At 69.1% G+C, this 56,319-nt stretch carries 53 protein-coding genes (2 of these 53 running past the window's edge); 24 read left to right on the top strand and 29 right to left on the bottom strand.

Annotated elements, in window-relative coordinates; translation table 11 throughout:
• Both serA and BLO63_RS14185 read right to left on the bottom strand, forming a co-directional pair.
• Positions 1-932 carry the 5' portion of a phosphoglycerate dehydrogenase gene (gene serA / locus BLO63_RS14190; protein WP_091441704.1) on the bottom strand. Its footprint begins 655 nt before the window's first position, so 932 of the gene's 1,587 nt are visible here — the first part of the coding sequence; it begins with the start codon at positions 930-932; its stop codon lies off the left edge, out of view.
• Positions 933-1,150: 218 nt separating this feature from the next.
• Positions 1,151-2,326, bottom strand: coding sequence for a phosphoserine transaminase (locus tag BLO63_RS14185; RefSeq protein ID WP_091441703.1), 1,176 nt, complete (start codon positions 2,324-2,326; stop codon positions 1,151-1,153).
• A 310-nt stretch (positions 2,327-2,636) separates the two neighbouring features.
• Here BLO63_RS14185 and BLO63_RS14180 point away from each other — a divergent pair, with 310 nt between their 5' ends.
• From BLO63_RS14180 to BLO63_RS14170, 3 genes are all read left to right on the top strand, one after another.
• Positions 2,637-3,242, top strand: a complete 606-nt coding sequence (locus BLO63_RS14180; protein WP_091441701.1) for a hypothetical protein — start codon at positions 2,637-2,639, stop codon at positions 3,240-3,242.
• A gap of 193 nt (positions 3,243-3,435) precedes the next feature.
• Positions 3,436-3,939 carry an invasion associated locus B family protein gene (locus BLO63_RS14175; RefSeq protein ID WP_091441699.1) on the top strand — a complete coding sequence of 168 codons (504 nt, stop codon included), beginning with the start codon at positions 3,436-3,438 and terminating at the stop codon, positions 3,937-3,939.
• Between the two features lie 41 nt (positions 3,940-3,980).
• Complete coding sequence (locus BLO63_RS14170) at positions 3,981-4,475, top strand: SH3 domain-containing protein (RefSeq protein WP_091441698.1); 495 nt, start codon at positions 3,981-3,983, stop codon at positions 4,473-4,475.
• 25 nt (positions 4,476-4,500) lie between these two features.
• Here BLO63_RS14170 and BLO63_RS14165 read toward each other — a convergent pair whose 3' ends face one another.
• On the bottom strand, positions 4,501-5,208 hold the full coding sequence (locus tag BLO63_RS14165) for an outer membrane protein (RefSeq protein ID WP_091441696.1): 708 nt from the start codon (positions 5,206-5,208) through the stop codon (positions 4,501-4,503).
• 262 nt (positions 5,209-5,470) lie between these two features.
• Positions 5,471-6,295, bottom strand: a complete 825-nt coding sequence (locus BLO63_RS14160) for a tellurite resistance TerB family protein (RefSeq protein ID WP_091441694.1) — start codon at positions 6,293-6,295, stop codon at positions 5,471-5,473.
• Positions 6,296-6,555: 260 nt separating this feature from the next.
• Here BLO63_RS14160 and BLO63_RS14155 point away from each other — a divergent pair, with 260 nt between their 5' ends.
• The 6 genes from BLO63_RS14155 to BLO63_RS14130 all read left to right on the top strand — a co-directional run bounded on the left by BLO63_RS14155 (position 6,556) and on the right by BLO63_RS14130 (position 14,395).
• Positions 6,556-7,806 (top strand): sarcosine oxidase subunit beta family protein, encoded by a 1,251-nt coding sequence (locus BLO63_RS14155; protein ID WP_091442106.1) that lies wholly within the window; start codon positions 6,556-6,558, stop codon positions 7,804-7,806.
• Between the two features lie 11 nt (positions 7,807-7,817).
• On the top strand, positions 7,818-8,117 hold the full coding sequence (locus BLO63_RS14150; RefSeq protein WP_091441693.1) for a sarcosine oxidase subunit delta: 300 nt from the start codon (positions 7,818-7,820) through the stop codon (positions 8,115-8,117).
• A 1-nt stretch (position 8,118) separates the two neighbouring features.
• The gene (locus BLO63_RS14145) at positions 8,119-11,169 is read left to right on the top strand and encodes a sarcosine oxidase subunit alpha (protein WP_091441691.1); all 3,051 of its coding nucleotides are present in this window, start codon (positions 8,119-8,121) and stop codon (positions 11,167-11,169) included.
• Between the two features lie 10 nt (positions 11,170-11,179).
• Positions 11,180-11,746 carry a sarcosine oxidase subunit gamma gene (locus tag BLO63_RS14140; RefSeq protein WP_244517878.1) on the top strand — a complete coding sequence of 189 codons (567 nt, stop codon included), beginning with the start codon at positions 11,180-11,182 and terminating at the stop codon, positions 11,744-11,746.
• A 149-nt stretch (positions 11,747-11,895) separates the two neighbouring features.
• Positions 11,896-13,260 (top strand): L-serine ammonia-lyase, encoded by a 1,365-nt coding sequence (locus tag BLO63_RS14135; protein ID WP_091441688.1) that lies wholly within the window; start codon positions 11,896-11,898, stop codon positions 13,258-13,260.
• Between the two features lie 82 nt (positions 13,261-13,342).
• The gene (locus tag BLO63_RS14130; protein ID WP_091441686.1) at positions 13,343-14,395 is read left to right on the top strand and encodes a GlxA family transcriptional regulator; all 1,053 of its coding nucleotides are present in this window, start codon (positions 13,343-13,345) and stop codon (positions 14,393-14,395) included.
• Between the two features lie 10 nt (positions 14,396-14,405).
• Here the strand turns inward: BLO63_RS14130 and BLO63_RS14125 are convergent, their stop codons facing one another.
• The gene (locus tag BLO63_RS14125) at positions 14,406-15,131 is read right to left on the bottom strand and encodes an anti-sigma factor (RefSeq protein ID WP_091441684.1); all 726 of its coding nucleotides are present in this window, start codon (positions 15,129-15,131) and stop codon (positions 14,406-14,408) included.
• Positions 15,128-15,697 carry a sigma-70 family RNA polymerase sigma factor gene (locus BLO63_RS14120; RefSeq protein WP_091441683.1) on the bottom strand — a complete coding sequence of 190 codons (570 nt, stop codon included), beginning with the start codon at positions 15,695-15,697 and terminating at the stop codon, positions 15,128-15,130. Before BLO63_RS14120 ends, BLO63_RS14125 begins: the two co-directional genes overlap by 4 nt.
• Positions 15,698-15,863: 166 nt before the next feature.
• Here BLO63_RS14120 and BLO63_RS14115 point away from each other — a divergent pair, with 166 nt between their 5' ends.
• From BLO63_RS14115 to BLO63_RS14105, 3 genes are all read left to right on the top strand, one after another.
• Positions 15,864-16,655 (top strand): DUF4394 domain-containing protein, encoded by a 792-nt coding sequence (locus tag BLO63_RS14115; protein WP_091441681.1) that lies wholly within the window; start codon positions 15,864-15,866, stop codon positions 16,653-16,655.
• Positions 16,656-16,845: 190 nt separating this feature from the next.
• Positions 16,846-18,105 carry an aromatic ring-hydroxylating oxygenase subunit alpha gene (locus BLO63_RS14110; RefSeq protein WP_091441679.1) on the top strand — a complete coding sequence of 420 codons (1,260 nt, stop codon included), beginning with the start codon at positions 16,846-16,848 and terminating at the stop codon, positions 18,103-18,105.
• Positions 18,106-18,278: 173 nt separating this feature from the next.
• Positions 18,279-19,445, top strand: coding sequence for an FAD-binding oxidoreductase (locus BLO63_RS14105; protein WP_091441678.1), 1,167 nt, complete (start codon positions 18,279-18,281; stop codon positions 19,443-19,445).
• Positions 19,446-19,615: 170 nt separating this feature from the next.
• On the opposite strand, the gene BLO63_RS14100 is transcribed toward BLO63_RS14105, so the two are convergent.
• The gene (locus BLO63_RS14100) at positions 19,616-20,353 is read right to left on the bottom strand and encodes a hypothetical protein (protein WP_091441676.1); all 738 of its coding nucleotides are present in this window, start codon (positions 20,351-20,353) and stop codon (positions 19,616-19,618) included.
• Positions 20,354-20,513: 160 nt separating this feature from the next.
• Here BLO63_RS14100 and BLO63_RS14095 point away from each other — a divergent pair, with 160 nt between their 5' ends.
• From BLO63_RS14095 to BLO63_RS14065, 7 genes are all read left to right on the top strand, one after another.
• Positions 20,514-21,494, top strand: a complete 981-nt coding sequence (locus BLO63_RS14095) for a GlxA family transcriptional regulator (RefSeq protein WP_091441675.1) — start codon at positions 20,514-20,516, stop codon at positions 21,492-21,494.
• Between the two features lie 125 nt (positions 21,495-21,619).
• Positions 21,620-22,405: a YoaK family protein gene (locus tag BLO63_RS14090; protein ID WP_244517877.1), complete on the top strand. Its 786-nt coding sequence runs from the start codon at positions 21,620-21,622 to the stop codon at positions 22,403-22,405.
• 120 nt (positions 22,406-22,525) lie between these two features.
• Positions 22,526-24,565 carry an NADH:flavin oxidoreductase gene (locus BLO63_RS14085; protein WP_091441672.1) on the top strand — a complete coding sequence of 680 codons (2,040 nt, stop codon included), beginning with the start codon at positions 22,526-22,528 and terminating at the stop codon, positions 24,563-24,565.
• 52 nt (positions 24,566-24,617) lie between these two features.
• Positions 24,618-26,549: a DUF3483 domain-containing protein gene (locus BLO63_RS14080; RefSeq protein ID WP_091441671.1), complete on the top strand. Its 1,932-nt coding sequence runs from the start codon at positions 24,618-24,620 to the stop codon at positions 26,547-26,549.
• Positions 26,546-27,739, top strand: a complete 1,194-nt coding sequence (locus BLO63_RS14075) for an electron transfer flavoprotein subunit alpha/FixB family protein (protein ID WP_091441669.1) — start codon at positions 26,546-26,548, stop codon at positions 27,737-27,739. Before BLO63_RS14080 ends, BLO63_RS14075 begins: the two co-directional genes overlap by 4 nt.
• Positions 27,736-28,521, top strand: a complete 786-nt coding sequence (locus BLO63_RS14070) for an adenine nucleotide alpha hydrolase family protein (protein ID WP_091441668.1) — start codon at positions 27,736-27,738, stop codon at positions 28,519-28,521. The genes BLO63_RS14075 and BLO63_RS14070 overlap by 4 nt, the downstream gene beginning before the upstream one ends.
• A gap of 309 nt (positions 28,522-28,830) precedes the next feature.
• Positions 28,831-29,769, top strand: coding sequence for a phosphatase PAP2 family protein (locus BLO63_RS14065; protein WP_091441666.1), 939 nt, complete (start codon positions 28,831-28,833; stop codon positions 29,767-29,769).
• A 7-nt stretch (positions 29,770-29,776) separates the two neighbouring features.
• Here BLO63_RS14065 and betA read toward each other — a convergent pair whose 3' ends face one another.
• Positions 29,777-31,447 carry a choline dehydrogenase gene (betA, locus tag BLO63_RS14060; protein WP_091441664.1) on the bottom strand — a complete coding sequence of 557 codons (1,671 nt, stop codon included), beginning with the start codon at positions 31,445-31,447 and terminating at the stop codon, positions 29,777-29,779.
• Entirely contained in the window at positions 31,447-33,615 is a 2,169-nt protein-coding gene (gene betB / locus BLO63_RS14055; RefSeq protein WP_091441663.1) for a betaine-aldehyde dehydrogenase, read from the bottom strand. The genes betA and betB overlap by 1 nt, the downstream gene beginning before the upstream one ends.
• A 395-nt stretch (positions 33,616-34,010) precedes the next feature.
• Here betB and BLO63_RS14050 point away from each other — a divergent pair, with 395 nt between their 5' ends.
• The 3 genes from BLO63_RS14050 to choV all read left to right on the top strand — a co-directional run bounded on the left by BLO63_RS14050 (position 34,011) and on the right by choV (position 37,215).
• A complete protein-coding gene (locus BLO63_RS14050; protein WP_091441661.1) occupies positions 34,011-34,964 on the top strand; it encodes a choline ABC transporter substrate-binding protein in 954 nt (317 codons plus the stop codon).
• 199 nt (positions 34,965-35,163) lie between these two features.
• Positions 35,164-36,015, top strand: coding sequence for a choline ABC transporter permease subunit (gene choW / locus BLO63_RS14045; RefSeq protein ID WP_091441659.1), 852 nt, complete (start codon positions 35,164-35,166; stop codon positions 36,013-36,015).
• Positions 36,016-36,018: 3 nt separating this feature from the next.
• The gene (gene choV, locus BLO63_RS14040; RefSeq protein ID WP_091441657.1) at positions 36,019-37,215 is read left to right on the top strand and encodes a choline ABC transporter ATP-binding protein; all 1,197 of its coding nucleotides are present in this window, start codon (positions 36,019-36,021) and stop codon (positions 37,213-37,215) included.
• A 164-nt stretch (positions 37,216-37,379) separates the two neighbouring features.
• On the opposite strand, the gene glmM is transcribed toward choV, so the two are convergent.
• The 12 genes from glmM to BLO63_RS13985 form a co-directional block, all read right to left on the bottom strand.
• Positions 37,380-38,723, bottom strand: a complete 1,344-nt coding sequence (gene glmM, locus BLO63_RS14035; protein ID WP_091441656.1) for a phosphoglucosamine mutase — start codon at positions 38,721-38,723, stop codon at positions 37,380-37,382.
• 91 nt (positions 38,724-38,814) lie between these two features.
• On the bottom strand, positions 38,815-38,976 hold the full coding sequence (locus tag BLO63_RS21135) for a hypothetical protein (protein WP_162841815.1): 162 nt from the start codon (positions 38,974-38,976) through the stop codon (positions 38,815-38,817).
• A gap of 31 nt (positions 38,977-39,007) precedes the next feature.
• On the bottom strand, positions 39,008-40,930 hold the full coding sequence (ftsH, locus tag BLO63_RS14030; protein WP_091442104.1) for an ATP-dependent zinc metalloprotease FtsH: 1,923 nt from the start codon (positions 40,928-40,930) through the stop codon (positions 39,008-39,010).
• Between the two features lie 148 nt (positions 40,931-41,078).
• Positions 41,079-42,134 carry a tRNA lysidine(34) synthetase TilS gene (gene tilS / locus BLO63_RS14025; RefSeq protein WP_091441654.1) on the bottom strand — a complete coding sequence of 352 codons (1,056 nt, stop codon included), beginning with the start codon at positions 42,132-42,134 and terminating at the stop codon, positions 41,079-41,081.
• The gene (gene ybgF / locus BLO63_RS14020) at positions 42,109-42,972 is read right to left on the bottom strand and encodes a tol-pal system protein YbgF (RefSeq protein ID WP_244517876.1); all 864 of its coding nucleotides are present in this window, start codon (positions 42,970-42,972) and stop codon (positions 42,109-42,111) included. The genes tilS and ybgF overlap by 26 nt, the downstream gene beginning before the upstream one ends.
• Positions 42,973-43,158: 186 nt before the next feature.
• Entirely contained in the window at positions 43,159-43,653 is a 495-nt protein-coding gene (gene pal, locus BLO63_RS14015; RefSeq protein ID WP_091441651.1) for a peptidoglycan-associated lipoprotein Pal, read from the bottom strand.
• Between the two features lie 155 nt (positions 43,654-43,808).
• Positions 43,809-45,116, bottom strand: coding sequence for a Tol-Pal system beta propeller repeat protein TolB (gene tolB / locus BLO63_RS14010; RefSeq protein ID WP_425284338.1), 1,308 nt, complete (start codon positions 45,114-45,116; stop codon positions 43,809-43,811).
• A gap of 89 nt (positions 45,117-45,205) precedes the next feature.
• Positions 45,206-46,189, bottom strand: coding sequence for a cell envelope biogenesis protein TolA (locus BLO63_RS14005; protein WP_091441647.1), 984 nt, complete (start codon positions 46,187-46,189; stop codon positions 45,206-45,208).
• Positions 46,190-46,192: 3 nt separating this feature from the next.
• Positions 46,193-46,642, bottom strand: a complete 450-nt coding sequence (gene tolR, locus BLO63_RS14000; protein WP_162841814.1) for a protein TolR — start codon at positions 46,640-46,642, stop codon at positions 46,193-46,195.
• A gap of 3 nt (positions 46,643-46,645) precedes the next feature.
• Positions 46,646-47,350, bottom strand: coding sequence for a protein TolQ (gene tolQ, locus BLO63_RS13995; RefSeq protein ID WP_091442102.1), 705 nt, complete (start codon positions 47,348-47,350; stop codon positions 46,646-46,648).
• Positions 47,351-47,742: 392 nt separating this feature from the next.
• Positions 47,743-48,252, bottom strand: a complete 510-nt coding sequence (gene ybgC / locus BLO63_RS13990) for a tol-pal system-associated acyl-CoA thioesterase (protein ID WP_091441643.1) — start codon at positions 48,250-48,252, stop codon at positions 47,743-47,745.
• A gap of 85 nt (positions 48,253-48,337) precedes the next feature.
• Positions 48,338-48,754: a DUF2852 domain-containing protein gene (locus BLO63_RS13985; RefSeq protein ID WP_091441641.1), complete on the bottom strand. Its 417-nt coding sequence runs from the start codon at positions 48,752-48,754 to the stop codon at positions 48,338-48,340.
• A 141-nt stretch (positions 48,755-48,895) separates the two neighbouring features.
• Between BLO63_RS13985 and BLO63_RS13980 the strand changes: the two genes are divergently transcribed.
• On the top strand, positions 48,896-49,375 hold the full coding sequence (locus BLO63_RS13980) for a hypothetical protein (protein WP_091441640.1): 480 nt from the start codon (positions 48,896-48,898) through the stop codon (positions 49,373-49,375).
• 10 nt (positions 49,376-49,385) lie between these two features.
• Here the strand turns inward: BLO63_RS13980 and BLO63_RS13975 are convergent, their stop codons facing one another.
• The 5 genes from BLO63_RS13975 to BLO63_RS13955 all read right to left on the bottom strand — a co-directional run bounded on the left by BLO63_RS13975 (position 49,386) and on the right by BLO63_RS13955 (position 53,301).
• The gene (locus BLO63_RS13975) at positions 49,386-50,018 is read right to left on the bottom strand and encodes a TetR/AcrR family transcriptional regulator (protein ID WP_091441638.1); all 633 of its coding nucleotides are present in this window, start codon (positions 50,016-50,018) and stop codon (positions 49,386-49,388) included.
• Positions 50,019-50,074: 56 nt separating this feature from the next.
• Positions 50,075-51,112: a Holliday junction branch migration DNA helicase RuvB gene (gene ruvB, locus BLO63_RS13970; RefSeq protein WP_091441636.1), complete on the bottom strand. Its 1,038-nt coding sequence runs from the start codon at positions 51,110-51,112 to the stop codon at positions 50,075-50,077.
• Entirely contained in the window at positions 51,109-51,726 is a 618-nt protein-coding gene (gene ruvA / locus BLO63_RS13965) for a Holliday junction branch migration protein RuvA (RefSeq protein WP_091441634.1), read from the bottom strand. The genes ruvB and ruvA overlap by 4 nt, the downstream gene beginning before the upstream one ends.
• Entirely contained in the window at positions 51,723-52,274 is a 552-nt protein-coding gene (ruvC, locus tag BLO63_RS13960) for a crossover junction endodeoxyribonuclease RuvC (RefSeq protein ID WP_091441633.1), read from the bottom strand. Before ruvC ends, ruvA begins: the two co-directional genes overlap by 4 nt.
• 97 nt (positions 52,275-52,371) lie before the next feature.
• On the bottom strand, positions 52,372-53,301 hold the full coding sequence (locus BLO63_RS13955) for a DMT family transporter (RefSeq protein ID WP_091441631.1): 930 nt from the start codon (positions 53,299-53,301) through the stop codon (positions 52,372-52,374).
• 253 nt (positions 53,302-53,554) lie between these two features.
• Between BLO63_RS13955 and BLO63_RS13950 the strand changes: the two genes are divergently transcribed.
• Positions 53,555-54,301 (top strand): sulfite exporter TauE/SafE family protein, encoded by a 747-nt coding sequence (locus BLO63_RS13950; RefSeq protein ID WP_091441629.1) that lies wholly within the window; start codon positions 53,555-53,557, stop codon positions 54,299-54,301.
• A 70-nt stretch (positions 54,302-54,371) separates the two neighbouring features.
• Here BLO63_RS13950 and BLO63_RS13945 read toward each other — a convergent pair whose 3' ends face one another.
• From BLO63_RS13945 to BLO63_RS13935, 3 genes are all read right to left on the bottom strand, one after another.
• A complete protein-coding gene (locus BLO63_RS13945; RefSeq protein WP_091441627.1) occupies positions 54,372-55,118 on the bottom strand; it encodes a YebC/PmpR family DNA-binding transcriptional regulator in 747 nt (248 codons plus the stop codon).
• 111 nt (positions 55,119-55,229) lie between these two features.
• Positions 55,230-56,045 (bottom strand): TIGR00282 family metallophosphoesterase, encoded by an 816-nt coding sequence (locus BLO63_RS13940; protein ID WP_091441625.1) that lies wholly within the window; start codon positions 56,043-56,045, stop codon positions 55,230-55,232.
• A 3-nt stretch (positions 56,046-56,048) separates the two neighbouring features.
• On the bottom strand, positions 56,049-56,319 hold the 3' portion of the coding sequence (locus BLO63_RS13935) for a 5-formyltetrahydrofolate cyclo-ligase (RefSeq protein ID WP_091441623.1). 335 nt of this gene lie beyond the right edge of the window; 271 of the gene's 606 nt are visible here — the last part of the coding sequence; its start codon lies off the right edge, out of view — the gene reads right to left on this strand; the stop codon is at positions 56,049-56,051.

Below are 56,319 nucleotides of genomic sequence, written 5' to 3'. Positions count from 1 at the left end.
GAGATGGCGCCGCGCAGCAGATAGTCGCTCATCTGCTCGGCCACCTGCAGCGCGACATTCTCCTGCGCCTCGGTGGTGGAAGCGCCCAGATGCGGGGTGCAGATCACATTGGGATGGCCGAAAAGCGGGTTCTCGGTCGCCGGCTCGGTGATGAACACGTCGAAGGCCGCGCCCGCGACATGGCCGCTCTCCAGCGCCTGCGCCAGCGCCGCCTCGTCGACCAGCCCGCCGCGCGCACAGTTGACGATGCGCACGCCCTTCTTGGTCTTGGCGATGGCCTCGGCCGAGAGCACGTTGCGGGTCTTGTCGGTCAGCGGCGTGTGCAGGGTGATGACATCGGCGCGGGCGAGCAGGTCGTCCAGCTCCACCTTCTCGACGCCGATATCCTTGGCGCGCTCAGGGCTGAGGAAGGGGTCGAAGGCGATGACCTTCATCTTCAGCCCGATGGCGCGGTCGGCGACGATGGAGCCGATATTGCCGCAGCCGATGATGCCCAGCGTCTTGGCGGTCAGCTCCACGCCCATGAAGCGGTTCTTCTCCCACTTGCCGGCCTGGGTGGAGGCGTCGGCGGCGGGGATTTCGCGGGCCAGCGCGAACATCATGGCGATGGCGTGCTCGGCGGTGGTGATGGAATTGCCGAACGGCGTGTTCATCACGATCACGCCCTTGGCGGTGGCGGCCGGGATGTCGACATTGTCGACGCCGATGCCGGCGCGCCCGACCACCTTCAGCCGGGTGGCGTTGGCCAGGATCTTCGGCGTCACCTTGGTCGCCGAGCGGATGGCGAGACCGTCATAATTGCCGATGATCTCGGCCAGCTTGTCCTTGTCCTTGCCCAGCGCCGGCTGGAAGTCGACCTCGATGCCGCGGTCCTTAAAGATCTGCACGGCGGCGGGGGAAAGCGCATCGGAAATGAGAACGCGGGGAGCCATGGGCTTCATCCTGTTCGGAAAGGGGGAAGGTCGCCCCGCGGCGCGGGGGGAATGGCAGGTCCCGCCGCTGGCGGGAGGGGACGACGAAGCGTTCGTCGGGCGCACGCGGGAAGGCTTGGATGGCGAAACGCGGCCGGGAGAGGAAGCCATTCGCCATCAGGCCGGAACGCGGCCCCTTCGCCGTCCCCTTGCGTCAGCGGCGGGGGAGGCGCGAGGGATCAGGCGGCCTGCTTGAGGCCCGCCTTGGCGCTGGCGAAGGCCCAGTCGAGCCAGGGCAGCAGCGCGGCGAGATCGGAGGCCTCGACCGTGGCGCCCGCCCAGATGCGCAGGCCCGCCGGCGCGTCGCGATAAGCGCCGATGTCATAGGCGACGCCGGCCTTTTCCAGAGACGCCGCCAGCGCCTTGGCGAAGGCCGCCTGCGCGTCCGGCGCCAGCGCCTTCACCTCGGGGTCGGCGACCACGAGGCACACGCTGGTGTTGGAGCGGGTTTCCGGCACCGTGGCGAGGAAGTCGATCCACGGCGTCTTCGCCACATAGTCGGCGAGCACCTTGAAATTGGCGTCCGAGCGCGCCTGCAGGCCCTTGAGCCCGCCGACCGCCTTCGCCCAGTTCAGCGCGTCGAGATAGTCTTCGACGCAGAGCATGGACGGGGTGTTGATGGTCTCGCCCTCGAACGTGCCCTCGATCAGCTTGCCGCCCTTGGTCAGGCGGAAGATCTTCGGCAGCGGCCAGGCCGGCACATAGCTCTCCAGCCGCTCGACCGCGCGCGGCGAGAGGATCAGCATGCCATGCGCGGCTTCCCCGCCCAGCACCTTCTGCCAGCTATAGGTCACGACATCGAGCTTGGCCCAGTCGAGGTCCTGCGCGAACACCGCCGAGGTGGCGTCGCAGATGGTCAGGCCCTGCCGGTCGGCGGGAATGAAATCGGCGTTCGGCACCCGCACGCCCGAGGTGGTGCCGTTCCAGGTGAACACCACGTCATGGTCGAAATTCACTTGGCCGAGGTCGGGCAGCTCGCCATAGCCGGCCTTGAGGATACGGGCGTCCTTGAGCTTGAGCTGCTTGACGACATCCGTCACCCAGCCTTCGCCGAAGCTTTCCCAGGCCAGCAGGTCGACCGGGCGGGCGCCGAGCAGCGACCACAGCGCCATCTCGACCGCGCCGGTGTCGGAGGCGGGAACGATGCCGATGCGGTAATCGGCGGGAATTTGGAGAATTTCGCGGGTGAGGTCGATGGCGAGCTTCAGCTTCGCCTTGCCGACCTTGGCACGGTGCGAGCGGCCGAGCGGAGCATCGCTCAAGGCCTCAAGCGTCCAACCGGGCCGCTTGGCGCAGGGGCCGGACGAAAAATTGGGATTGGCCGGCTTCACAGCCGGCTGCGCGGTAATCGTCATGATAGCCATCCTTCCAGATGGGAGCCCCTCGGTGGGGAGGGGTAGCCCGGGGAGCGAGTTACTCCCGCCGCCGCTGAAACGCAAGCGGCATTTCTCCGAACGCACCACCCGCCCCGCGCGAGCCGTCCGCAAGCGGGCGCAGCGACAGCCCGCCATGGTGCGCACTTTTCCGTGGCGTCGCCCGCCGCAATCGCCAAAGCTGGGCACCACGCGGTCGCTCTCACCGGGAGGGCTGCGACAACATGCCGGAGGGGGCCGATCACGCTCTCGGCCGGCACTGAGGGACGGACAGCACCAAGAGGGACGCAGGATGAGTTCGATCGACTCCCCGGACGATGTCACCATGGACTATAGCGAGCGCGAAGCCGTGGCCGTGTTCAGCTCGGAGGCCGCCCTGCACGCGGCGGTCGATTCGCTGCTGCAGCTTGGCCTCGAAGAAAAGGACATGAGCGTTCTCGGCGCGCATGGCGCTTTCGCGCTGAAGCCGCTCAGCGCGCTCGAAGACTCCGGCGACGTTCCGCGCGGCGCCTATGTGGCTGCGGATGAACGGACGGAAGGCCTCGCCGCGTTGGCCGGTGGCCCGGCGCTGGTCGCGGGCCTGTGCGCGGCGCTGGTCGCCGGCACCGGCGGCGCGGCGCTGATTCCCGCCATTGCCGTCACCGCCGGCGGCACCGCGGCGGGCGGCGTGGTCGGCCTGCTGCTCGCCCGCGCCTTCGGCCGCAAGCACGCCGCCTTTGTCGAGCGCCAGATCGGCGATGGCGGGCTGCTGCTGTGGGTGCATGCTCCCGACGCGGCCAAGGACGCGGAGATCGCCGCCATCCTCACCGCCAAGGGCGGCAAGGACGTGCATTTCCACGAGGTCCAGCGCCAGTGGACGCTGCACGCCCTGAACCCCGATCCGCTGCTGCGGCTCTGATCTGCCGGCCATCCCGGCGCGACGGGCGACCCGCAGCGGCCGCCCGTTCTTGCCCCTCGGCGGCCGCGAAACCGTCGCCGGAGCGCCGCCTGTCCACATTGTGATCGCGTTCCGGCCGCGTGCCTTAACGCGGTCTTAACGCTGAACGACAAGTCTCCTGCGCTGAACCACAGACGAGAGGAGGCTTCCCCCCATGATTGGACGGACCGCCATCGCACTGAGTGTGATGTTCCTTGCCAGCACCGGCGCCATGGCTGCCAAGCCGACAGCAATGGGCGAGTACAAGGACTGGAGCGCCTGGCGCTTCAACGTCGACGGCAAGCCGCAATGCTACACGATCAGCACGCCGACCTCGGCCAAGCCCGAGCGGCTTACCCATGGTGATGTCACATTCTTCGTTACCGCCCTGCCCGACACCGCGCAGCGCACCGAGGTGAGCTTTCAGACCGGCTACAATTTCGCCAGCGGCTCGCAGGTCGTCGCCAGCATCGGCGACGACAAATTCGTGATGATGACCGAAGGCAGCAGCGCCTGGCTGCGGCGGGCCGAGCGCGAACCGGCCTTTCTCGAAGCCCTGCGCGGCGGCAGCGAGATGAACATCAGCGCCACCTCGGCGCGCGGCAACGACACGAGCTACGTGTTCTCGCTCAACGGCGTCACCGCCGCCACCAACCGCATCCTCTCCGGCTGCCGTTGAAAGGCCGACCGGCGCGGCAGGGAGCCACAGGGGGCAGGGTCGTGAGGAAGGGGGTCGCCAAGGCGCTTTTCGTCCTCGCGGCCCTGTTTCTGTCCCAGGCGCCGGCGTTCGCCGAGCGCGCGCTGCCCTATTTCGCCACGCTCAGGAACGCGGTGACGAATGTGCGCGTCGGGCCGGGCGTCGCCTATCGCGTGAGCTGGGTGTTCCATCAGCGCGGCTGGCCGGTCGAGGTGGTCAACCGCTACGGCAACTGGCGCCGCATCCGCGACAATACCGGCGATGTCGGCTGGGTGCACAGCGCGCTGCTCACGGTGCGCCGGGCGGCGGCGATCCGCACCCGCGACAACCAAAATGTCGCCCTGCGCGCCGCTCCCGAGGCGGAAGCCGCCATTCGTGCCTATCTCGCGGCCAATGTGCTGGTGCGCCCGACGAGCTGCGCGGGCGGGTGGTGCGCGGTGGAGGTGACCGGCCACGACCTCGACGGTTTCGTGCAGCAGACCCGGCTCTGGGGCGTCTATCCCGACGAGAACTTCTGACGGCACGGCTGCCTGAAAGCGCGCGTCAGTCGAACAGGTAGCGCACGCCGAGCCGCACCTCATGCGCCGCCTGGCTGATCTGCGACAGCACGCCGCCCATCTCGGCATTCTCGATGCTGAGATAGCGGTAGCCGAGATCGAGCTGCCAGTTCGGCGCCAGCGTCACCGTGCCGCCGGCCATCAAAGCCCAGGCGAGGCCCCAGCCCTCGGCATCGGCGGCGCCCGAGAGCGCGACATGGCTGGCGCCAAGGCCCGCCCCGACATAGGGGGTGAGCCCGTGCCAGGTGCCGAGATCGAGATAGAGATTGGCCAGCAGCGTGGTCGCGCTGGCCTCGCCGCGCCACCCGCGCACGGAAAAATCCGCCGGGCTGCGGTAATCGGCGGTGAGATCGACCCGCATGAGGTCGCTGAGCCGCGCGCCGACACCGAGGCCGAACACGCCGGCATCATCCAGAGGGAGGTGCCCGGCACCGCCGGCATCGGCCGATTCGTTGAACACGAAGCCGATATCGCCGCGCAGATACCAGAAGCGGGAGTCCTCGATTTCAGGCGCGAGAGCCAGCAGGTCGTCGGCCAGCAGATCGTCGGCCAAAAGGTCGTCGGCACCCATCGCGTCGATCGGGTCCGCCGCCTGCGCCACGCCACCCAGCAGCATCACCGCCAGCGCCGCCGCCAGCAGCCGGCTTTCCCGACGCAGGTCCGCCCCACGCTTCAACGCCCCGAACTCACGCATGCAATCATCCCGGATGAGCCGGGAGATTCCCGGCGCTCTTCGACGGCTGCACTGTGCCCGCGACTGATTAAGAGGGGCTTAACCTTAACGCTTAACCTTGATTACATCGGGCGGACCCCTTGGTCCTGCCCCAGGCAAGCCGGAACGGCTTTGCCCCAGGCAAGCCCGCAGGGCTTTGCCTCGGGCGGAGCCCTTGGTCCTGCCCGGGGGCGGGGCGCCAGCCCCTGCCGCCCCCCTCGCCATCAAATGATGCGACGCCGCCTCAGCCCAGCCGTGCCGCGCGGGCGCTGGCTTCCAGATGCGGCACCAGCGCCGGGTCGAGCTTCAGCGCCGTCGCCAGCCGAGCGAGGAACACCCGCTCCGAGGTGGTGTCGGCGTCGATGGCGAGCAGAGCGGTCATGTAGACCTCGGCCGCCTGCTCGGGCGAGGTGGCCTCACCGGCCAGCGCCTCGGGCGTCGCCGGCGCGCCAAGTTCCGCCGTGAGGAAGCGCTCGGCCTCGTCGAGCTGGGACCCACCCAGCTTGGCGGAGATGGCGGCGCGCTCGGCCTCGTCGACATGGCCGTCGGCGAGCGAGGCGGCGATCATCGTGCGCAGCAGCGTCACGTCGAAATGGCTGCGCTCGGCCTGCGCGGGGTGAAAGGGCGACTGCGCCGGGGGAAGCTGGGTCGGCACCGGCTCGGCCGCCGTCTGCTGCGGCTGCTGGCCCTGCTGGTAGTTCTGGTAAGCCTTGTAGGCGAGCGTGCCGACGAGCGCGAGGCCGCCGAGCTTCATGGCGCTGCCGGCCATCTTGCGCCCGCCCTTGCTGCCGAGCACCAGCGACACCAGCGCGCCGGCCGCCGCGCCGGAGGCGAGCGAGCCGCCATTAGTACCGAGGTATTCCTTGGCCCGACCCACAAGGTCGCCCGCGCCGGACGCGCCCGCCCCGGGGGGCTGCGCGTTGGCGCTACCGGTGATGCCGCCCGTCAGCCCGCCGAGCAGGCCACCCAGCGGGTTCTGCGGCGCCGGGACGCCGCCCTGCGCGCCCGCCTGCGGCGTGAGGAACTGGTCGAGCAGCCGCTTGGCGTCGAAACTACCGCTGTTGAACATGGTGCATCCCGTGTTGATGTCTGCGCTCGGAGGTAGGGAGCGATCATGGCTTCCGCAAGGAAAGCGCGCCCGCGCCCATCACCAGCGCGTGAGGACGCGGCCGCTTCCTTCCCTTCGCGGCGATGTCGCATCCAATGTCGCATTCGTTCAACGCCAGCGCCGAAACAATGCTCGCCTCCGCGGCGGCGGCGCGCAACCATGCGGCTCAGGTTCAAGGCGGTCCTGGCACCGCAGGCATCTATCTTCCGTCGGAGGCGACTGTGCAGAAATTCTCCGGCTTCGAGCTGTTCCGTCGCGCGCTGGGTGGCCACAAGAGCTGGCAGCCCCAGTGGCGCAATCCCGAGCCGAAGGCCGAATACGATGTCATCATCGTCGGCGCCGGTGGCCACGGCCTAGCGGCGGCCTATTACCTCGCCAAGGAACACGGCATCACCAATGTCGCGGTCATCGAGCGCGGCTGGCTCGGCGGCGGCAATACCGGCCGCAACACCACCATCGTGCGCTCGAACTACCTGTTCGACGAGAGCGCCGCGCTGTACGAGCACGCGGTGAAGCTGTGGGAAGGCCTGTCGCAGGACATCAACTACAACGTCATGTATTCGGCGCGCGGCGTGTTGATGCTGGCGCACAACCACCATGACGAAATCAGCTTCAAGCGCCATGTCCACGCCAACCGGCTGAACGGCGTCGACAATGAATGGCTCACCGCCGAGCAGGTGAAGGAATTCTGCCCGCCGCTCAACATCACGAGCATGCGCTACCCCATCATCGGCGGCGCGCTGCAGCGGCGCGGCGGCACGGCCCGCCACGACGCGGTGGCCTGGGGCTTTGCCCGCGCGGCGGATTCGCGCGGCGTCGACATCATCCAGAACTGCGAAGTCACCGGCATCCGCCGCAACGCCTCCGGCGCAGTGGAAGGGGTCGAGACCTCGCGCGGCTTCATCCGGGCGAAGAAGGTGGGCGTCTCCGCCGCCGGCCACACCAGCGTTGTCATGGCGATGGCCGGGCTGCGCATGCCGCTGGAGAGCTATCCGCTGCAGGCGCTGGTGTCGGAGCCGGTGAAACCCGCCTTCCCGACCGTTGTAATGAGCAACACCATCCACGCCTATATCTCGCAATCCGACAAGGGCGAGATGGTGATCGGTGCCGGCACCGACGCCTACACCTCCTATTCCCAGCGCGGCGCGCTGCACATCACCGCGCACACGCTCGACGCCATCTGCGAACTCGTCCCGCAGTTCCGGCGCCTGCGCATGCTGCGCAACTGGGGCGGCATTGTCGACGTGACGCCCGACCGCTCGCCGATCATCGCCAAGACCCCGGTGCCGGGCCTCTATGTCAATTGCGGCTGGGGCACGGGCGGCTTCAAGGCGACGCCGGGCTCCGGCCATGTCTTCGCCCACACCATCGCCAGGGACGCCCCGCACGCCATCAACGCGCCGTTCACGCTGGAGCGTTTCCGCGACGGGTTCCTGATCGACGAAGCGGCCGCCGCCGCCGTCGCGCATTGAGGATCTGAGCCATGCTCATCATCACCTGCCCCTGGTGCGGCGCCCGGCCGGAAGTCGAATTCCGCTATGGCGGCGAGGCGCATATCGCCCGCCCGGCCGACCCCTCCGCCCTCACCGACCAGGAATGGGCGGATTTCCTCTACAACCGCACCAATCCCAAGGGCCTGCACGCCGAGCGCTGGCGCCACATCCATGGCTGCGGCCGCTATTTCAACGCGCTGCGCGACACGGTGAGCGACTTCTTCGTCACCACCTACAAGGCCGGCGAGCCGCGCCCGGATATCGACGCCTCCAGCGGCGGGAACCCGTGACATGACCAACCGCTTCCGCACCGCCTCGGGCGGGCGCATCGATCGCGCCGCGCCGCTGTCCTTCCGCTTCGACGGGCAGACCTATTCCGGCTTTGCCGGCGACACGCTGGCCTCGGCGCTGATCGCCAATGGCGTGCACCTCATTGGCCGCTCGTTCAAATATCACCGCCCGCGCGGCTTCCTCTCCGCCGGCTCGGACGAGCCGAACGCGCTGGTCAATGTCGCCCGCGACGCCGCCCGCGCCGCGCCGAACCTGCGCGCGACCCAGGTCGAACTGCATGAGGGGCTGAAGGCGCAGAGCCAGAACCGCTGGCCCTCGCTCTCTTTTGATGCCGGCGCGGTCAACGACCTCGCCTCGCCCTTCCTGCCCTCGGGCTTCTACTACAAGACCTTCATGTGGCCGGCCGGCGCCTGGAAGCGCTTCTATGAGCCGAAGATCCGCGCCATGGCCGGCCTCGGCGTCGCCCCTGAGCTGCCGGACCCGGACCGCTACACCCAGAACCACGCCCATTGCGACGTGCTGGTCGTCGGCGCCGGCCCGGCCGGCCTGGCCGCCGCGCTCGCCGCCGCCGAGAGCGGGGCAAAGGTCATCCTGTGCGACGAGCAGGCGGAACTGGGCGGCTCGCTGCTGTCGGAAATCTCGGCGACCATCGAAGGCCAGAAGGCCACCGACTGGCTGGCGGCGACGCTGGCGAACCTCGCCGGCCGCGACAACGTCACCCTGCTGCCGCGCACCACCGCCTTCGGCTATTTCCCGCACAACCTCATCGCGCTGGCCGAGCGCGTGACCGATCATCTCGCCACCCCCGGCACGGCGCTGCCGCGCGAGCGGCTGTGGCAGGTGCGGGCCCGGGAAGTGGTGATCGCCGCCGGCGCGCTGGAGCGCCCGCTGGTGTTCCCGGACAATGACCGGCCCGGCGTGCTGCTGGCCGATTCCGCCCGCACCTACGCCAATCGCTATGGCGCGAAGGTCGGCGAGCGCGCGGTGATCTTCACCGCCTGCGATGCCGGCTACCGCGCCGCGCTCGACCTCAAGGCTGCCGGCGTCACCATCTCAGCCATCGCCGATCTGCGTGCTGAGGTGTCAGGCGAACTCCCGGCCCGGGCCCTGGCCGCCGGCATCGATGTGCGCCCCTCCACCGTACTGGTGGGCGCCAAGGGCCGGCTGCGGGTCTCCTCCGCCCAGCTCGCCAAGGTGAAGAATGGCGCGGTCGGCCCGACCGAGACCATCGCCTGCGACAGCGTGCTGATGTCTGGCGGCTTCACGCCGAGCGTACACCTGTTCTCGCAGTCGCGCGGCAAGCTCGTCTGGGACGGCGCGGCCGGCGCCTATCTGCCCGGCACCTCGGTGGAGCGCGAGCGCTCCGCTGGCGCCTGCCGGGGCGTCCATGGCCTGCAGCGCGTGCTAGAGGATGGCTATGCCCAGGGCGAGGCGGCAGCCAAGGCCTCCCGCGACCATGCCTCCCCCGCGCGCGGCGCCACGCCGGCCCCGGCCACGCCCTCGCGCGCCTTCGCGGCGAACGCGGAAGATCTCGGCAGCGCCGGCTTCATCGGCGCCACCCCGCACGGGCGCAACCCGGCGCTGGCCAAGGCCTTTGTCGACTGGCAGAACGACGTCACCTCCAAGGATATCCTGCTCGCCACCCGCGAGGGCATGCGCTCGATCGAGCATGTGAAGCGCTACACCACCACGGGCATGGCGACCGATCAGGGCAAGACCTCGAACATGAACACCCTCGGCATCGTGTCCGAGGCGCTTGATACGCCGGTGCCGAAGATCGGGCTCACCACTTTCCGCCCGCCCTTCACCCCCACCACTTTCGGCATCTTCGCCGGGGCGGCGCGCGGCGATGTGTTCGATCCGCTGCGCAAGACCGCGATCCACGACTGGGCCGCCGAGCACGGCGCCGCCTTCGAGGATGTCGGCAACTGGAAGCGCGCGCATTACTTCCCCCGCGCGGGAGAAGGCGGACGCATGGAAGATATGCACGCCGCCGTCGCCCGCGAATGCAAGGCGGTGCGCGCCAGCGTCGGCATGTTCGACGCCTCCACCCTCGGCAAGATCGAAATCGTCGGCCCGGATGCCGCCGAGTTCATGAACCGCATGTACACCAATGCCTGGGCCAAGCTGGAGCCCGGCCGGCTGCGCTACGGCGTCATGCTGCGCGAGGACGGCTTCGTCATGGATGACGGCGTGGTCGGCCGCATGGCGGCGGACCGCTTCCACGTCACCACCACCACAGGCGGTGCGCCGCGCGTGCTGGCGCATATGGAGGACTACCTCCAGACCGAATGGCCGGATCTCGACGTGTGGCTCACCTCCACCACCGAGCAGTGGTCGGTGATCGCCGTGCAGGGGCCGAAGGCGCGCGAGGTGATCGCCCCGCTGATCGAGGGCATCGACCTCTCCAAGGAAGCCTTCCCGCATATGTGCGTGCGCGAAGGCACCATTCTCGGCGTGCCGACGCGGCTGTTCAGCGTCTCCTTCACCGGCGAGCTCGGCTTCGAGATCAACGTGCCTTCCACCTATGGCAGGGCGGTGTGGGAGGCGGTGTATGCGGCGGGCGAGCGCTTCGGCATCACGCCCTATGGCACCGAGACCATGCATGTGCTGCGGGCCGAGAAGGGCTACATCATCGTCGGCCAGGAAACGGACGGCACCGCGACGCCGGATGACGCCAATCTCGGCTGGGCGGTCGGCAAGGCGAAGAAGGACTTCGTCGGCAAGCGCTCGCTCGCCCGCGACGCCATGTCGGCGCCGGACCGCCGGCAGTTGGTCGGCCTGAAGACCACCGACCCCAAAGTGGTGCTGGAGGAAGGTGCGCAGATCGTCGCCGATCCTTCCGCCCCGGTGCCGGTGCCGATGCTCGGCTTCGTCACCTCCTCCTATCACAGCGCCGTTCTCGGCCGCTCCATCGCGCTGGCCATGGTCAAGGGCGGGCGGGCGCGCATCGGCCAGAAGCTCATGGTGCCGATGCCGACCCACGCCATTGAGGTCGAGGTGGTCGAGCCGGTCTTCTACGATCCCAAGGGGGAACGCCTCAATGGTTGAGAGCCCGAGCATGACCCTTCCCCTCGCCCCCGCCCGCCCGCTCACAGCGCTCGCCGCCGCCTCCCGCGATGTCGCAGCGGCGCGACTTGTCGCGCTGGGCGATGCCGCCCGGCTGGTGTTTCGTGGCCGCGAGGCGGCGATCGGCCCGGCCGGCGAGGCCTTCGGCGTCGCCCTGCCGCGCGAGTCCTGCCGCTTCAATGCAGCGGGTGGCCGCTTCGCCTTCTGGCTCGGCCCGGATGAGTGGCTGCTGCTCGCCCCCGGCGCTGAGGCCGCGCCCATCTTCGCCGCGATCGAGGCCGCCACGTCAGGCCTGCCGCACTCCTTGGTCGATGTCTCGGCGCGCAGCGTCGGCATCGAGATCGCGGGCGAAAGGGCCGCGTTCGTGCTGAACCAGGGCAACCCGCTGGACCTGTCGCTCGACGCCTTCCCGGTCGGCATGTGCACGCGCACCGTGTTCCACAAGGCGGAAATCGTGCTGGTGCGCCACGCCCCTGACGTGTTCCACATTGATGTCTGGCGCTCCTTCGCGCCCTATGTCTGGGAACTGCTGGAAGACGCCCGCCGCGAACTGGCCTGAGATTTGCCGATCAGAACCTGAATTCGACACACCAGACACTCAACGTCATCCCGAACGGCCGCAGGCCGATCCGGGATCGCGACCAGACGGAGAGCGATCCCGGCTCTCCGCTCCGCTCCGGCCGGGATGACGAAGCGGGTTAAGCGTCCATGATCAGCGCCTTCGAGCTCTTCAAGATCGGCATCGGCCCCTCCTCCTCGCACACGGTGGGGCCGATGCTGGCCGCGTTGCGCTTTGCCGAGAGCCTCGCGGCGGACGACCTGCTGGCGCGCACCGCCCGCGTGGAAGTGGTGCTCTATGGCTCGCTCGCCTGGACCGGCAAGGGCCACGGCACCGACAAGGCTGTTATGCTCGGCCTTGCCGGCAACCACCCGCGCAATGTCGACCCCGACCAGGCGGAGGCGCTCATCGCCGGCGTGGCGGAGGATGGCCGCCTGCCGCTCGCCGGCAGCCATGGCATCGGCTTTGAGGTCCCCCGCGACATCGTCTTCGATGGCGTCTCGCCCACCCCGCAGCACCCGAACACGCTCGCCTTCCGCGCCTTCGCCGGCGATGGCGGGCTGCTCAACGAGGCGCGCTGGTGCTCCATCGGCGGCGGCTTCGTCGTGCCCGAGCACGAGGTCGGCCAGCCGCCGGCCGCCGATGAGGCCGCCCTGCCCTATCCCTTCCGCAATGCCCGCGAGCTGCTGGCGCTCGCCGCACGCGAAAACCTCTCCATCGCCGAGCTTGTCCTCGCCAATGAGCGGGTCCGCCGCCCGCCGGCCGAGGTCGAGGCGCGGCTCGACGGCGTGGTCGAGGCGATGATGGCCTGCATCGACCGCGGCCTTGCCACTTCGGGCGAGCTGCCCGGCGGGCTGCACGTCAAGCGCCGGGCCAAGGCGATCCGCGACAGCCTTCTCGCCCGCAATGCCCCGACCCCGCATGAGATCATGGACTGGGTCAGCCTCTACGCCATCGCGGTGAACGAGGAGAACGCCGCCGGCGGCCGGGTCGTCACCGCCCCCACCAATGGCGCGGCGGGCGTGGTGCCGGCGACGCTGCGCTATTATCGCGACCACTGCCCCGGCGCCAACCGCGAGGGGCTGCACGTCTTCCTGCTCACCGCCACCGCCATCGGCGCGCTGTTCAAGATCAACGCCTCGATCTCAGGCGCCGAGGTCGGCTGCCAGGGCGAGGTTGGCGTTGCCTGCTCGATGGCGGCGGGCGGGCTCGCCGCCGCGCTCGGCGGCACCCCAGCGCAGGTGGAGAACGCCGCCGAGATCGGCATGGAGCATCACCTCGGCATGACCTGCGACCCCATTGGCGGGCTGGTGCAGGTGCCCTGCATCGAGCGCAACGCCTTCGGCGCCATCAGCGCGGTCAACGCCGCCTCGCTGGCCCTGCATGGCGACGGCACCCACATCGTCTCGCTCGACAAGGTCATCGTCACCATGCGCGAGACCGGCCGCGACATGGCCTCGAAATACAAGGAAACCTCGCTGGGCGGCCTCGCCGTGAACCTGCCGGAATGCTGAACCCATGCGCCGCGACCGGGCATCTGCACTCCCCTTGCTACCTGAGGCGGCAAATTTGCTATGCTACCTGCAGGAGCAGGCCATGAACCAGCAGCGACCCACCTCTCCCGGCCTCACCCACACCGCGCACGCGGCGGCGCCGGCGCTGAATGTCGGCTTCATCCTGGCCGACAATTTCACCCTGTCCGCCTTCTCGCTGATGGTCGACCAGTTCCGCCTCGCCGCCGATGATGGCGACCGCTCGCGCCCCATCCTCGCCCGCTGGCAGGTGATGGCCTCGAAGCAGGAGCCGATCCGCGCCAGCTGCGGCATCACCGTGGCGCCCTCCGGCCCGCTCGCCGACCCGGCGAACTTCGCCTACATCATCGTCGTCGGCGGCCTGCTGCAGGGCGGCCAGCAGCTCGACGAGGAGAGCATCGCCTATCTCAAGCGCGCCGCCCGCGCCGGGGTGCCGCTGGTCGGCGTCTGCACCGGCAGCTTCATCCTGGCCCGCGCCGGGCTGATGACCGGGCGGCGCTGCTGCGTCTCCTGGTATCACTATCAGGACTTCATGGAGGAATTTCCCCACCACACCCCGGTGGCGGACCGGCTCTATGTCATTGACGGCGACCGCATCACCTGCGCCGGCGGCGGCGGCGCGGCCGATCTCGCCACCGCGCTGGTGGAGAAGTTTCTCGGCCGCTCCATCGCCCAGAAGAGCCGCCATGTGCTGCTGCTCGACCGCCAGCGCCCCGGTACCGAATCCCAGCCGCACCCGCCGATCGCCGATCTGGTGGCCGATGACCGTGTGCGGCGCGCGCTCCTGATGATGGAGCAGCACCTCGCCGACCCGTTGCCCATTGCCGACATCGCCCGCCGGCTGCAGCTCTCCACCCGCCAGCTGGAGCGCCTGTTCCAGACCGTGATGGGCCAGCGCCCGGCCGAGTTCTACCGCCGGCTGCGGCTGCGCTATGCCCGCTTCCTGCTCGACACCACAGGCCGCTCGGTGACGGATATCGCGCTGGAGGCCGGCTTTTCCGATTGCGCGCATTTCTCCCGCCAGTTCAAGGCCCAGCACGGCTTCACCCCGTCCGATGCCCGCGCCCGCGCGCCGGTGGCCGTGCAGAGCATGGCGGCGCAGCGTCTGTTCGAGTAACGGCCCGCCGTCAGATCCCCACCTCGGTCGGGCTGGCATTGCCCTTCATCAGGATCGGCCCGGTCGGGCGCCCGGTGGGCGAGCCGCCCGCCGGCTCCAGCGTCACCTCATAGAGCTGCGCGGCGGCGGGGCGCGGCAGGCCCTCGACGCTCAGCTCGACATTGCGCATCGCCTCCAAGAGGCCGACCGAAACCGGCCCGCGCTCGCGGTCCCACAGCGTCCACACCTGCAGCGATTTGCCTTCCGGCGCCTTGAGCGCGCTCAGAGCCAGCAGCTCGGTGCGCCCGTCGCGGAAGGCGTTGACCACCGCCGCCGGCTGGTTCTGGTCGGAGAGCAGCACCGCCACCAGCACCGGCGCCTGCGCCGCCTGCCGCGCCAGCTGCACCGTGCCAATCGCGAGCAGCAGCAGCGCCGCCGAGGCCGCCAGAGCGTAGCCGCGCCACAGGCTGAGACTTTCCCACCATGCTGCCAGCCGCGAGGGGCGGACGGGCGCCGGGCGCGCCGCCTTCGGTACCGGCGCCGCCAGCGCCGCGTCGATGCGCGGCCACAGCGCCGGATCAGGCGTCACCGGGGCGGCAGTGGCATCCAGTTCGGCGAGGCGCGCCCGCCACAGCTCCACCTGCACGGCGAGCCCAGCGTCGCGCGCCAGCCTTTCCTCGCAGCGGCGCATCTCCTCGGGTTCGAGCAGGCCGAGCACATATTCGCTCGCCAGCCGGTCGCGCTCGTCGGCGCTCATGTCATGCACTCCCGAAGGGTGAGCAGGCTGCGGCGTATCCACGCCTTGGCGGTGCCGAGCGGCACGCCGAGCCTTCCCGCCAGCTCGCCATGGGTCAGCCCGCGCATATAGGCGAGCAGGATCGCCCGCCGCCGCGCCGGCTCCAGCCGGTCGAGGCAGCGCCTGAGCGCGCTGGCCTCGGAGAGCGCCATGACAAGCGTCTCGGCATCGGCCTCCTCGCTGGCCGGCTCGATCGCCTCGAAATCGCCGACCAGTTCCATCCGCCCCTCGCCGCGCAGCAGGTTGAGCGCAGTGTTGCGCAGGATGGCGAAGGCCCAGGAGGTCGGCTTGCCGCGTGCCGGGTCAAAGCTGCCGGCCTTTTCCCAGATGCGCAGGAAGGTGTCGTGCACCACCTCGTCGGCGAGATCGCGCCGGCGCAGCATGCGCAGCGCCACGCCGGTCATCTTTGGCGCCAGCCGGTCATAGAGAAGCTGCAGCCCGGCGCGCTCGCCGCGCGCGCAGAAGCGCAGCGCCTCGGCAAGCTCGTCATCGGCGGCGCCTTCAACGGTGGGCAGCAGGGTCGTCATCGGGCGGCTCCCGCAAAGTAAGGCTTGTTACTCTTACGCCCCGTCCTCGGTTTCGGATGCAACGAGAAGAGATTTTTTCGCGTCCTTCTGCATCCGCCGGCGATTCCCGCGTGTAGCCGCTCCGTCCCAGCCGACACAGGTTCGGCGCGAAACGGAGTTCGACACCATGAAAAGCTCGATGATCGCCCTCACCTTCAGCGCGTTCACCTTCACCGGCCTCGCCCTCGCCGGCGGCGCGCAGGCGCAGACTGTCGCCGCCCTGCTCGACGGCAACAGGATCGCCCTCGTCGACGTCAAGGCCGCCAAGGTCGGCACGCCGGTGACGGTCGCCGGCGACGGTAAGCTCGTCGGCATCGATGTGCGCCCGGCCGACGGCCTGCTGTACGGCCTGTTCGCCGACGGCACCGTCGTCACCATCGATCCCATGAGCGGCAAGGCGATGAAGAAGTCCACGCTCGCCACCATGCTGCCGGCCGGCTCCATGGCCACGGTCGACTTCAACCCGGTGGCCGACCGGCTGCGGGTCATCGGCAGCGACGGCACCAATCTTCGCGCCAATGTCGACGACGGCAAGGTGACGACGGACGGCGTGCTGAACTACGCCGAGGGCGACATGCACAAGGGCAAGGCCTCGAAGATCGTCGCCGGCGCCTACACCAATTCGGTGAAGGGCACCAAGGAAACCGCGCTCTACGACATCGACGCCACCGCCGGCACGCTGGTCAAGCAGGCCCCGCCCAATGACGGCGTGCTCAATTCCGTCGGCACGCTCGGCGTTGCCGGCGACGCCTTCGCCTTCGACATCGTCACGACAGCGGCCGGCGCCAATGAGGGCTGGCTGATGGCTGGCGACACGCTCTATTCGGTCGATCTTTCCACCGGCAAGGCCACGAGGGTGGGCAAGATCGCCGGGGTCGAGGGCAAGGTGCACGACATCGCCATCCTGCCGGCGATGTGAACCCTTCCACCTCCTGCGAACCAAAGCGAGGGCGGCGCGGCGACGCGCCGTCCTTTCGGCGTTGCGGACACCGTGACAAATGTCGCGTCCAGCAAATTGTCTGTCGTTTCCAGAGAAGTCGCCCGCGCGCTTCCGTCGAACAATTCCAGACGACAAGCGGGGCCGCGAACCCGCGCGAGGAGAACAGACGATGCTGGATTCGACCGCCACCCCGCTGAAGACGCTGCTGCGCCGCCGCAAGCCGGGCTACAGCCTGGAGGCGCCGTTCTACACCAGCCCCGAGATCTTCGCGGCGGATATGGACGTGATCTTCGGCCATCACTGGCTCTTCGTCGGCGTCGATCCCGATATCCCCGAGCCGGGCGACGCCATGACGCTGAACATCGGCAAGGCCAGCATCTTCCTGGTGCGCGACGATGATGGCGAGGTCCGCGCCTTCCACAATGTGTGCCGCCACCGCGGCGCGCCGATCGTGCACGACTACAAGACCACGGTCGGCAACCTCGTCTGCCGCTACCATTCCTGGACCTATGGCCTCGACGGCAAGCTGCTCGCCGCCTCGCATATGGGCGAGGATTTCGACGCCTCCTGCCATGGCCTGAAGCCGGTGCATGTGCGCTCGCTGGAAGGGCTGCTGTTCGTGTGCCTGGCTGACGAGCCGCCGGAAGATTTCGAGGTGATGGCGGCGAAGATGGCGCCCTATCTCGCCCCGCATGATCTCAAGAACGCCAAGGTCGCGTTCGAGAAGGACATCATCGAGCCCGGCAACTGGAAGCTCACCATGGAGAACAACCGCGAGTGCTATCACTGCGCGGGCAACCATCCCGAGCTGACCGTGCCGCTCTTCGCCTATGGCTTCGGCTTCGCCCCCGAAGAACTGGACGAGCACGAGCGCAAGGAGGCCGAGGATTACGACAAGCTGCTGAAGGCGAGCCATCGCGAATGGGAAAGCTGCGGCTTCCCCTCCACGCTGATGGAACATCTCGACGACATGGCGACCGGCTTCCGCACCGAGCGCCTGCCGCTGGCCGGCGACGGCGAGAGCCATACCAACGACACCAAGGCCGCGTGCAAGAAGCTGCTCGGCCGCATCAACGACCCCAAGCACGGCGCGCTGCATTTCTGGACCCAGCCGAATTCCTGGCACCATTTCATGTCCGACCATGCGGTGGTGTTCTCGGTGCTGCCGCTGGATGCCGAGCGCTCGCTGCTGCGCACCAAATGGCTGGTGCACAAGGACGCGGTGGAAGGGGTCGACTACACGATCGAGAACCTCACCGGCGTGTGGGACGCCACCAATGACCAGGATTCGGAACTGGTCGGCTATTGCCAGGACGGCGCCCGCAGCCCGGCCTATGAGCCCGGCCCCTACTCGCCGCACACCGAGATGCTCGTGGACAAGTTCTGCAACTGGTACGTCAACCGGATGACCGCGCATCTGGGTCGCTGAGGGCGGCGGGCCGCCTCTTCCCTCTCCCCGTCGGGGAGAGGTGGCCGGCGAAGCCGGTCGGTGAGGGGCGACGGCACGGACGATCGGAAATCCCTCACCCCGACCCTCTCCCCCATGGGGAGAGGGAGCCTCGCCCGCCCACTGGCGCGAATTGACCCGACGAGATAGCCCCCATGCACGCGCCCACCCCGACCGTCTTGCCCGACCCCGCCGCGCTGCGCCTGACCGGCGCGCTGGCCGAGTGGAACCCGGAAGCCGACGACACCCTCCTGGTCCTCGCCATCCGCGAGGAGACGCCCGACGTGAAGACCTTCGTGCTGGCGCCGAGGGACCCGTGCATCTTCCACTACCGGCCCGGCCAGTTCCTCACCCTGGAGCTGGAGATCGGCGGCGAGAGCGTCAACCGCTGCTACACCATCGCCTCGGCGCCGACGCGTCCGCACACCCTCGCCATCACGGTCAAGCGCGTGCCGGGCGGGCCGGTGTCGAACCATCTGCACGACCAGATCAAGGTCGGCTCCACCCTGCGCGCCGTCGGGCCGATGGGCGAGTTCTCCTGCTTCACGCAAGGAGCCCCCGCGCCGGCGCCGAAATACCTGTTCCTGTCGGGCGGCAGCGGCATCACCCCTGTGATGTCGATGGCCCGCACCTTCCATGATCTCGGCACGCCGCGGGACATCGTCTTCGTCCACGCCGCCCGCTCGCCCGCCGACATCATCTTCCGCGACGAGCTGGAGCTGATGGCGCGCAACCAGCCGGGCAGCTTCCGCTTCGCCCCGATCTGCGAGGCCGACAGCGTGCGCGCGCCGTGGCACGGCCTGCGCGGCCGGGTCAGCCTCGGCGTGCTCGAACATGTCGCGCCCGACTATGCCGAACGCGAAATCTTCGTCTGCGGCCCGGCGCCGTTCATGAAGGCGGTGCGCGAGATGCTGAAGGGCGCCGGCTTCGACATGTCGCGACACCATGAAGAGAGCTTCGACTTCGCCGAACTGGCCCGGGCCGAGCCCGAACTGGCGGCGGAGGTGGTCTCGGCCGAGCTGCTGCAGGCGGTGCCCGAGGCGCTGGAGGTGCCGGTCGTCACCTACACGATCGAATTCGCCAAGCAGAAGCGCTCGATCGAGTGCCGCTCCGACATGTTCGTGCTGGATGCCGCCCGCCGCGCCGGGGTGCGCCTGCCCTCCTCCTGCTCGAAGGGGCTGTGCGGCACCTGCAAGTCCAAGCTCATTGAGGGCACGGTCGAGATGAAGCATGGCGGCGGCATCCGCCAGCGCGAGATCGACGCCGGCATGGCGCTTTTGTGCTGCTCGAAGCCGACCAGCAACCTCGTCGTGGACCGCTGAGCGGACCCACCCCACGTCATCCTGGTAAAGACGTCATCCCGACAGAGCGTCATCCGGGTAAAAACGTCATCCCGGAAGGGCGGCAGGCCCTGTCCGGGATCGCTTGGGAGTGGTGGCGCCCGATCCCGGCGCGACGCCTCCGGCCCCGTCCGGGATGGCCGCCCGAAACCTCAGCGCCAGAGGTCGAGCGCGCCGTTCACCGCCTGCTTCATGCCGTCATAGGCGCGGTTGGTGCCCTCCACCGTCCGGTCGACGATTTCGCTCGCGGTGGGGATCGGCGGCAGGCCGAGAAAGCCCTCCTTGGGCTCCTCCACCCGCGCGACCACAGGCGCCGGCGGCACCACCGGCGGGGCAGCGGCCAGATCGCGCGGCATACCGACCGGCGCGGCGGCAGGCTCGGTAGCCGGCTCCGGCGGCAGCGGCTGCGCACCCACCACCAGCGGCGCGGGCGCGTGCGTCACCATCGGGTCGCGGCTGTCGCAGCGGGCGCCGCACTGGTCGAAGCGCTCGACCCCGGCCGGCAGCGAGGCCACCGTGATGTCGCTGGAGAGCGGCGCCTCGGCGCTCGCCGTGCGGGCGGCGGCCGGCTTGGCGGCGGCCTTCTGCGGCGGCTTGTAGACCGCGCCGGGCTCGATGGCGCGGATCATGGTGGGAATGTCGAGCTGGTCGCCCTTCTCGCTCGGCTCTTCGGCGAGATCGATCGGCTGCGCCACCAGCCGGGCCAGCGTCTTCACGCTCTCCTGCGCCTGGAGCGCGCTGGCCTCGTCGGCCTTGCCGCGCGCATAGCCATTGCCCTCGGCGATCACATAGGTGCCGGCGGCGATGGCCAGCGCGAAGCCGACGGGCAGCATGACGCGGCCCGGCAGCCAGGACTGGAAGGTGGAGCGCGAGCGCATCATGGACCGCATGGAAGGAATCCCCAATTATCTCGTCGCATTTCTCCCTGCTATGGCGACGATTTTGCGGCATGATTGGTGCCGGTCGGTGGCCAAGCGGGGGTAATCCTGCGCGCCCTTTTCCCAACATGATCGCCTGTAACCTTCGGCAACGCTCTCCGGGTGCCCTGACGTGCTCGACACCGCCTCCCTCACCCGCATCGGCTTCCTCACCCTGCCGAACCATTCGATGATCGCCTGCGCCAACGCGCTGGAGGCGCTGCGCATGGCCAATTACGTCACCGAGGGCGAGCTCTATTCCTGGCGCATCCTGACCCTGGACGGCACGCCCGCCATCGCCAGCAACGGCCTGAGCCTGTCGCCCACCCATGCGTTGGCCGAGGCCGGCCCGCTCGACCTGCTTCTGGTCTGCGGCGGCACGGATGTGCGCCACGCCGCCACCCCGGCCACCGCCGACGCGCTGCGTCGCCTCGCCCGGCGCGGCGTCGCGCTTGGGGCGCTGTGCACCGGCAGCTTTGTCCTGGCCGAGGCCGGGCTGCTGGATTTCTACCGCTGCGCCGTCCATTGGGAAAACCTGCCGGCGCTGCGCGAGGAATTTCCCCGCATCGATTTCGTCGAGGAGGCCTTCGCCATCGACCGCGACCGGCTCACCTGCACCGGCGGCGTGGCGCCGCTGGAAATGATGCTCACCCTGATCGAGGCCAAGGGCGGCCGCGCTCTGGCCGACAAGGTGTCGGAGCAGTTCATCGTTGATCGCGCCCCGCGCCGGGCGGAAAAGGTGGCCGCCCGCCCGCGCCCGCTGCTGCCCGACCCGACGCTGGCCCGCGCGGTGCGGCTGATGGAGGCCGCCATCGAGCAGCCGCTCGGCGTCTCCGGCATCGCCAACCGGCTCGGCGTCTCCGCCCGCCAGCTGGAGCGGCTGTTCCAGCGCCATCTCGGCGTCGCCCCGGCGGCCTATCAGCTGCGGCTGCGGCTGGAGCGGGCGCGCGAATTGCTGCGCCTCTCGCCGCTGCCCGTCACCGATGTCGGCCTTGCCTGCGGCTTCCAGTCGGCGGCGCATTTCTCCACCGTCTATGCCCGCCATTTCGGCCGCCCACCCAGCCGCGAGCGGCGCGAGGCGCTGCCCCCGGCGCCCGTCCGCAGCGGCGGCTGAGCGCACCGCACGCACTTGTCCGCTCTGGCGCCGGCCGGTTCGTGGTATTAATTACACAGGGCAGTTGCCCCCCTGAGCGCGGTCCCCGCCGCGTGCGGTCCTGACTGCGCCGGATGAATGCGCCTATGAATGCGCCCGTGAACCCGACCGGCTATCGCAAGCTGGCCGCCCGCTACAGCGACCTGACCTCCGGCATGCTGGCGCCCGAGCGCACGCCGCTCGCCGATGCCTGGCTCGGCCTGCCGATGACCTTCGTCGCCGGCGCCACCAATGCCGGCGGGCTGCTGGCGGTGGGCCAGTACACCTCGCACATGTCCGGCATCATCTCCTCCGCCGCCGACCAGGCGGTGCTGGGCGCGATGGACCTCGTTCTCGCCGCCGCCGGCGCGCTCACCGCCTTCGTCGTCGGCGCCGCCGTCTCGTCGCTGCTGGTGAACTGGGGCCGGCTGCATGTCGCCGGCCGCGAATATTCGCTCCCCCTGACGCTGGAAGCGCTGCTGCTGCTGGCCTTCGCCGCCATCGGCCCGTTCACCCGCACCTCCGGCCTCATGCTCGGCCTCGCCGTGGCGGTGCTGTGCTTCATCATGGGGCTGCAGAACGCCACCGTGACCAAGATGTCGGGCGCCAAGATCCGCACCACCCACATGACCGGCATCGTCACCGATATCGGCATCGAGCTCGGCAAGCTGTTTTATTCCAACCGCCGCCGGCGGCGCGGCGCCGGTGCCCCGCTGGTGCTGGCCGACCGCGAGAAGCTGAAGCTGCTCAGCTATTTCCTCGCCGCCTTCTTCGTCGGCGGCGTCGTCGGCGCGGTGGGCTTCAACTATATCGGCTTCGTCTTCGCGGTGCCGCTGGCGCTGCTGGTGCTGGCGCTGGCCGGCCCCTCGGCGCTGCGCATCCTGCTGCGCTGAGCGGCTCGGTCGCAACGCTACCGGCGCGATGGCGCAAATCTTCTGTCCGGCATAGGCGCATGCGACCTATCGTGTCAGGACGGGTTTAGAATGCGTAGGCGAAGGAGCGCGCCCACCATCATGATCGCCAATGCCGAGGCACTTCTCAAACCCTTGACCATCAAGGGCCTCACCATCCGCAACCGGGTGATGTCGACCTCGCACGCGCCGGGCTACGGCAAGGACGGCAAGCCGCAGGAGCGCTACCAGCTCTACCACATGGAAAAGGCCAAGGGCGGCATCGGGCTGACCATGTTCGGCGGCTCGTCCTCGGTGGCGATCGACAGCCCCGCCGCGCCGTGGAACCAGATTTCCGTCACCGATGACAGCGTCATCCCCTATTTCCAGCAATTCGCCGAGCGGGTGCACGCCCACGGCGCCAAGCTGATGATCCAGCTCACCCATATGGGCCGGCGCACCAAATGGGACACGGAGAACTGGCTGCCGACGCTCTCCGCCTCGGTGCGGCGCGAGCCGGCCTCGCGCACCATTCCCCGCGCGATGGACAAAAACGACATCCGCCGGGTGGTGAAGGCCTTCGCCGACGCCGCCCGCCGCTGCAAGGAGGGCGGGCTGGATGGCTGCGAGATTTCCGCCGCCCATGGCCATCTGGTCGACCAGTTCTGGTCGCCTTCGGTCAACCAGCGCACGGATGAATATGGCGGCAGCCTGGAAAACCGCATGCGCTTCGGCCGGGAAGTGCTCACCGCCATGCGCGAGGCCACCGGCGACGACTATGTCATCGGCATGCGCATGTCCGGCGACGAGCTGATCGCCGACGGGCTGAACCATGAGGACTGCGTCGCCATCGCCACGGAATATGCGCGGGCGGGCCTGGTCGACTTCCTCAACGTGGTCGGCGGCCAGGCGCGGGACGAGATGTCCCATGCGCTGTCGCTGCCCAACATGTCCTTCCCCGTCGCGCCCTTCCTCTATCTGCCGAGCGCCATCAAGCGCGAGGTCGAGGTGCCGATCTTCCACGCCCAGCGCGTGACGGATCTGGCCACCGGCGCCCGCGCCGTCGCCGAGGGCCATGTCGACATGATCGCCATGACCCGCGCCCATATCGCCGACCCGCATCTGGTGAAGAAGCTGATGGAAGGCCGCGACGACGACATCCGCCAATGCGTCGGCGCCGGCTACTGCATCGACCGCATCTATGTCGGCGGCGACGCGCTGTGCCTGCAGAACGCGGCGACCGGCCGCGAGGCGACCATGCCGCACGTCATTCCCAAAGCGGAGGTGACGCGCAAGGTGGTGGTGGTCGGCGCCGGCCCGGCCGGGCTGGAAGCCGCCCGCGTCTGCGCCGAGCGCGGCCACAAGGTGGTGCTGTTCGAGAAGGAGCCGGTGGTCGGCGGCCAGATCAACATCGCCGCCAAGGCCACCTGGCGCGAGGCGCTGTCCGGCATTCCGCGCTGGCTGTTCTCGCAGGTTCAGAAGAAGGGCGTCGACATCCGCCTCGGCCATGCCGCGAGCGCGGACGACATCCAAGCCGAGCAGCCGGACGTGGTGATCATGGCCACCGGCGGCGTGCCCAATCTCGGCCATGCCAAGGGGCACGAGCACGCCGTCTCAACCTGGGACATCCTCACCGGCCGGGTCGAGCCCACCGGCTCGGTGCTGCTGTTCGACGAGATCGGCGGCCACAACGCCGCCTCCACCGCCGAGGCGCTGGCCAAGAAGGGCTGCCTGGTCGAGATGGTGACGCACGACGTACAGATCGCGCAGGAGGTCGGCACCACCAACAAGCCGGTGCATCTGCGCGAGCTCTACAAGCTCGGCGTGCTGATGACCCCCAATACCGAGCTGATCGAGATCTACCCGGAAGGCAACCGCCTCATCGCCGCCCTGCGCAACACCATGACCGAGGCGGAGGAAGAGCGCGTGGTCGACCGCGTCGTGGTCGATTACGGCACGCTCCCCGTCGACGCTGTGTTCGAGGCGCTGCGCGGCGCGTCCGTCAATGAGGGCGAGACCGATCTCGACGCCCTCATCGAAGGCCGCCCGCAACGCTGGACCGGCCAGCCCGGCTTCGCGCTCTACCGCGTCGGCGACGCCTGGACCGGCCGCAACATCCACGCCGCGCTCTACGATTCGCTCCGGCTCTGCAAGGATCTGTGAGGGCGCGCATGAGCACCGTCATCCCCTGGGAATCGAGTGACAGCGGCGCCTCATGACGGATCTCGCGCTTCTCCTCTCCTTCACCGTCCTCGCCATGGTGGTGATCGCCGGCGTGCTCGCCGCCCGCCGCGCGCGTCTGTGGCGCGTCGGCCGTGCGGCGAAGGTGGACTGGGCGGCGGGCCTCCTCGCCCTGCCGAAGCGCTACCTCGTCGATGTCCACCATGTGGTGGGGCGCGACGCTTACGCCGCGCGCATGCACGCGCTGGCCGCCGGCGGGCTGCTCGCCGGCTCCGGCCTCGCGCTTCTCGGCCTCATCCCGGCGCTGGGCGACGCGCGGCTCTATTGGTGGCTCACCGCGCTCGCCTTCGCCGCCGCCTTTGCCGGCGGGGGAATGGTCGGGCGGCGGCGCTATCCCACCAAGCCGGCGCGGCTCTCTGGCGGGCGGTTCCAGCTGCTGCCCTTCCTGCTCGCCGCCTATACCGGCGGCGGTTTCCTGGTCGCGCTGGATGCGTCACTCGGCGGCGCGCTGTGGCCGCTCGGCTGGGCCGGCCTCGCCGTCGCCGCCCTCGGCGGCCTCGGCCTCGCGCTACAGATCGACCGCGGCCCGATGCGCCATGCCTTTGCCGGCGCCGCCCATCTCGTCGCCCATCCCCGCCCCGGCCGTTTCAAGGGCGAGCGCGCCACCGCGCTGGCCCCGCTCGATCTCGACGCGCCCCGCCTCGGCGTCGCCCTGCCGGAGGAGTTCGCCTTCAACCGGCTGATCGGCTTCGATGCCTGCATCCAGTGCGGGCGCTGCGAGGTGGCCTGCCCGGCCTTCGCCGCCGGCCAGCCGCTGAACCCCAAACGCCTCATCCAGGACCTCGCCGCCAGCCTGCAGCCCGGCGGCACCAATGCCGCTTATGCCGGCAGCCCCTATCCCAATGCCCGCCCCGTCGCCGGCATTGGCGGGCCGGGCCTGCCCATCGTCGGCGAAGGGGCGATGATCCACCCGGACACGCTGTGGTCCTGCACCACCTGCCGCGCCTGCGTCGAGGAATGCCCGATGATGATCGAGCATGTCGACGCTATCCTCGATTTGCGCCGCTTCCAGACGCTGGAGCTCGGCGCCATGCCGGCGCGGGCGGCGGCGCCGCTGATGGAGCTGCGCTATGCCGACGAGCCGGGCGGGCGCCCCCTCACCTCCCGCACCGATTTCGCCGCCGGCCTGACCCTGCCGCTCATCTCGGCCAAGGGCGAGGCGGAGATCCTGCTCTGGCTCGGCGAAGGCGCCTATGAGCTGCGCTATGGCCGCACCCTGCGCGCGCTCGTCACCCTGCTGCACAAGGCGAAGGTCGATTTCGCCGTGCTCGGCGCGGAGGAGCGCGATTGCGGCGACCTCGCCCGCCGCCTCGGCGACGAGGCCGGCTTCCAGCGCCTCGCCGCTGAGAACATCGCCACCCTGTCGCGCTATCGCTTCAGCCGCATCCTCACCGCCGACCCGCACGCGCTGCACGCGCTGCGCAACGAATATCGCGCCTTCGGCGGCACCTATGAGGTGGTGCACCACACCGCCTTTCTCGACGAGCTGGCGGCCGCCGGCCGGCTCAGTATAGGCGCGCTGGATCAGGCGCGCATCACCTATCACGACCCCTGCTATCTCGGCCGCTACAATGGCGAGGTGGACGCCCCGCGCCGCCTGCTCGACCGGCTCGGCATCGCGCGGTTGGAGATGGAGCGTTCCGGCAAGCGCTCCATGTGCTGCGGCGGTGGCGGCGGCGCGCCGGTGTCCGACATTGAGGGCGAACGGCGCATCCCCGATATCCGCATGAGCCAGGCGGCCGCGACCGGCGCCGGCATCGTCGCGGTGGCCTGCCCGCAATGCTCGTCCATGCTGGAAGGCGTCACCGGCGCGCGCCCGGCGGTGCACGATATCGCCGAGCTGGTGCTCATGGCGGTGGAGAAGGCCGATGCCGCGCCCGCCCGCCCGGTCGAGGTGCCGGCATGAGCCGCCCGCGCAAGGACCCGCGCGCCGCCCGCGCCGCCCATCTTGTGCCCGGTGGCGCCCGGCCGCGCTTCGATCTCGCCGCCCTGCCCGCCGCCAGCGGCCGCCCGCGGCGTGACCCGCGCGCGGAAGAGCGCCTCGCCCTCGTGCCCGGCACGCTGCGCCGCCGGCTGGACCGCGCCCAGCGCGCGCCGGCGCTCGCGGCCGCAGCGCCGGCCTCCGCCGAGACGGTGGACGCCGCCCCGCGCCTGCGGGTGATCGCCGAGCCTGCTTATCTCGTCGCCCTGGTGCCGGATGCGCCGGGCGGGCGGCTCTCCGCCCATGACCGCCAGCTGTTCGGCGCCGCGCGCCTGCTGGCGGATGCCGGCGGCGGGGCGGTGCTCGCTTTTGTCGAGCAGCCGGGCGAGGAATTCGGCCCGGCCGGCGCCGACCGCGTGCTGGCCCTGCCCGTCTCCGGCTACGACCCGGAGGCGAAGGCGCTGGCGCTCAATGCCGCGCTTGCCGCGCTTGATCTGCGCCATGTGCTGTTTCCCGAAACCGCCGATGGCGGCGATCTCGCCCGCCGGCTTGCGGCGCTGTCGGGCGAGCCCTTCTTCGCCGGCGCCGAGAGCCTCAGCCCCAAGGCCGTCACCCGCGCCGCCCGCGGCCGCCGGGTGGAGCAGCGCCGCGCCCCGCCGCGCTTGATCAGCCTCGCGCCGGATGCCGTCGCCCCGCATGCCGGGACGCTGCACGAGGGCCTGCCGGTCGCCCTCGCCTTCCCGCAACCGACCGGCGGCGCCATTGTCTCGGCGGAATTCATCCCCGCCGATCCGGCCAAAGTGTCGCTGGCGGAGGCCGATTTCGTCGTCTCCGCCGGCAATGGCGTGAGCGATCTCGAGGCCTTCCGCGCGCTGGCGGCAGCACTGCGCGCCACGCCCGGCGCCAGCCGCATGCTGTGCGATGCCGGGCTGATGCCGCGCGCCGCCCAGGTCGGCGCCTCCGGCACGGTGCTGGACGCGCGGGTCTATCTCGCCCTCGGCATTGCCGGCGCGCCGCAGCATCTGCAGGGCGTGGCGAAATGCGAGCATGTCATCGCCGTCAACACCGACCTGCACGCCGCGATGATCGAGCGCGCCGGCCTCGCCATCGTGGCCGACGCGCAGAAAGTGATGCCAGCGCTGCTGGCGCTGCTGCAACAGGAGCGCGCATCATGAGGATCGCGGTGCTGCTCTCCGCCGGCCGGCATAGCGTGTCCGGCCGCCCCGCCCCAGTGCCGGTGGAACTGCAGGCGCTGCGGCTCGCCGTCGATCTCGCCAACCAATGCGGCGGCCAATCGGGCTGCGACGTCACCGGCCTGCATGCCGGGCCGGAACTCGGCCCGCTGGCCGATACGCTCGGCCATGGGCTCGGCCATCTCGTGCATCTGCGTACCGAGGGCGCGGCCGACCCCGCCCCCGCGCTCGCAGCAGCGCTGGAGGCCGGCGGCTACGATCTCATCCTCGCCGGCCGCGCCGGACAGGGCGGCGAAGATGCCGGCCTACTGCCCTACACGCTGGCGCGCGGGCTGGCTTGGCCGATCCTCGCCGATGCCGCCGGTCTGGCGCCGGGCGAAGCGCCGGGCACGCTCAGTGTCGAGCAGGCGCTGGGACGCGGCGCCCGCCGGCGTCTCGTGGTGCGGCTGCCGGCCCTCGTCACCGTCCATCCCGCCGCGCCGCCGCCGCTGCCCTTCGCCTTTGCCGGCCTGCGGCGCGGGCGGGTGGAGATGCGCGAGGCTCCGCCCGCTCCCGCCGTCGCGCCTGAGGTCGAGGAACGCGCCTATCGCCCGCGCCCCAAGCTCATCGCCAAGGCGGCGGCCGGGGCGTCGGCGCTGGAGCGGCTGCGCGCCGCCACCGAGGCCGCCAGCGGCGGCGGCCGGCTGCTGGTCGATCCGGCGCCTGATGAGGCGGCGCGGGAGATTCTGGCGCATCTGCGCGCGCTCGGCCTGCCCACCCGCTGACGCCGGCGGCTGTCAGCTACCTGTCAGCGTGAAAGCGGCACATTTTGCCGGTCACGGCCGCGCGTTTCCCCATGCATTTGCCACGAAGAGACGCTAACAAGCTACCGCTTCCCGGGGGGCCGGCGACGCATGCGCGACAGGGGGAATCGATCATGAGACCGACACGCACACTGACGGGCGCGCCCGCTTCTGCCGTAACGGCACCCGCGCCCACGGCGTGCCGGGCTGGCTGAGCCGCGCCCGCTTCATGCGGCCGTCACAACCCGTGTGCTTCCTCTCCTGATCTTAGCGAAGACAGACAGACCGAAAATGGCCGATCCGAACGATTTTCCGCGCGACAGGGCCTCCATCTTCGCGCGCGCGCCGCTGTCGATGGCGATTCTCGGCACGGCCCTGGTCTCGGTCGTCTTCTATCTCGTCCCGCAGATCGATCTCGCCTTCCTCGGCCTGTTCTACGAGCCGGGGAAGGGCTTCCCCGCCGCCCAGATCCCGCTGCTGCAGGATTTCCGCACCTTCGCCTCCAACATCTCGCTGTTTCTGCCGCTGCTGACGCTGGTGTGCCTGGTCCTCAAGCTGTCCTTCCCGGCGAAGACCAGCCTGCTGCCGTCGCGGATGGCGCTGTTCTTCATCCCGCTGTTCCTGCTCGGGCCCGGCCTTTTGGTGAACGGCATCCTCAAGCCCTATTGGGGCCGGCCGCGTCCGCTCAATGTCAGCGACTTCGGCGGCCCCTGGCCGTTCGAGGACCCGTGGGTGATCGGCCCCTCGGGCCTCGGCAACCACTCCTTCTCCTCCGGCGAGGCGGCCACCACCGCCTGCCTGCTGCCGCTCATATTGTTCCTGCCGCGCGAATGGCGCGGGCCGGTCGGGGCGCTGATCGGGCTGTTCGTGGCGGCGGTGGGGCTCAACCGCATCGCCTTTGGCGGGCATTTCCTGTCCGATGTCGTCATCTCGATCGGGCTGATGCTGATCCTGGCCGCAGTGCTTCATCACCTCATCTTCGTGCGCTACCGCGACAGCCTGTCCGACGCGGCGCTGGAGAAGCGGCTGACCGCGCTCGGCTACCGCATGGCCGAGCAGCGCGCCGCGCTGCGCCACTGGGTGCGCCGCACCCTCGCGACCTCCTATCAAAGCGCTCGCAATTTGCGCCGGGCCGAGCGGGCGATCCATCCCGGCGCTGCCGCCCGCGCCGCCGCCATGGACGCGCCGACCGGCAGTGTCGGCGCGTCCACCGGCACCAACCCGCCCTGACCGGCTTCTAGCGCTGCGCGCTCTGCCAGTTTGGCGCGGCATAGACCGGCGCGTTGGAGGGCGCCAGCAGCGGCCGGCCGAGAATATGGTCCGCCGCCTTCTCCGCCATCATGATGGTCGGCGCGTTCAGATTGGCGTTGGTGATCGAGGGCATGGCGGAGGAATCCACCACCCGCAGCCCCTCCACCCCGATCACCCGCATCTGCGGGTCGAGCACGGCCAGTGGGTCGGACGGCGATCCCATCCGGCAGGTGCAGGAAGGGTGATAGGCGCTCTCCACCTTTTCCTCGACAAAGGCGTCGATCGCCTCGTCGCTCACCACCTCCGCCCCCGGCTGGATTTCCCGCCCGCGATAGGGCGCAAACGCGTCCTGCGCGAAGATTTCGCGCGTCAGCCGCACGGCGGCGCGGAACTCGGTCCGGTCGTCGGGATGGGTGAGATAGTTGAACCGGATGCGCGGCGCCGCCAGCGGATCGGCCGAGGCGAGCCGCACCCAGCCCCGGCTCTTCGAGCGCATCGGCCCGACATGCGCCTGGTAACCATGCTCGCTCGCCAGCCCCTGCCCGTCATAGGTCACGGCCAGCGGCAGAAAATGATACTGGATATCGGGCGAGGCGATGCCGGGACGGGAGCGGATGAAGCCGCAAGCCTCGAAATGGTTGGTGGCGCCGAGCCCGTCCTTCTTCAGGAGCCAGCGCGCGCCGATCAGCCCGCGCGGGATCAGCCCCATCTTGGAATAGAGCGTGATCGGCTGGGTGCACGCCTGCTGGAAATAGACTTCCAGATGGTCCTGCAGATTCTCACCCACGCCGGGCCGGTGCGCCACCATCTCGATGCCCAGCGGCAGCAGCTCATCGGCGCTGCCGATACCGGAAAGCTTGAGCAGCTGCGGCGAATTGATCGAGCCGCCGGACAGGATCACCTCGCGCGCCGCCCGCACCTGATAGTGCTGCCCCCCGCGCGACCAGCGCACGCCAATCGCCCGGCGCCCCTCGAACAGGATGCGCTCCACCCGGGCATGGGTCTCGACCTTCAGGTTGGCCCGCTTCATCGCCGGCCGGAGATAGGCATTGGCCGCCGACCAGCGCACGCCGTCCTTGACGGTCATGTCCATGCGGCCGAAGCCTTCCTGTTGGTAGCCGTTCACATCGTCGCTGGCGGGGTAGCCCGCCTGCTGCGCCGCCTCGATGAAGGCTTTGTAGAGCGGGTTTTCCAGCGTGCCGTAGCGGGTGGCGAGCGGGCCGTCGCTGCCGCGATACTCATCCCCGCCCTCGCGGCGGCTTTCCGCCTTGCGGAAATAGGGCAGCACATCGGCATAGGACCAGCCCTGCGCCCCCTCCTGCTGCCAGCGGTCGAAATCCGCCGGCGCGCCGCGCATATAGACGAGGCCGTTGATCGAGGAGGAGCCGCCCAGCACCTTGCCGCGCGGGCAGTGCATGCGCCGCCCGCCAAGGCCCGGCTCGGGCTCGGTCTCATACATCCAGTTGTATTTCTTCATGTTCATCGGGATGGAGAGCGCGCTCGGCATCTGGATGAACACGGAACGGTCGGAGCCGCCATATTCCAGCACGAGAACGCGGTTGCTCCCGTCGGCGCTCAGCCGGTCGGCCAGCACGCAGCCGGCCGAGCCGGCGCCGATGATGATGAAGTCATAGAGATCGTGGGCGCCGTTCTGCATCAGTAGGGCGCCTCGACGCGGCCGAGATTGACGTAGACGCTCTTCAGTTGGGTGTAGTGCTCGATCGCCGCCTTGCCGTTCTCGCGCCCGAGGCCGGACTGCTTGGCCCCGCCAAAGGGCAGCTCGATCGGCGTGATGTTGTAGGCGTTGATCCAGCAGGTGCCGGCCTGCAACTGCGCGATCACCCGGTGGCCGCGCGCCAGATCCCTGGTGAACACGCCGGCGGCGAGGCCGAACTCGGTGTCGTTGGCCCGGGCGATCACCTCATCCTCCTCGGTGAAGGACAGCACCGCCATAACAGGCCCGAAAATCTCCTCGCGCACGATGCTCATCGCCTCATCGCAGCCGTCGAACACGGTCGGCGCCACGAAGCAGCCCTTGGCCAGCGCGCCCGTGGTGACGCGGTGGCCGCCGGCCAGCAGCTTCGCGCCCTCGGCCTTGCCCTTCTCGATATAGCCGAGCACCTTTTCCATGTGCTCGGGCGAGATCAGCGCGCCGATTTGGGTGGCCGGATCGAGCGGGTCGCCGACCACCATTTTCGCCATACGTGCGGTGAGCTTTGCGAGGAAGGCGGCGCGCACGCGCTCATGCACGAAGACACGGGTGCCGTTGGAGCAGACCTCGCCGGCGGAGTAGAAATTGGCCAGCAGCGCGCCCGACACCGCGTCGTCGAGATCGGCATCCTCGAACACGATCAGCGGCGATTTCCCGCCGAGTTCCAGCGTCACATATTTCAGCGTGCCGGCGGCATCCACCATCACCTTCTTGCCGGTGCCAACCTCGCCGGTGAGCGAGACCTTGGCGATGGCGGGGTGGCGGGTGAGCAGGCGGCCGGTGTCGGCAAAGCCCTGCACCACGCTGAACACGCCTTCCGGCACGCCGGCCTCGGCATAGATTTCGGCGAGCTTCAGCGCGGTGAGCGGGGTCAGTTCCGCAGGCTTGAAGATCATCGCATTGCCGCAGGCGAGCGCCGGGGCGGATTTCCAGCAGGCGATCTGCAGCGGATAGTTCCAGGCGCCGATGCCGGCGACGATGCCGAGCGGCTCGCGGCGGGTATAGCCGAAGGCGCTGGGCCCCAGATCCACATGCTCGCCCGAGAGGCCGGCGGCGAGGCCGGCATAATATTCCAGGCAGTCCGCGCCCGAGAGCACGTCGACCACGCTGGTTTCCTGGATCGGCTTGCCGGTGTCGAGCGTCTCCAGATGCGCCAGCTCGTCATTGCGGGCGCGCAGCAGGGCGACCGCCCGCATGAGGACGCGCCCGCGCTCAGCCCCGGTCATCGCGCCCCAGATCTTCTGGCCCTTGCGCGCGGCCGCCACCGCTGCCTCGACCTCGGCCTCGCCGGCGATCTCGATCTCCGCCAGCACCTCGCCGGTGGCGGGGTTCGAGGTGGTGAAGGTGGCGCCGCCATGCGGGCGGTAATGCCCGCCAATATGGTTGGCGTGCAGCGGGGGACGGCTGGTCATGGTCGCGGGTCCGTTGGTGGAGGGCGCCGGCGCGGCGGCGGCGATCTGGGCATCGACGAAAAGCGAGGCGACCTGCCGGGCGCTGACCGAATCGGTTTCGCCGGCGGCCGAGAGCGAGGAGCGCAGCCACAGCCCGTCGATGATGGCGGCGATGGTGATGGCGATGCGGGCGACGTCGGCGGACGCGACCAGCCCGCGCAGATCGTGGCGCAGATTGGCCAGCATGCGGGCCTGGTAGATGCGCTGCACCCGGCGCAGCCGCTCGGAATGCAGCACCTGCCCCCAAAAGGCGAGCCAGACGCTGGAGGTGCGCTGGTCGAATTCCTCCGGCGCCAGATTGGCGTCGATCAGCGCCTGCACCCGGGCGCGCGGCGTCGAGGCCTCGCGCAGCCGCTGTGCCGAGGCACGGTAGAGCCGCAGCGAGAGGTGACGCAGCGTCGCCTCCAGCAGCCCGTCCTTGTCGCCGAAATAATGCGCGACGAGCCCGGGCGAGACGCCGGCCCGGCGGGCGATCTGCGCCAGGGTGGAGGCGTTGAAGCCGATCTCGGCCAGCGACTCGATGGTGGCGTCGATCAGCTGGCGTCGGCGCACATCCTCCGGCGCGCGACGGCGTATGTCGTCCACACGCGCCTGACCGGCCTGATCGTCCACCTCATCGAACCGCGCCTGAGGCTTCTGCGCCTGCGCATTCGCCCGGGCCACCGGCACCTCCTGATCGACGCGAAGGGAGCTATTGAATACTCGTACAATACATGGATCAAATCGGCCGGCAATCCCCGCCATCCGGCTCGCCGGCTTGACACGAAGCGGTGTCGAAATGCTTCTGCCGGCGCGGCGCAATTTGGCAAACAGCCTCGAAAAGCGTCGTAAATTCGTCATTTCTGGGCAAAGATTGCGCGTGACAAATGGCCCGATCGCGTTTTGAATAGCTGTTCAAAAGAAGCCTCCAGAGGCCGCATCCGGGCGGAGCGGGGCGGGCCCCAAAGGGTACCGCGAGACCCCGCCGTCCCCGACTTGTCGATTCCGGCCGTGCCGGGCTTGGCGTCAGGCCATGCCGGTTCCATGATCCTGCCAGGATGCCAACGGGAACAACAACGATGCGTAAAATCGCCTTCCTCGCCGCCTTGGGCCTCGCCCTGGCCGCCACCCCCCTCCCCCGCGACGCGGCCCAGGCCGCCGAGCCGGCGGCCTGCAAGACGGTCCGCTTCGCCGATGTCGGCTGGACCGACATCACCGCCACCACCGCCCTCACCTCGGCGATCCTGGAAGCCCTCGGCTACACCCCGAAGACGCAGGTTCTGTCGGTGCCGGTGACGTACAAGTCGATGCAGACCAAGGATATCGACGTCTTCCTCGGCAATTGGATGCCGACCATGGAAGCGGACCTTGCTCCCTATCGCGAGGACAAGAGCGTCGAGGTCATCGGCGTCAACCTCGAAGGCGCCAAGTACACGCTGGCGGTGCCGACCTATCTCTATGACGAGGGCCTGAAGTCCTTCGCCGACATCGCCAAGTTCAAGGACAAGCTCGGCGGCAAGATCTACGGCATCGAGCCGGGCAATGACGGCAACCGCCTGATCCTCGACATGATCAAGGACGACAAATACGGCCTGAAGGGCTTCGATCTCGTCGAATCCAGCGAGCAGGGCATGCTGGCCCAGGTCGAGCGCGCCTCGCGCCGCAAGGAAGCCATCGTCTTCCTCGGCTGGGAACCGCACCCGATGAACGCCAAGTACGAGATGAGCTATCTCTCGGGCGGCGATGACGTCTTCGGCCCGAACTATGGCGGCGCCACCATCTACACCAACGCCCGCGCCGGCTATACCAGCGAATGCCCGAATGTCGGCACGCTGATCAAGAACCTCAAATTCACCCTCGCCACCGAGAATGTGGTGATGGGCTACATCCTGCTCGACGCCATGGAGCCGGCCAAGGCGGCCGACAAGTGGCTGAAGGCCAACCCGACCGTGTGGGAGCCCTGGCTCGCCGGCGTCACCACCATCGACGGCAAGCCGGCCGTGCCGGCAGTGAAGGCCGCGCTCAAGCTCTGAGTCCTGTGCGGCCCCTCGCCATGGGCGGCCGCTCCCTCTGACCGCCTTCGAGGCGCATTGCGCGCACCTCGGGATGATTTGGTCCGCGTGGCCCTCATCCCGAGCCCCCCGGCGAAGCCGGGTCTCGAAGGATAGTGACGCCAAGCGCCCCTGACCCGCAGGCGGCGTCCGCCCTCACTCACCCCGCCGAGGAGCGCCGATGTATGACTGGCTGACCGAGCACAAGATCCCGCTGGGACTCTGGCTCCGTGACTTCGTCGACCTGCTTACCACGCATGGTCAGGGCTTCTTCGACTTCGTCTCGCTGGTGCTGGGGGCGCTGATCGGCGGCTTCACCGACGCGCTGCTCTGGGTGCCGCCGCTGCTCCTCATCGCCCTATTCGGCCTCGCCGCCTGGCTGGTGCACCGCTCCATCGGGCTGGTGGTGTTCATCGTCGGCGCGCTGCTGCTCGTCACCAATCTCGGCTACTGGTCGGCGACGATGGAGACGCTTTCACTGGTCATCTGCGCCACGCTGGTCTGCGTCGTGGTCGGCGTGCCGATCGGCATCGCCGCCGCGCACCGGCCCTGGCTCTACACCGCCATCCGGCCGATCCTCGACCTGATGCAGACGATCCCCACCTTCGTCTATCTGATCCCCACCCTGGTGCTGTTCGGCCTGGGCGCGGTGCCGGGGCTGATCTCCACCGTCATCTTCTCGATTCCCGCGCCGATCCGCCTCACGCATCTCGGCATCTCCTCGGTGCCGCCGGCGCTCTATGAAGCCGGCAAAGCCTTTGGCGCCACCAAGACGCAGCTGCTGTTCAAGGTGGAGCTGCCCTATGCGCTGCCCACCATCATGGCCGGCATCACCCAGTGCATCATGCTGAGCCTGTCCATGGTGGTCATCGCCGCGCTGGTCGGCGCCGACGGCCTCGGCAAGCCGGTGGTGCGGGCGCTCAATTCGGTGAACATCGCCATGGGCTTCGAGGCGGGCCTCGCCATCGTCGTCCTCGCCATCGTGCTCGACCGCGTCTGCAAGCGGCCCGAGCGGCGCTCGCGAAAGGGTTGAGCCATGCCCGCCGTTGAATTCCGCAACATCGACATCGTCTTCGGCGCCGACCAGAAGAACGCCTTGAGGCTCATCGACGAGGGCCGCTCGCGCGACGAGATCCTCGCCGCCACCGGCGCCGTGCTCGGCGCGGCGGGAGTGAGCCTTGCCATCGAGCGCGGCGAGATCTGCGTGCTGATGGGTCTCTCCGGCTCCGGCAAGTCCACCATTCTGCGCGCCATCAACCGCCTGAACGAGGTGGCCCGCGGCGAGGTGCTGGTCGAGCACAACGGCACCGCCATCGACGTTGCCCGCTGCGATGAAAACACGCTGCGCGACATCCGCATGCACACCGTCTCCATGGTGTTCCAGCAGTTCGGCCTGCTGCCCTGGCGCACGGTGCGCGACAATGTCGGCTTCGGGCTGGAGCTGCGCGGCGGCATGAGCGCGGCCGAGCGCAACCGCATCGTCGACGAGAAGCTGGCCATGGTCGGCCTCACCAACTGGTCGGAGAAATACACCAACGAGCTCTCCGGCGGCATGCAGCAGCGCGTCGGCCTCGCCCGCGCCTTCGCCACCGATGCCGATATCCTGCTGATGGACGAGCCGTTCTCGGCGCTCGACCCGCTGATCCGCGACAAGCTGCAGGACGAGCTGCTCGATCTGCAGCGGCGCATCCAGAAGACCATCGTCTTCGTCAGCCACGATCTCGACGAGGCGCTGAAGCTCGGCAACAAGATCGCCATCATGGAAGGCGGGCGCATCGTCCAGGCGGGCACGGCCGAGGACATCTTGCTGCGCCCGGCCACCGCCTATGTCGCCGAGTTCGTCAAGCACATGAACCCGCTCAACGTGCTGCGCGGCACGGCGGTGATGCGCCCGGCCGCCAGCCTCGCCCGGCAGGGCGATGAGGTGGTGCTCGACAGGGACGGACGGGTGAAGGTGAAGATGGACGCCGAGGGGCGGCCGGTCTCGCTCGATCTCGACGGCCGCCAGGGCGTCCTCGCCGCCGCCGATGGCGAAGCCGGCCTGATCGACGACAAGCTGGCGCATGATGCCGACTGCATCGTCGCCCCGGTCGACCTGAAGCTGAAGGCGGCGATCGAACTGAAGCGCCACACCGACCTGCCGATCCTGCTGGTCGACAGTCTCGGCCGCCTCGCCGGCCTGTGCGACGATGACGAGATCTATCGCGGCCTGCTCAGAAGGCTGGACGGGTAAAGGTCGACGCATCGGCGGAGGGTCAGGAGACCACCGCGCACCGCGTCATCCCGGAACGGCCAAAGGCCGTATCCGGGATCGATTGCCGGATCCGCGACGGGGGGACGATCCCGGATATGGCCTGACGGTCATTCCGGGATGACGAGAGGAATGGCTGCCAGCCCTTACGCCGCCGCCAGGCCGACCGCTTCCACCACATCGTTGACCACGGCCTCGACCAGATCGCGATTGTCGCCCTCGCCCATCACCCGGATCACCGGCTCGGTGCCGGAGGGGCGGATGAGCAGGCGGCCATGGCTGTTGAGCTTGAGTTCGGCGGCGGCGATCGCCTTGAGCACGCCGTCATTCTCCAGCGGCCGGCCGCTCTTGTAGCGCACATTGCGCAGGATCTGCGGCAGCGGCTCGAAGCGGTGGCACACCTCGGACACCGGCCGCTGCCGGCGCTGCACCATGGCGAGCACCTGCAGCGCCGCCACCAGGCCGTCGCCGGTGGTCGAATAATCCGACAGGATGATGTGGCCGGACTGCTCGCCCCCGACATTGAAGCCATGGGCGCGCATGTGCTCCAGCACATAGCGGTCGCCCACCGGCGTGCGGGCCAGCGTCAGCCCCAGATCGGCCAGATGGCGCTCCAGGCCGAGATTGGACATCACGGTGGCGACGATGCCGTTGCGCGACAGCCGGCCATCCTCGTGGAAGCTCTCGGCCACCACGGCCATCAGCTGGTCGCCATCCACCAGCCGGCCCTTCTCGTCGACGATCAGCACCCGGTCGGCGTCGCCGTCGAGCGCGATGCCGATATCGGCGCGCACTTCCCGCACCTTGGCCGCCAGCGCCTCGGGCGCGGTGGAGCCGACATCGCGGTTGATGTTGAAGCCGTCCGGCTGGTCGCCGATGGTGATGACCTCGCAGCCGAGCTCCCACAGCGCTTCCGGGGCGACGCGATAGGCGGCGCCATTGGCGCAGTCGACCACCACCCGCAGCCCGTCAAAGGACTGGTTGCGCGGCAGCGTGCGCTTGGCGAACTCGATATAGCGCGCATGCACGCTTTCGATGCGCTTGGCGCGGCCCATATCGGCGGGCTGGGCGAGCATGCTGCCCATGTCGCCGCGGATCAGCGCCTCGATCCGGGTTTCCAGCTCGTCGGAGAGCTTGTAGCCGTCGGGTCCGAACAGCTTGATGCCGTTATCGTCATAAGGGTTGTGCGAGGCGGAGATCATGACGCCGAGATCGGCGCGCATGGAATGGGTCAGCATCGCCACCGCCGGCGTCGGCATCGGGCCGAGCAACAGCACGTCCATGCCCACGGCGGTGAAGCCGGCGACCAGCGCGTTTTCGATCATGTAGCCGGACAGGCGCGTGTCCTTGCCGATGACGACGCGGTGCCGGTGATCGCCCCGCTGGAACACCAGCCCGGCGGCCATGCCGACCCGCAGCGCGAGTTCCGGCGTGATGATGCCATTGGCCCGGCCGCGAATCCCGTCGGTGCCAAATAAAGTGCGTGCCATGCCCTGCCTCATGCGAATCGACGCCGTCCCGGCGCGCCAGCGGCGCGTCGACACTCACTCTTCTCTATCATCGAGCCTACAGGCAAGGGTTTCACAAAGTGTAAGCGTTCGTTGCGGCGCCGTCGGGCCGGAAAAGACGCTCTTCGATGCCGACGCGATCAGGATCACGCGATATTATCTCGCGGGATGCTTCGCCCGTCTGCGGTGCCGAAAGGCTGGAGACAAACAAAAAGGGGAAGATCTGCTTGCGCACATCTTCCCCTCCATTCAGCCTAAGAAACCGATCACGCCTGCGGCTGCGGCTCCATGCCGGCATCCGGGCGCGGCGGGCGGTTCTTGCCGGCGCTCGGCACCACCGAACCGCGCGTATTGGCGGGTTCGATCGTGGTGTCGCGCACGGGCGCATTGCCGTCGAGCAGGCCGATGATCTCGTCGCCGGACAGCGTCTCATATTCGAGCAGGCCGCGGGCCAGGATTTCCAGCCCGTCCTTGCTCTCGGTCAGGATCCGCTTGGCCTCGGCATAGCCTTCGTCAACCAGGCGACGCACTTCGCTGTCGATAGTCTGCGCCGTGGCTTCGGAAACATTCTGCTGGCGCTGCATCGACATGCCGAGGAACACCTCGTCATTGTTCTCGCCATAGGCGACGTTGCCCAGCTTGTCCGAGAAGCCCCAGCGCGTCACCATCATGCGGGCGAGGCGGGTGGCCTGCTCGATGTCGGAGGCGGCGCCTGACGTCACCTTCTCGGGACCGAAGATCAGCTCCTCGGCGACGCGGCCACCCATCATGATGGCGAGACGCGACGTCATCTGCTCATAGGACATGGAGAGCTTGTCGCGCTCCGGCAGCTGCATCACCATGCCGAGCGCGCGCCCGCGCGGAATGATCGTCGCCTTGTGGACCGGATCGGTCGCCGGGACCTTCAGGGCGACGATGGCATGGCCGCCTTCGTGATAGGCGGTCAGCATCTTCTCGTCCTCGGTCATGACGAGCGAGCGGCGTTCCGCACCCATCATCACCTTGTCCTTGGCATCCTCGAAGTCGCTCATCGTCACCATGCGCTTGTTGCGGCGCGCGGCCATGAGGGCAGCCTCGTTGCAGAGGTTAGCGAGATCGGCGCCGGAGAAGCCGGGCGTACCACGGGCGATCACCTTGAGGTTCACGTCCGGCGCCACCGGCACCTTGCGGGCATGGACCTTGAGAATCTGTTCGCGGCCGACCACGTCCGGGTTCGGCACCACGACCTGGCGGTCGAAGCGGCCGGGACGCAGCAGGGCGGGGTCGAGCACGTCCGGGCGGTTGGTCGCGGCGATGAGGATGATGCCCTCATTGGCCTCGAAGCCGTCCATCTCGACCAGCAGCTGGTTCAGCGTCTGCTCGCGTTCGTCATTGCCACCGCCGAGGCCGGCGCCACGATGGCGGCCGACCGCGTCGATTTCGTCGATGAAGATGATGCAGGGCGCGTTCTTCTTCGCCTGCTCGAACATGTCGCGCACGCGGCTGGCGCCGACGCCGACGAACATCTCGACGAAGTCGGAACCGGAAATGGTGAAGAACGGCACGTTCGCTTCACCGGCGATGGCACGGGCGAGCAGCGTCTTGCCGGTGCCGGGCGGGCCGACCAGCAGCACGCCGCGCGGGATGCGTCCGCCGAGACGCTGGAACTTCTGCGGATCGCGCAGGAAGTCGACGATCTCGGTGAGGTCGCTCTTGGCCTCGTCGATGCCGGCCACGTCCTCGAAGGTCACGCGGCCATGCGCCTCGGTCAGCAGCTTGGCGCGGCTCTTGCCGAAGCCCATCGCCTTGCCGCCCGCACCGCCCTGCATCTGGCGCGACAGGAAGATCCAGACGCCGATCAGCGCGATGAAGGGGAGCCAGGAGATCAGCAGGCTGACGAACCACGGCACATTGTCGGTCAGCGGCTTGGCGGTGATCGACACGCCCTTGCCATAGAGGCGCTGGATCAGCGAGGGATCATTGGGCGAATAGGTCTGGAAGGTGCGCCCGTCGGTGAAGGTGCCGGTAATCTCCGGACCCTGGATCACCACGTCGCGCACGCGGCCCTGATCGACCTCGTTGAGCAGCTGCGAGAAGCTGACATCGTTCGTCGCCTGACGCTGCGCCGGATTCTGGAACAGCGAAAACAGCGCCAGAAGCAGAAGAACGATGATCACCCAGAGGGCGAAATTCCGAATATTGGCGTTCATCATGTCCCTTTCGGCGTCGGATTCGACCGACGCGCGGGCACCGCCGGCGCTGGCGGCCCTCCCTTGTCGCTCCGTAATTTAGGTGGCGCAGGGGTGATTGCCAAGATGTCGGGAGCAAGGCACCTGCGACCTTCCGCGCAAATCCGCGTCACCGGGTGGAACCGGAGGGCCGCCGCGCCGGGGCGGGAGCCAGCGCGACACTCCGCCGGTTCACCCGCACCACCGCCCCGGCAAGGGTGCGCGCGCCCTGTTCGTCTGGCCCGAGCCCGGCAATCCAGGCCAGCAGCGCCTCCAGCTTGCCGAGTTCCACCGGCCCCGTACCCACCGCCGCGACCGCACGCCCGAGCAGGCGCAGGGCGATCTCCTCGGGAAGGGCGGCAAGGCCGGCACGGGGCAAGGTCAGGGCGGGCTCCCCCTCTCGCCGGGTCGGCCAGAGGGCGGCAGCGGCGGCGTCTGTGGCCGCCTCCAGCGCCGCCTCGGCCCGGGCCATGCGGCGCGCCAGGCGCTCCACGGCGGCGGCATCGAGGCCTTCCGCCGCCAGCGCGGGCAGCAGCTCCCGCAGCCGCACGCGGGCAAAGCGCGGATTGCTGTTCGAGGGGTCACGGACAAAGGCGATGCCCGCCGCCTCGCACAGCGCGACCAGTTCCGCCTTCGGCCGGCCCAGCAGCGGGCGCAGGAGCGTGATCGTCCCCAGCGGGCGCACGGCCGGAATGCCGGCGAGCCCGCCGATTCCAGAACCGCGCATCAGCCGGAAAAGCACCGTCTCGGCCTGGTCGTCGCGTGTGTGGGCGGTGGCAAGCGCGCTGGCGCCGATCGCCTGCGCATGGGCGGCCAGCGCCTCGTAGCGCGCATCGCGGGCCGCCTCCTGCAGGCGCGTGCCCGGCAGCGGCGCGGCGAGGTCGAGAATCGCGTGAGGCAGGCCGAGCCGTTGCGCCAGCGCGGCGACGTCCCGCGCCTCAGTGCGCGATTCGGCCCGCAGGCCATGGTCAACCGTGGCGACGTGCAGCCGGGTCGCCGCGTGGCACTGGGTGCGCCAGCGATGGGCCAGCAGCATCAGCGCGGTCGAATCGGGGCCGCCTGACACCGCGAGCAGCACATCGGCATGGCCGGCAAGGGGAGCAAAGAGCGTCGCCAGCTCGGCCGCGTCAGGGCCGGGGGCGGGGTCGGCGGGCGCGGCCTCAGCAGCCGGCGCGCTTCTGCTCACGCTCCACCCCCTGCTTCACCGTTGCCGACGCGCGCGGGTATTTGTTGCCGACGGCGTTGAGCGTCGCGCAGGCGGCATCCTTCTCGCCGATCGCCGCGAGCGACTGGCCGAGGCGCAGCAGGGCGTCCGGGGCCTTCACCGCATTGGGGTAATCGGTCGACACTTTGAGGAAATTCTGCGCCGCTTCCTTATAGGACTTGCGCAGATACTGGCTCTCGCCCAGCCAGTAATAGGCGTCCGGCGTGGCCCGGTCGGTGGGGTAGAGCTTGACGAACTGCTCGAAGGTCTGGCCCGCAGCGGCATAGTCCTGGCGCTGGAGCGCGCCGAAGGCGAGATCGAACATTTCCTTCGGCGAGGTGGCCGGCTGGGCGCCCCCGCCCGCGGCGGCGCCGGAAAGGGTGCCGAGGTCCATTGGCGCGCCGCTCGGCGCGGTGGCCCCCAGCGGGCGCGGCGCACCGGGCGCACCGGCCTGGGCGGAGGGGTCGAACACGTCGGGACGGCGGGCGGTCTCGCCCGCAGCCGCCGGCGCGGCGCCGGTGTCGCCCTGCAGCAGCCGCAACTGCTGCTCAAGCTGCTGGTTGCGGAATTGCAGCTGCTCGATCTGCCCGGTCATCTGCCGCAGCTGGTTTTCCAGCCGGTCGATCCGGGTGACGATGCTGTCGGCCTCTTCAACCTGCGCCGGCTGGTTGCCCGCGCGCACCTGTCCCGGCGGCTTGAAGAGATTGCCGAAGAAATTGTTGTCCGCCTGCGCCTGCGCTGCCTCGAACGGGACGGAAGCGGCGGCGAGAGCGGCGACAAGAACGAGAGCGGCGGGACGAAGCGGGCGGACGGTCATCATGGCCATGCACTGGAACGGGAACAGCGGAGCGGCGGCAGGACGCCGCGCGCTTTCCATTTGAACATACGGGGCTGATCACGTCCAAAGTTTGACCCAGGGTCATCCCTTGCACGTTGCAACCCGCCAGAAATACGAAAACCCGGCCCGCAGGGCGAGCCGGGTTTCGTTGCTGCGCGGAGGCGCCGATCAGGTGCCGGTGGCGTTCAGCACGGTGACGGCCCGGCGGTTCTGCGACCAGCAGGAGATGTCGTTGCAGACCGCGACCGGGCGCTCCTTGCCGTAGGAGATGGTCCGCATGCGGCTTGCCGCGACACCGCGCTGGACCAGATAGTCGCGCACGCTCTGGGCGCGGCGGGCACCGAGGGCGATGTTGTATTCGCGGGTGCCGCGCTCGTCGGCATGGCCTTCGATGGTGAAGCTGTAGCGGGCGTACTGGTTCAGCCACTGCGCCTGCTTGTCGAGCGTCGCCTGCGCCTGCGGCGTCAGGCTGGTCTGGTCGCTCTCGAAGAACACGCGGTCGCCGACCGAGACGATGAACTCCTGCGGGCTGCCGGGAGGCGCCGAACCGAGAGCGGCGCCGGCGCCGTCCATCGGGTTCTTGGCGCAGGCGGCCGCGAGCATCGCGAAACCGACGATGAAGGCGACGCGCGCGCCGCCCAGATGGCGCAACATACGGATCATACCGCTGACTCCTGAATTCCCGACTGATCTGCCGACTGGCTGCTGGCGACCATCAATGTTCCGTCGTGCTTTACGAAACCTTGCTGAATTGCGCCAATTTCGCGACCATTCCGTAAACCGCCGCTTATGGTTAATCGTTCCCTGACAGAACCCGCTCAGGAGCGCAAGGGCGACCAGGCCGGGTCGGACGCGTAGCTGGGCGTCGGCACGCGCTGCTCGTTATAGCCGGTGATGTCCACCGTATAGAGCTGCGGCCCACCTCCGCCCCCCGCATCGCGGAAAAACATGATGACGCGCCCGTTCGGGGCGAAGGTCGGCCCCTCATTGTGGTAGCCCTCGGTGAGGATGCGCTCGCCCGAGCCGTCCGGCCGCATCAGCCCGATGGCGAAGCGTCCCTGTGCCTGCTTGGTGAAGGCGATCACATCGCCGCGCGGCGACCAGACCGGCGTGGAGTAACGCCCGTCGCCGAAGGAGATGCGGCGCTGGTTCGAGCCGTCCGGGTTCATGAGGTAGATCTGCGAGCCGCCGCCGCGGTCGCTCTCGAAGCAGATCTGCGTGCCATCCGGCGAGTAGCAGGGCGCGGTGTCGATGGCGGCGGTATCGGTCAGCCTTGTGGTGGCCTTGGAGCGCAGGTCCATCACGAAGATGTTGGAATCCGCCCCCTGCTGCAGGCTCAGGATCACCCGCTGCCCGTCAGGGGCGAAGCGCGGCGAGAAGCTCATATTGGGGAAGTTGCCAACCACTTCGCGCTGGCCGTTCTCGATGTTGAGCAGGTAGACGCGCGGCTCGCCATTGCCATAGCTCATATAGGTGATTTCCTGGCTGGTCGGCGAGAAGCGCGGGGTCAGCACGAGGTCGTCGCCGCGCGTGAGATAGGTCACGTTGGCGCCGTCCTGGTCCATGATGGCGAGGCGCTTGATCCGCTTCTCCTTCGGCCCGCTCTCGTCGACGAAGACGATGCGCGTGTCGAAATAACCCTTCTCGCCGGTGAGCCGCTCATAGATCGCGTCGGCGATGATGTGGGCGACGCGGCGCCAGTTCTCCGGCTGGGTGAAATATTGCTGGCCGATCAGCTGCTGGCCGGCGAACACGTCCCACAGGCGGAATTCCGCCTTCACCCGCCCGTCCGGCTGGCGGGTGATGCGGCCGGTGACGAGTGCCTGCGCGTTGATGACGCGCCAGTCCTGGAAGCGCGGCGAGGCGTCCGGGTTGCTGATCTTCTCGACGAAGGCGGCCGGGTCGATCGGGGCGAACAGGCCCGAGCGACGCAGATCGGCCGAGATGATCTGCGTCACCCCCTTGCCGGCCTCGATGTCCTGCGGGCTGCCGCCGCCGACGAAATCGGTGATGGCGATGGGCAGCGGCTGCACCGTGCCCGAGGTGATGTCGAGGCGGACGGCGGCATTCGCCACACCCGGCGCGAGCATCGCCCCGCCAAGCCCGGCCCCGCCGAGCGCCGCCATGCCGACAAGGACCGACCGGCGGCCGACAAGGCCATTGGCTTCAAGGGGAAAACGCCGCGACATTCTGGGTACCTCGGAAAAAACGGGCATCAATGAAGCATGGCCGGGTTGAAGCCCAGCTCCAGTTCCCGCCACGTATCGTAGCGGTCGGCACGCAGCATCGGGAACGGATTAGCCTGATTGGCGATCTCGTACAGCGCCCGCTGGGCCGTCTCACGAACAATTGGTGCATAAGGATTGCCGACGCCCTGCACCTCGACCAGCTGCGGCGCGCCGACCATCTTGCGGTCGGGGCCCAGCATGATCTTGAACACCACCGTCACCTGGCCGGCATCCACCGCACCGGCCGGCAGCTTCCAGAAGCGGGCGATATAGGCGCGCAGCGCGTCGATCTCGGTCTGCGACAGCGAGGTCGCCGCCCCCTGCGACGCGCCGAGCGAGGCGGTGTTGTTGATCGTCTCGCCCAGCGCCGCCATCCGCCGCGGGTCCTGCTTGTTCAGCAGGGCGGCGATCTGGTTCGGGTTGAAGTCGCGCTCGGGCGCCGGCTCCTGCACCACCTTGGGCGGAATGTTCTTCGGCTTCTGCGGCGGCTTCGGCGGCGGCGGGGTCGCCTGCGCCTGCTCCTGCGGCTTGGGCTGGTCCTTCGGCGGCTCCGGCGGCTTGGCCGCGAGCGCCTCCGCGTCCGGCGGCGGCGGCGGTGCGGGCTGGGCCTCGGCCTGCGCGGCCGGCGGCTTGGGCTCGGCCGGCTTCGCCTCGGGAGGCGGCGGGGGCGGCGGCGGCGGGGCGGCAGGCTCGTTCGAGGCCTTCACCTCGGGCTTCTCGGAAACCTTGGACTCGAGATTTTCCGCCTGCTTGGGCGTGTCGGCCTTCTTCTCGACGACGGGCTTCGGGTTCTCCTTCGGCGCGTCCTTCTTGCCGGCCATCATCTTCGACATTTCGGCATCGGAGATGATGTCGATCGGCATGGATTCGGCCGGCGTCGCCTCATAGGGCGAGGGAGACGCGAAGGAGACCGCCATGAAGCCGATAATGCCGACGTGAAGCGCCGCCGAGGAAAGGAAGCCCGCCTTCATGCGTCAGCCTCCCTCGACTTCGGAGACCAGCGCCACGCGCTTGAACCCGGCGCCGGACAGGCGGCCCATCACACGCATCACCGAACCATAATCGAGGCTCTTGTCGGCACGCACGAAGATGCGCTCCTCATAGCCGGCTTTGCCGATCGCCTGCAGCTTCGGCACCAGCTCGTCGACGGGGATTTCGGTGTCCTGCAGGAAGATCTTGCCGTCCTTGGTGATGTTGACGATCAGCGGCGCGCTTTCCTGCGGCACCGCCTTGGCCTCGGTCTGCGGCAGGTCGAGCGGCACGCCCGTGGTGAGCATGGGCGCGGCGACCATGAAGATGATGAGCAGCACCAGCATCACGTCGACCATCGGCGTGACGTTGATCTCGGACATGACGGCACCGCCCGCGCGACGACGCGAACGCCGCGAGTGCCAGCCGCCTCCTGCTCCTCCGGACATGCCCATGGATCAGCCCCGTTCGTCGATCTGGCGCGACAGGATGGCGGAGAACTCGTCGGCGAAGCCCTCCAGCCGCGCCGCCTGCCGGTTCACTTGAGAGACGAACTTGTTATAGAAAATCGTCGCGGGAATGGCGGCGATAAGGCCGATTGCCGTCGCGAACAGGGCTTCGGCGATGCCCGGCGCCACCACGGCGAGGCTGGTGTTCTTCGAGGCGGCGATCGACTGGAAGCTGGTCATGATGCCCCACACCGTGCCGAACAGGCCGATGAACGGGCCGGCCGAGCCGACGGTGGCCAGCACCAGCAGCCGGTTCTCCAGCCGCTCCACCTCGCGGGCGATGGTGACGTTCATCACCTTGTCGAGTCGCTGCGTCAGGCCGGCAAGCGAGCGCGCGCCGCCCTCATAGGAGCGCTTCCACTCGCGCATGGCCGCCACGAAGATCGCCGCCATGGCGTGGTTCTGCCGCGAGGACAGCGAGCGGTACAGCTCCTCCAGGCTCTGCCCGGACCAGAACGTGGTCTCGAAGCGGTCCATCTGCCGCTTCATGCGGCCATACAGGATGGTCTTGTCGATGATGATCGCCCACACCCAGACCGAGGCGAGCACGAGGCCGGCCATGACGAACTTCACGATCAGGTGTGCCTGAAGGAAAAGCCCGATCAGCGAGAGGTCGGCGCTGCCCATGCCGGCACCCGCAGGGGAGGAAACCATGCCGTCGGGGGCGGCAACCGCCTGCCCGTCGACCTGCGCCGTCGGCGCCGCGGTCACCGGCACGGGCGCGTTCTGGGCGATGGCCATGGACGCCGGCGCCGCCAGAACCAGCATCACCGCGAATAGAAGCTTCTTCAGCGTCATCAAGCCAATCCTGCCAGATCGTTAAAGGTCGCACTGCCGCCTTGCATCGGCTGCCGACAGCAGCGAATGCCCTGCATGGCTGCTGTGGGAACGCGCCCGCCATCAACCGACCGAGTCTGTCCAAACTTGGGCGATCAAGGCCGTGGCGCACCCGCAGCCGCCCGGTACAACACCGTATTAGGGTTAATACCGCGTTAGCGTTGCCGCATCGCAACAGCGTCAGGGGTGTTTTCTTACCGAGTGCGACCTCAGGGCTGCGGGGCCTGCTCCAGCGCCAGTTTCATCGCCGCCCGCAGCGCATCCGGAATACGCCGGGCGCGGCCCTGGGCGACGAAGGCGACCTTCACCTTGGCCTCGACGATGAGGTCCGCGCCGCGCTTCACCTTCTGGGCGAGGGTGATGGAGGCGCCGGCGACCTCGATCGGGCTGGTATGGACCTCCAGCACGTCGTCGATGCGGGCGGGGCGGACGAATTGCAGCTCCATCGAGCGCACCACGAAGGCGAAGCCCGGCGCCTCGGCCAGCGCCTCGCCGAACAATTCGCCCTGCACCACGCCGATCAGGCGCAGATGGTCGGAGCGGGCGCGCTCCATGAACTTCAGGTAGTTGGCGTGGTAGACGATGCCGGAAAAATCCGTGTCCTCGTAATAGACCCGAACGGGCAGCACATGCCCGCCCGGCACCAGCTTTCCCGCCAGATGCAGGAAGGGGTCGGCCTTGAGGACGTCAGGGGATAAAGGGTCGGGGCGCTCGTTCATCACGCCCTCATAAACGAGAAGGCCCGGCAAAAAAAGAACCGCGCCCCTCGGGTGAGGGGCGCGGCCACATCATGATCGCCGTGGGTCAGTTCTGGACATCATCCGTCGGCGCGGAAGGCGCGGCCGGGCGGTTGCGGCGGTCGGCCATGAACTGGTCGAACTCCGCCTTGTCCTTGGCCTGGCGCAGGCGGTCGAGGAAGGAACGGAAATCCTTCTGCTCGTCTTCCAGCCGGCGCAGCGTCTCCTGGCGGTATTCGTCAAAGGCACGGTTGCCGCTGGAGGGGAACCCGCCGCCGAACCGGCTGCCGAAATTGCGCACGGCTTCCGCGCCCTCTTCCTGCCAGCGGCCGAAGCCGCGCTTGCCACCACAAAACATCCGTCCACTCCCTATCGTGAAGGCCAGGACCGCAAGACCCAGAGGCCACCAGGCCATGAAGCCCAGTACCGTGAGCGCGATCCAGGCCGGCTTGCCATATGCGTCGAGCTTCTGTGCGAGCTCCATGGGCGTACCGCTCCTGGGTAGAACCGCCGCGGGCACCATGCCCACTTGGGTTAATGTTAATCACATTCACATAGATAGAAATCCACTCCCCGCTTGTCAATGGGGGCGGCCTGCGGGATGGAGGGGAAAAGGACACATCCCATGACTGCACCGATTCCCGAATGGACCGAGGTCGCCCGGATTTTCGAGCCGGATGGCGCCTTGCGCGACCTCTATGTGCTCGATGCCGGCCCTGTCGGCTGGCAGGCCGTGCTGGACGGCCTGCGCGCGCTCGACCCGCCGCCCGTCTTCGACATTGACGGCGAGCCGGCGGCCCTGCCCGCGCATATCGAGGATGTGTTCGCCATCTGGGGAAACGCAAGCCCCAGCCTGCGGTGGAACGCGGGCGAGGTGCAGGTCAACCTGCACTTCTTCCGCAGCGACGATATCGAGTTCGACATCGACCCCGCCGATGTCTGCGAGCCGGAAGACTGGCTGGCGCTCGCCCGTTTCATGCTCTGGCTGGCGGAAACAGCCGAGCGCCCGGTGGTGCTGACACCGGAGAACACGCCGGACGACATCATGCTGTTCTGCCGGAACGCGCAGGACGGCATCGAGGTCAACGCGACGCCGGAGGACTGAGCGCCGCGCCTCAGCCGCCCGCGGCCAGCCCCTTGAGATAGACCAGGAAGGCGGCCTCCAGGAGCTCGTCCGGCGCCATTGGCAGCTTGCGGCGGGCCCCGTCGGCGCGGCCGAACAGCGAGGCGACGCCATGCGCCAGCGCCCAGGTGTGCAGCGCCACCATCAGCGCCGGCGGGCGCACGGTGGGCGGCATGGAGGCGACCAGCGTGTCCGCCGCCTCGCGCAGCACGCCGAAGGCGCGCTGGCCGGCCTGGTCGAGCGCCGGGAAGGCCTCGCTGCGCAGGCCGGATTCGAACATCGCGACATAGTCCGCCGGGTGCTCGCGGGCGAATGCGAGATAGGCCCGGCCAAGCCGTTCGAAGGCCTCGGACGGGGTCGGCCGCCCCTCGTTCCAGCCCGCCTCCAGCGCCTTGGTGAAGCGCTCGAACCCGTCCGCCGCCACCGCCGCCAGCAATTCGTCGCGGTCGCGAAAATGCCGGTAGGGCGCGGCAGGGGAAACGCCGGCACGGCGCGCCGCCTCGGCGAAGGTGGCGCCGGCGGTGCCCTTCTCCGCGATCAGCTCAAGCGCCGCCTTCATCAGGGCTTCCCGCAGGTTGCCGTGATGATAGCCGCGCGATTCTCCGCCGTTCCGGGACCAGCTCATGTGAAGGGGACTTACATCACGCGGGGGGCTGCGTCGATGGCCGGGCGCGCAAGGGGTTAATCCGCGCCCTCGTCGAACAGCGGCATCTGGTTGACGCTCGAGGGCGCCGCGAGGCCGAGATGCTTGAAGGCGTGCGCGGTCAGCACCCGCCCGCGCGGGGTGCGCTGGAGAAAGCCCTGCTGCACCAGATAGGGCTCGATGATCTCCTCGATGGCGTCGCGCGGCTCGGAGAGCGCGGCGGCGATGGTTTCCACCCCCACCGGCCCGCCGCCATAATTCATCGCCACCACGGTGAGATAGCGCCGGTCCATCTGGTCGAGGCCGAGCCCGTCGACTTCAAGCGCCAGCAGCGCATGGTCGGCGGCGGCGCGGTCGATGATCTCCTTGCCCGCCACCAAAGTGAAGTCGCGCACCCGGCGCAGCAGCCGGCCGGCGATGCGCGGCGTGCCACGCGCCCGGCGGGCGATCTCGCGCGCGCCGTCCCGGGCGATGGGGATGCCCATCACCCGCGCGCCGCGCGTTACCACCAGTTCCAGTTCCTCCACCGTGTAGAAGTTCAGCCGGATCGGAATGCCGAAACGGTCGCGCAGCGGCGTGGTCAGCAGGCCCGAGCGCGTGGTGGCGCCCACCAGGGTGAATTTCGACAGCGAGATCTTCACCGAGCGCGCCGCCGGCCCCTCGCCGATGATGAGGTCGAGCTCGTAATCCTCCATCGCGGGATAGAGAATTTCCTCCACCGCCGGGTTGAGCCGGTGAATCTCGTCGATGAACAGCACGTCGCGTTCTTCGAGATTGGTCAGCAGCGCCGCGAGGTCGCCCGCTTTCGCGATGACCGGGCCGGAGGTGGAGCGGAAGCCCACCCCCAGCTCGCGCGCCACGATCTGCGCCAGCGTCGTCTTGCCCAGCCCCGGCGGGCCGACGAACAGCACATGGTCCAGCGCCTCGCCGCGCGCCTTGGCCGCCTTGATGAAGATGTCGAGATTGGCCCGCGCCTGCTCCTGCCCGACGAATTCGGCCAGATTCTGCGGCCGCAGCGAGGCCTCGGCGAGGTCTTCCTCGCGCTTGTCGGGGGCGATGAGGCGTTTTTCGCTCACTTCGCCAGTTCCTTCAGGCCGAGACGGATCAGCCGGGCGGTGTCGGCGTCTTCGCCCGCCTCACGCACCGCGCCAGCAATGGCGGCACTGGCCTGGATCGGCGCATAGCCCAGATTGACCAGCGCCGAGACCGCGTCCGCCACCGGACGGGGCGCCTGCCGGTCCTCGATCTGCGCGACCAACCCGGCGACGCCGGGGTCGACGCTGGCAAAGCCCGGTGCCTTGTCCTTCAGCTCGGCGACGATGCGGGCGGCGACCTTCGGCCCGACGCCATTGGCCCGCGCCACCATCACCTTGTCGCCCAGCGCCACCGCATTGGCGAGCTCGGCGGGCGAGAGGGTCGAGAGCACGTTCAGCGCCACCTTGGAGCCGACGCCCTGCACATTCTGCAGCAGCAGGAACCAGCTTTTCTCCGCCTGCGAGACGAAGCCGTAGAGGCGGATCATGTCCTCGCGCACCAGCATCTCGATGAAGAGCGTCGCCGCCTCGCCGACGCGCGGCAGCGCCTGCAGCGTGCGCGCCGAACAGTGGACGAGATAGCCCACCCCCTGCACGTCGAGGATCACATGGTCGTCGCCATAGCTATCGACCAGGCCCTTCAGCTTGCCGATCATCGTGCTGCAACCCTTGAGGTGAGCTTTGTCGAAACCTTGGCCGCCATCTGCGCCTTCATCGCCGCCATGCCCCGATGCTGCGCATGGGTGACGGCCACCGCAAGCGCATCGGCGGCATCGTCGGTGGTGAAATCGGCCTGCGGCAGCAGGATCTTCATCATCATCCGGATCTGCGCCTTCTCGGCGCGGCCGGCGCCGACCACGGTCTTCTTCACCAGCAGCGCCGCATATTCGGAAACCGGTACCCCCGCGAGCGCCGGGGTCAGCATCACCACGCCGCGCGCCTGGCCGAGCTTGAGCGTCGAGGCCGGGTTGACGTTGACGAAGGTCTCTTCCACCGCCGCCTCGTCGGGCGTGTAGGTGCGCAGCACCTTGGCGAGATCATTGTGCAGGCAGGCCAGCCGTTCCGCCAGCCCGCCCTCCTCCGGCGGCATCACCGTGCCGCAGGCGATGAAGGAGAGCCGGGTGCCGGCAGCCTCGATCACCCCCCAGCCGGTGCGGCGGAGGCCGGGATCGAGCCCGAGGATGCGAATCGCAGACGTCGCCATCCCCTAGGGCGTACCCGAACAAAGGACGAACGCCTAGGGGCGATGCACCGTCCCGCGCCCCGGCACGGCCGGGACGCCGATCATGGTTGACGGGACGTTAACGCCGCCCGCTGAACGCCCCGCTGGCCAGCACCACGCCGATGCCGGTCGCCGCCACGCCGATGATCGCCGCCGTGTCGGGATGCTCGCCCAGCGCCGGCACGGCGATCAGCGCCGCCAGCGCCGGCACCAGCCCGGTAAAGGCGGCCGCGCGCGAGGAGCCGAGCCGCTCGATGGCGATGCCGAAGGCCACCAGCGCCACCACCCCCGAGAGCAGGCCCTGGATCAGCAGTTGGAACAGCACTTCCCGGCCATAGCCGCTCGCCACCGCCTCGACCACGCCCGGCACGCCGTAAGGGGTGAGAACGACCGTCGACCACAGCCCCACCAACCCGACGGTCTCGGTCGCCCGCATGCCGGTGCGGCGAAAGGCGAGCGTGTAGCCGGCCCACATCGTCGCGCCGATCAGCAGCAGGGCGTGGCCGCGCCAGGCCCCGTCTTCCGGGTAGAGCAGCCCGCGCCCGCCCAGCGTGACCACGCCGAGTGCGATGGCGGCAAAGCCAATCGCCCGGCCCATTCCCAGCCGCTCGCGGAACACCAGCACCGAGATGGCGGCGACGATCAGTGGCATGGTGCCGGGCAGCAGCGGGCCGACATCGGCCGCCGGGACGAAGCGCATCGCGTTCGCCACATCGAGGAAGAAGAAGGCGCCGGCACCGAGGAAGCACAGCAGGAAGGGCAGGAAGCCGCGCGTCGGCCACAGGCCGATCCGCCACCAGGCGGGCGCCAGCACCACCGCCGGCACGACGAAGCGCAGCCAGCCCACCGTCGCCGGCGGCAGATGGCCATGCACGGCGTGGCGGGTGGAGACGATCCAGCCGCCCCAGATGGCGACGGCGAGAAGCGCGCAGCCGGCGCCGGTGAGGCGGTCGGCCAGCGAGGGAACGGCCGCGCCGCCAGGCGCGGCCGCGGAGACGGACTGGTTCATGATCGAGATCCCGCCGCAGCGCGGCGCAGAAAAGTGTGGCGCCCGGCACGGTGCCGGGCGGCGCCAGGTCAGGCGACGGGTTGCGCCGAATGTGGCGTGCGCGACCCGTCGGCGCAAATGCGTTTTGCGAATGGCTACGTTCGCGAAAGCTGATGGATGTCGCTCATCCATCGTCAACCGTGTTGACGACGCCCAGCGGCGGGACTAGGTCTGCCGCCCCACGCTCCGGCGCCGCGCGCTCCCCCGGTTTCCCATGGCCCTCGATCCCGCCCTCCTCTGGGCCTTCCTCACCGCGCTGATCGCCGGCGTCACGCGCGGCTTCTCGGGGTTCGGCGGCGCGCTCATCTTCGTGCCGCTGGTGAGTGCCGCCTATGGCCCGCGTGTCGCCGCGCCCTCGCTGCTGGTCATCGACACGCTGCTGACCCTGCCTTTCCTCATTCCCGCCCTTCGCGCCTGCCTCTGGCGGCAGGTTGCGCCGCTCGCCGTGGGCGCCGTGGTAGCGGTGCCGGCGGGGGTCTGGGTGCTTGCCCATATGGACCCCATGGTGCTGCGCTGGGCGCTGGCGCTGCTCGGCCTCGGGCTTCTCGCGCTGCTGGTGTCCGGCTGGCGCCATACCGGCCGGCACAATCTGCCGACGACGCTGGCGGTCGGCGCCGTCGCCGGCTTCTGCGGCGGCGCGGCGCAGATGTCGGGCCCCGCCGTGGTCGCCTATTGGCTCGGCAGCGGCCAGCCCTCGGCACTGGTGCGGGCGAACCTGTTCGGCTTCTTCGCGCTGGTCACGCTGGCGAGCGGCACCGCCTATGCGGTCGGCGGCCTGTTCACCGCCGAGGTCGGCCGGCTCACTTTGCTGCTCGGCCCGGCCTATGCGATCGGCCTTTATGCCGGCGCCCGCGCCTTTCGCGGCGCCTCCGACCGGCATTACCGCATCGCCGCCTATTGGGTGATCGCCGCCGCCGCCGTTCTCAGCCTGCCGCTGTTCGACGGGCTGATCGGGCGGTGAGGGCAACTTGGGGGCAAAGGTGCCCCCTCACCCAACCCTCTCCCTCAGGGAGAGGGCTTGGACCTCGTTCTCACTCGCCCATCTTCGCCATGAAGGCGTCGGACAGCTCGAAATTGGCATAGACGTTCTGCACGTCGTCATTGTCGTTGAGGTTGTCGACCAGGCGGATCAGCTTCTCCGCCACCTCGTCATCCACCGCCACCGTGTTCTGCGGGCGCCAGACCAGGCCGGACTTGCGCGGCTCGCCGAACTTGGCTTCCAGCGCCCGGGCGACCTCGTGCAGGTTTTCCACCGAGCAGACGATCTCGTGGCCGTGCTCGTCCGAGGTCACATCGTCCGCGCCCGCCTCGATGGCGGCTTCCAGCATGTCGTCGGCCGAGGCCTTGGCGGCGTCGAACTCGACGGTGCCGATGCGGTCGAACATGAAGGAGACGGCGCCGGTCTCGGCCAGCGCGCCACCGGACTTGGTGAAGAAGGAGCGCACTTCCGAGGCGGTGCGGTTGCGGTTGTCGGTCAGCGCCTCGACGATGACGGCGACGCCGCCCGGGCCGTAGCCCTCATAGCGGATCTCGTCATAGTTTTCGGAATCGCCGCCCAACGCCTTCTTGATCGCGCGGTCGATATTGTCCTTGGGCATGTTTTCCGCCCGGGCGGCGAGCACGGCGGCGCGCAGGCGCGGGTTCAGCGCCGGATCGGGCATGCCGAGCTTGGCCGCGACCGTGACTTCACGCGCCAGCTTGGAGAACAGCTTGGAACGCACCGCATCCTGCTTGCCCTTGCGGTGCATGATGTTCTTGAATTGCGAATGACCCGCCATGGCCGCCTCCACGTCACACCGGGCGGGCCTGAGGCCAACCCTGTCCGAATACCTGAAACAAAAGGGTGCGCGGCTTATAGGCGAGAGGGCGGGCGCGCGTAAAGCGCCGCTCTACCAGAAGGAGGGCAGCGCCTCGCTCAGGCTGCCGCCAATCCGCACCGGCGCCACCGCGATAGCGCGCCCGGCGCCGTCGGTTTCCATCGCAAGGCCCGACAGCGTGCCCGGCCCGGCGACCGGCTCGAAGCGGGTGGAGCCGATCTTGCGGGTGAAGCGGCGCAGCGGCTCTTCCTTGTCCATGCCGATCACCCCGTCATAGCAGCCGCACATGCCGACATCGGTCATATAGGCCGTGCCGCCCGGCAGAATGCGGTGATCGGCGGTCGGCACATGGGTGTGGGTGCCGACCACAAGGCTCGCCCGCCCGTCGCACCAATGGCCGAAGGCCTGCTTCTCGCTGGTGGTCTCGGCGTGGAAATCGACAATGGTCGCGTCCGCCACCAGCCCGAGCGGGGCGGCGTCGAGTTCGCGGTCGATGCTGGCGAAGGGGTCGTCGAGCGGGTCCATGAACACCCGGCCCATCATGTTCACCACCAGCACCTGCGCGCCGTTCGCCGCCTCGACCAGCGCCGCCCCGCGCCCCGGCGTGCCGGGCGGGAAATTGGCGGGGCGGATCAGGCGCGGCGCCCGCTCGATGAACACCAGCGCCTCGCGCTGGTCGAAGGCATGGTTGCCGAGCGTCACCGCGTCGGCGCCCGCCTCCAGAAACTCCTCATAGATCGCCTCGGTGATGCCGAAGCCGCCGGCGGCGTTCTCGCCGTTCACCACGACGAAATCGAGCGCCCAGTCGCGGCGCAGGCGCGGCAGTTGTTCCAGCACGACGTTACGGCCGGCGCGGCCGACCACGTCACCGAGAAAGAGAAGGCGCATGCGTCAATCCTCGGCCGGGCGAACGATGCCGGCATCCGTGGCGATGGCGTCGAGCCGCTCATCGTGCGGCTCGGCCGGCACGGCGGCAAGCTGCTGCACCGCGAAGGCATAGCCCAGCGCCTCGATGCGCTTGGCCCGCCGCAGCAGGCTCAGCGTGCGGTCATAGAAGCCGGCGCCGTAGCCCAGTCGGTTGCCGCGCGCGTCAAAGCCGGCGAGCGGCACCACCAGCACATCAGGCGAAACCGCCGGCGCACTCTCCGGCGGGGCGGGAATG

The organism is Ancylobacter rudongensis (genome assembly GCF_900100155.1).
GTDB lineage: Bacteria > Pseudomonadota > Alphaproteobacteria > Rhizobiales > Xanthobacteraceae > Ancylobacter > Ancylobacter rudongensis.
This window is presented reverse-complemented; position numbering and strand designations above follow the sequence as displayed.

Coding starts and splice junctions, on each gene's coding strand:
- betA (WP_091441664.1), bottom strand. CDS start 31,447: ATGCAGAACGGCGCCCACGATCTCTATGACTTCATCATCATCGGCGCC.
- BLO63_RS14075 (WP_091441669.1), top strand. CDS start 26,546: ATGAGCCGCCCGCGCAAGGACCCGCGCGCCGCCCGCGCCGCCCATCTT.
- ruvA (WP_091441634.1), bottom strand. CDS start 51,726: ATGATCGGCAAGCTGAAGGGCCTGGTCGATAGCTATGGCGACGACCAT.
- choW (WP_091441659.1), top strand. CDS start 35,164: ATGTATGACTGGCTGACCGAGCACAAGATCCCGCTGGGACTCTGGCTC.
- BLO63_RS14175 (WP_091441699.1), top strand. CDS start 3,436: ATGATTGGACGGACCGCCATCGCACTGAGTGTGATGTTCCTTGCCAGC.
- BLO63_RS14160 (WP_091441694.1), bottom strand. CDS start 6,295: ATGTTCAACAGCGGTAGTTTCGACGCCAAGCGGCTGCTCGACCAGTTC.
- BLO63_RS14105 (WP_091441678.1), top strand. CDS start 18,279: ATGCACGCGCCCACCCCGACCGTCTTGCCCGACCCCGCCGCGCTGCGC.
- ftsH (WP_091442104.1), bottom strand. CDS start 40,930: ATGAACGCCAATATTCGGAATTTCGCCCTCTGGGTGATCATCGTTCTT.
- BLO63_RS13955 (WP_091441631.1), bottom strand. CDS start 53,301: ATGAACCAGTCCGTCTCCGCGGCCGCGCCTGGCGGCGCGGCCGTTCCC.
- BLO63_RS14115 (WP_091441681.1), top strand. CDS start 15,864: ATGAAAAGCTCGATGATCGCCCTCACCTTCAGCGCGTTCACCTTCACC.
- ruvC (WP_091441633.1), bottom strand. CDS start 52,274: ATGGCGACGTCTGCGATTCGCATCCTCGGGCTCGATCCCGGCCTCCGC.
- BLO63_RS14090 (WP_244517877.1), top strand. CDS start 21,620: ATGAATGCGCCCGTGAACCCGACCGGCTATCGCAAGCTGGCCGCCCGC.
- BLO63_RS14130 (WP_091441686.1), top strand. CDS start 13,343: ATGAACCAGCAGCGACCCACCTCTCCCGGCCTCACCCACACCGCGCAC.
- BLO63_RS13950 (WP_091441629.1), top strand. CDS start 53,555: ATGGCCCTCGATCCCGCCCTCCTCTGGGCCTTCCTCACCGCGCTGATC.
- BLO63_RS13975 (WP_091441638.1), bottom strand. CDS start 50,018: ATGAGCTGGTCCCGGAACGGCGGAGAATCGCGCGGCTATCATCACGGC.
- BLO63_RS14120 (WP_091441683.1), bottom strand. CDS start 15,697: ATGACGACCCTGCTGCCCACCGTTGAAGGCGCCGCCGATGACGAGCTT.
- BLO63_RS14140 (WP_244517878.1), top strand. CDS start 11,180: ATGACCCTTCCCCTCGCCCCCGCCCGCCCGCTCACAGCGCTCGCCGCC.
- BLO63_RS14125 (WP_091441684.1), bottom strand. CDS start 15,131: ATGAGCGCCGACGAGCGCGACCGGCTGGCGAGCGAATATGTGCTCGGC.
- choV (WP_091441657.1), top strand. CDS start 36,019: ATGCCCGCCGTTGAATTCCGCAACATCGACATCGTCTTCGGCGCCGAC.
- BLO63_RS14135 (WP_091441688.1), top strand. CDS start 11,896: ATGATCAGCGCCTTCGAGCTCTTCAAGATCGGCATCGGCCCCTCCTCC.
- glmM (WP_091441656.1), bottom strand. CDS start 38,723: ATGGCACGCACTTTATTTGGCACCGACGGGATTCGCGGCCGGGCCAAT.
- BLO63_RS14070 (WP_091441668.1), top strand. CDS start 27,736: ATGAGGATCGCGGTGCTGCTCTCCGCCGGCCGGCATAGCGTGTCCGGC.
- BLO63_RS14145 (WP_091441691.1), top strand. CDS start 8,119: ATGACCAACCGCTTCCGCACCGCCTCGGGCGGGCGCATCGATCGCGCC.
- ybgC (WP_091441643.1), bottom strand. CDS start 48,252: ATGAACGAGCGCCCCGACCCTTTATCCCCTGACGTCCTCAAGGCCGAC.
- BLO63_RS14100 (WP_091441676.1), bottom strand. CDS start 20,353: ATGCGGTCCATGATGCGCTCGCGCTCCACCTTCCAGTCCTGGCTGCCG.
- pal (WP_091441651.1), bottom strand. CDS start 43,653: ATGATCCGTATGTTGCGCCATCTGGGCGGCGCGCGCGTCGCCTTCATC.
- BLO63_RS13945 (WP_091441627.1), bottom strand. CDS start 55,118: ATGGCGGGTCATTCGCAATTCAAGAACATCATGCACCGCAAGGGCAAG.
- BLO63_RS14150 (WP_091441693.1), top strand. CDS start 7,818: ATGCTCATCATCACCTGCCCCTGGTGCGGCGCCCGGCCGGAAGTCGAA.
- BLO63_RS14065 (WP_091441666.1), top strand. CDS start 28,831: ATGGCCGATCCGAACGATTTTCCGCGCGACAGGGCCTCCATCTTCGCG.
- BLO63_RS14110 (WP_091441679.1), top strand. CDS start 16,846: ATGCTGGATTCGACCGCCACCCCGCTGAAGACGCTGCTGCGCCGCCGC.
- BLO63_RS14165 (WP_091441696.1), bottom strand. CDS start 5,208: ATGCGTGAGTTCGGGGCGTTGAAGCGTGGGGCGGACCTGCGTCGGGAA.
- BLO63_RS13940 (WP_091441625.1), bottom strand. CDS start 56,045: ATGCGCCTTCTCTTTCTCGGTGACGTGGTCGGCCGCGCCGGCCGTAAC.
- BLO63_RS13985 (WP_091441641.1), bottom strand. CDS start 48,754: ATGGAGCTCGCACAGAAGCTCGACGCATATGGCAAGCCGGCCTGGATC.
- BLO63_RS14005 (WP_091441647.1), bottom strand. CDS start 46,189: ATGAAGGCGGGCTTCCTTTCCTCGGCGGCGCTTCACGTCGGCATTATC.
- tolR (WP_162841814.1), bottom strand. CDS start 46,642: ATGGGCATGTCCGGAGGAGCAGGAGGCGGCTGGCACTCGCGGCGTTCG.
- ybgF (WP_244517876.1), bottom strand. CDS start 42,972: ATGATGACCGTCCGCCCGCTTCGTCCCGCCGCTCTCGTTCTTGTCGCC.
- BLO63_RS13980 (WP_091441640.1), top strand. CDS start 48,896: ATGACTGCACCGATTCCCGAATGGACCGAGGTCGCCCGGATTTTCGAG.
- BLO63_RS14180 (WP_091441701.1), top strand. CDS start 2,637: ATGAGTTCGATCGACTCCCCGGACGATGTCACCATGGACTATAGCGAG.
- BLO63_RS14085 (WP_091441672.1), top strand. CDS start 22,526: ATGATCGCCAATGCCGAGGCACTTCTCAAACCCTTGACCATCAAGGGC.
- tolB (WP_425284338.1), bottom strand. CDS start 45,116: ATGGCGGCGCTCGGCGGGGCCGGGCTTGGCGGGGCGATGCTCGCGCCG.
- tolQ (WP_091442102.1), bottom strand. CDS start 47,350: ATGGTTTCCTCCCCTGCGGGTGCCGGCATGGGCAGCGCCGACCTCTCG.
- BLO63_RS14080 (WP_091441671.1), top strand. CDS start 24,618: ATGACGGATCTCGCGCTTCTCCTCTCCTTCACCGTCCTCGCCATGGTG.
- BLO63_RS14050 (WP_091441661.1), top strand. CDS start 34,011: ATGCGTAAAATCGCCTTCCTCGCCGCCTTGGGCCTCGCCCTGGCCGCC.
- BLO63_RS14185 (WP_091441703.1), bottom strand. CDS start 2,326: ATGACGATTACCGCGCAGCCGGCTGTGAAGCCGGCCAATCCCAATTTT.